This window comes from Fibrobacter sp. UBA3718, from assembly GCF_002371935.1.
Classification (GTDB): Bacteria; Fibrobacterota; Fibrobacteria; order Fibrobacterales; family Fibrobacteraceae; genus Fibrobacter.
On the sequence record NZ_DFHR01000022.1, the window covers coordinates 271,238 to 328,908 of the forward strand.

At 55.1% G+C, this 57,671-nt stretch carries 53 protein-coding genes and 3 tRNA genes (2 of these 56 running past the window's edge); 31 read left to right on the plus strand and 25 right to left on the minus strand.

The genetic code is table 11. The annotated features are described in order from the left end of the window. From metF to serC, 5 genes are all read left to right on the plus strand, one after another. A protein-coding gene (gene metF / locus B4A77_RS09410; protein WP_290740198.1) for a methylenetetrahydrofolate reductase [NAD(P)H] crosses the window boundary here: on the plus strand, positions 1-609 show its 3' portion. Its footprint begins 279 nt before the window's first position; only the last 609 of its 888 coding nucleotides appear in the window; the start codon falls outside the window, past its left edge; it ends in the stop codon at positions 607-609. 67 nt (positions 610-676) lie between these two features. Further along, positions 677-985, plus strand: coding sequence for a hypothetical protein (locus B4A77_RS09415; protein WP_290740201.1), 309 nt, complete (start codon positions 677-679; stop codon positions 983-985). A gap of 106 nt (positions 986-1,091) precedes the next feature. After that, positions 1,092-1,616, plus strand: coding sequence for a hypothetical protein (locus B4A77_RS09420; protein WP_290733628.1), 525 nt, complete (start codon positions 1,092-1,094; stop codon positions 1,614-1,616). A gap of 63 nt (positions 1,617-1,679) precedes the next feature. After that, positions 1,680-2,444 (plus strand): EI24 domain-containing protein, encoded by a 765-nt coding sequence (locus B4A77_RS09425; RefSeq protein ID WP_290740204.1) that lies wholly within the window; start codon positions 1,680-1,682, stop codon positions 2,442-2,444. Between the two features lie 107 nt (positions 2,445-2,551). After that, positions 2,552-3,658 carry a 3-phosphoserine/phosphohydroxythreonine transaminase gene (serC, locus tag B4A77_RS09430; RefSeq protein WP_073320460.1) on the plus strand — a complete coding sequence of 369 codons (1,107 nt, stop codon included), beginning with the start codon at positions 2,552-2,554 and terminating at the stop codon, positions 3,656-3,658. Between the two features lie 71 nt (positions 3,659-3,729). Here serC and B4A77_RS09435 read toward each other — a convergent pair whose 3' ends face one another. From B4A77_RS09435 to B4A77_RS09465, 7 genes are read right to left on the minus strand one after another with little or no spacing between them, the layout of a single operon-like run. After that, the gene (locus tag B4A77_RS09435) at positions 3,730-4,062 is read right to left on the minus strand and encodes a GerW family sporulation protein (RefSeq protein WP_290724119.1); all 333 of its coding nucleotides are present in this window, start codon (positions 4,060-4,062) and stop codon (positions 3,730-3,732) included. Between the two features lie 21 nt (positions 4,063-4,083). Then, the gene (locus tag B4A77_RS09440) at positions 4,084-4,929 is read right to left on the minus strand and encodes a hypothetical protein (protein WP_290724121.1); all 846 of its coding nucleotides are present in this window, start codon (positions 4,927-4,929) and stop codon (positions 4,084-4,086) included. A 25-nt stretch (positions 4,930-4,954) separates the two neighbouring features. Continuing rightward, entirely contained in the window at positions 4,955-5,779 is an 825-nt protein-coding gene (locus B4A77_RS09445; RefSeq protein ID WP_173380935.1) for a hypothetical protein, read from the minus strand. Continuing rightward, positions 5,779-6,630, minus strand: a complete 852-nt coding sequence (gene asd / locus B4A77_RS09450; RefSeq protein ID WP_173380934.1) for an archaetidylserine decarboxylase — start codon at positions 6,628-6,630, stop codon at positions 5,779-5,781. Before asd ends, B4A77_RS09445 begins: the two co-directional genes overlap by 1 nt. Positions 6,631-6,654: 24 nt before the next feature. Beyond that, on the minus strand, positions 6,655-7,491 hold the full coding sequence (locus B4A77_RS09455; protein ID WP_290724123.1) for a hypothetical protein: 837 nt from the start codon (positions 7,489-7,491) through the stop codon (positions 6,655-6,657). A 23-nt stretch (positions 7,492-7,514) separates the two neighbouring features. Then, a complete protein-coding gene (locus tag B4A77_RS09460) occupies positions 7,515-8,459 on the minus strand; it encodes an asparaginase (RefSeq protein ID WP_290724125.1) in 945 nt (314 codons plus the stop codon). Further along, positions 8,459-9,415, minus strand: coding sequence for a hypothetical protein (locus B4A77_RS09465; protein WP_290740207.1), 957 nt, complete (start codon positions 9,413-9,415; stop codon positions 8,459-8,461). The genes B4A77_RS09460 and B4A77_RS09465 overlap by 1 nt, the downstream gene beginning before the upstream one ends. Before the next feature lie 104 nt (positions 9,416-9,519). On the opposite strand from B4A77_RS09465, the gene B4A77_RS09470 reads away from it, so the two are divergent. From B4A77_RS09470 to ychF, 4 genes are all read left to right on the plus strand, one after another. Beyond that, the gene (locus tag B4A77_RS09470) at positions 9,520-10,344 is read left to right on the plus strand and encodes a TIGR02147 family protein (RefSeq protein ID WP_173380930.1); all 825 of its coding nucleotides are present in this window, start codon (positions 9,520-9,522) and stop codon (positions 10,342-10,344) included. Next, a complete protein-coding gene (locus B4A77_RS09475; protein ID WP_290740210.1) occupies positions 10,344-11,903 on the plus strand; it encodes a hypothetical protein in 1,560 nt (519 codons plus the stop codon). The genes B4A77_RS09470 and B4A77_RS09475 overlap by 1 nt, the downstream gene beginning before the upstream one ends. 103 nt (positions 11,904-12,006) lie before the next feature. Beyond that, positions 12,007-12,510, plus strand: a complete 504-nt coding sequence (locus tag B4A77_RS09480) for a hypothetical protein (protein WP_290732163.1) — start codon at positions 12,007-12,009, stop codon at positions 12,508-12,510. 85 nt (positions 12,511-12,595) lie between these two features. After that, positions 12,596-13,693, plus strand: coding sequence for a redox-regulated ATPase YchF (ychF, locus tag B4A77_RS09485; protein WP_290740213.1), 1,098 nt, complete (start codon positions 12,596-12,598; stop codon positions 13,691-13,693). A gap of 114 nt (positions 13,694-13,807) precedes the next feature. On the opposite strand, the gene B4A77_RS09490 is transcribed toward ychF, so the two are convergent. The 4 genes from B4A77_RS09490 to B4A77_RS09505 form a co-directional block, all read right to left on the minus strand. After that, the gene (locus tag B4A77_RS09490) at positions 13,808-14,389 is read right to left on the minus strand and encodes a hypothetical protein (protein WP_173364944.1); all 582 of its coding nucleotides are present in this window, start codon (positions 14,387-14,389) and stop codon (positions 13,808-13,810) included. After that, complete coding sequence (locus B4A77_RS09495) at positions 14,389-16,668, minus strand: formylglycine-generating enzyme family protein (protein WP_290740215.1); 2,280 nt, start codon at positions 16,666-16,668, stop codon at positions 14,389-14,391. The genes B4A77_RS09490 and B4A77_RS09495 overlap by 1 nt, the downstream gene beginning before the upstream one ends. Before the next feature lie 90 nt (positions 16,669-16,758). Further along, entirely contained in the window at positions 16,759-22,053 is a 5,295-nt protein-coding gene (uvrA, locus tag B4A77_RS09500; protein WP_290740218.1) for an excinuclease ABC subunit UvrA, read from the minus strand. A 92-nt stretch (positions 22,054-22,145) separates the two neighbouring features. After that, positions 22,146-23,189 carry a T9SS type A sorting domain-containing protein gene (locus B4A77_RS09505; protein ID WP_290740221.1) on the minus strand — a complete coding sequence of 348 codons (1,044 nt, stop codon included), beginning with the start codon at positions 23,187-23,189 and terminating at the stop codon, positions 22,146-22,148. A gap of 219 nt (positions 23,190-23,408) precedes the next feature. Between B4A77_RS09505 and B4A77_RS09510 the strand changes: the two genes are divergently transcribed. Beyond that, a complete protein-coding gene (locus B4A77_RS09510) occupies positions 23,409-26,807 on the plus strand; it encodes an MFS transporter (protein WP_173380923.1) in 3,399 nt (1,132 codons plus the stop codon). A gap of 101 nt (positions 26,808-26,908) precedes the next feature. Beyond that, a tRNA-Ala gene (locus B4A77_RS09515) sits at positions 26,909-26,981 on the plus strand. Positions 26,982-27,043: 62 nt separating this feature from the next. Here the strand turns inward: B4A77_RS09515 and B4A77_RS09520 are convergent. From B4A77_RS09520 to B4A77_RS09550, 7 genes are all read right to left on the minus strand, one after another. Next, entirely contained in the window at positions 27,044-28,354 is a 1,311-nt protein-coding gene (locus B4A77_RS09520; protein WP_290740224.1) for a hypothetical protein, read from the minus strand. After that, positions 28,351-28,794 (minus strand): hypothetical protein, encoded by a 444-nt coding sequence (locus tag B4A77_RS09525; RefSeq protein WP_173364951.1) that lies wholly within the window; start codon positions 28,792-28,794, stop codon positions 28,351-28,353. Before B4A77_RS09525 ends, B4A77_RS09520 begins: the two co-directional genes overlap by 4 nt. 165 nt (positions 28,795-28,959) lie before the next feature. After that, positions 28,960-30,414 carry a sigma-54 interaction domain-containing protein gene (locus B4A77_RS09530; protein ID WP_173364952.1) on the minus strand — a complete coding sequence of 485 codons (1,455 nt, stop codon included), beginning with the start codon at positions 30,412-30,414 and terminating at the stop codon, positions 28,960-28,962. 13 nt (positions 30,415-30,427) lie between these two features. After that, positions 30,428-31,555 carry a serine/threonine protein kinase gene (locus tag B4A77_RS09535; RefSeq protein ID WP_290732187.1) on the minus strand — a complete coding sequence of 376 codons (1,128 nt, stop codon included), beginning with the start codon at positions 31,553-31,555 and terminating at the stop codon, positions 30,428-30,430. Continuing rightward, complete coding sequence (locus B4A77_RS09540) at positions 31,552-32,259, minus strand: tetratricopeptide repeat protein (protein WP_290732190.1); 708 nt, start codon at positions 32,257-32,259, stop codon at positions 31,552-31,554. Before B4A77_RS09540 ends, B4A77_RS09535 begins: the two co-directional genes overlap by 4 nt. Positions 32,260-32,403: 144 nt before the next feature. Continuing rightward, positions 32,404-32,841 (minus strand): DUF3332 family protein, encoded by a 438-nt coding sequence (locus B4A77_RS09545; RefSeq protein WP_173364955.1) that lies wholly within the window; start codon positions 32,839-32,841, stop codon positions 32,404-32,406. A gap of 70 nt (positions 32,842-32,911) precedes the next feature. Further along, a complete protein-coding gene (locus B4A77_RS09550; RefSeq protein WP_290740227.1) occupies positions 32,912-33,304 on the minus strand; it encodes an NUDIX domain-containing protein in 393 nt (130 codons plus the stop codon). Positions 33,305-33,421: 117 nt separating this feature from the next. Here B4A77_RS09550 and B4A77_RS09555 point away from each other — a divergent pair, with 117 nt between their 5' ends. Together B4A77_RS09555 and B4A77_RS09560 are read left to right on the plus strand one after the other, a co-directional pair. Next, positions 33,422-34,921 carry an extracellular solute-binding protein gene (locus tag B4A77_RS09555; RefSeq protein WP_290740230.1) on the plus strand — a complete coding sequence of 500 codons (1,500 nt, stop codon included), beginning with the start codon at positions 33,422-33,424 and terminating at the stop codon, positions 34,919-34,921. 24 nt (positions 34,922-34,945) lie between these two features. Further along, positions 34,946-36,673 carry a sensor domain-containing diguanylate cyclase gene (locus tag B4A77_RS09560; protein WP_290724156.1) on the plus strand — a complete coding sequence of 576 codons (1,728 nt, stop codon included), beginning with the start codon at positions 34,946-34,948 and terminating at the stop codon, positions 36,671-36,673. Positions 36,674-36,724: 51 nt separating this feature from the next. Here the strand turns inward: B4A77_RS09560 and B4A77_RS09565 are convergent. Both B4A77_RS09565 and B4A77_RS09570 read right to left on the minus strand, forming a co-directional pair. Then, positions 36,725-36,798 (minus strand) — tRNA-Pro (locus B4A77_RS09565). A 98-nt stretch (positions 36,799-36,896) separates the two neighbouring features. Further along, a complete protein-coding gene (locus tag B4A77_RS09570) occupies positions 36,897-37,631 on the minus strand; it encodes a hypothetical protein (RefSeq protein WP_290740233.1) in 735 nt (244 codons plus the stop codon). Positions 37,632-38,173: 542 nt separating this feature from the next. Here B4A77_RS09570 and B4A77_RS09575 point away from each other — a divergent pair. Beyond that, a complete protein-coding gene (locus B4A77_RS09575) occupies positions 38,174-38,998 on the plus strand; it encodes a hypothetical protein (protein WP_290740235.1) in 825 nt (274 codons plus the stop codon). Positions 38,999-39,000: 2 nt separating this feature from the next. Here the strand turns inward: B4A77_RS09575 and B4A77_RS09580 are convergent, their stop codons facing one another. The 4 genes from B4A77_RS09580 to B4A77_RS09595 all read right to left on the minus strand — a co-directional run bounded on the left by B4A77_RS09580 (position 39,001) and on the right by B4A77_RS09595 (position 42,938). Continuing rightward, positions 39,001-40,272: a tyrosine-protein phosphatase gene (locus B4A77_RS09580; protein WP_290740238.1), complete on the minus strand. Its 1,272-nt coding sequence runs from the start codon at positions 40,270-40,272 to the stop codon at positions 39,001-39,003. Between the two features lie 62 nt (positions 40,273-40,334). After that, positions 40,335-41,015 (minus strand): HAD family hydrolase, encoded by a 681-nt coding sequence (locus tag B4A77_RS09585; protein WP_290740241.1) that lies wholly within the window; start codon positions 41,013-41,015, stop codon positions 40,335-40,337. Positions 41,016-41,040: 25 nt separating this feature from the next. Then, a complete protein-coding gene (locus tag B4A77_RS09590) occupies positions 41,041-41,208 on the minus strand; it encodes a hypothetical protein (RefSeq protein WP_290724268.1) in 168 nt (55 codons plus the stop codon). Between the two features lie 38 nt (positions 41,209-41,246). Then, entirely contained in the window at positions 41,247-42,938 is a 1,692-nt protein-coding gene (locus B4A77_RS09595; protein ID WP_290740245.1) for a hypothetical protein, read from the minus strand. Positions 42,939-43,240: 302 nt separating this feature from the next. Here B4A77_RS09595 and B4A77_RS09600 point away from each other — a divergent pair, with 302 nt between their 5' ends. The 11 genes from B4A77_RS09600 (at position 43,241) to argS (ending at position 51,262) form a co-directional block, all read left to right on the plus strand. Further along, positions 43,241-43,489 (plus strand): type II toxin-antitoxin system RelE/ParE family toxin, encoded by a 249-nt coding sequence (locus B4A77_RS09600; RefSeq protein WP_414654297.1) that lies wholly within the window; start codon positions 43,241-43,243, stop codon positions 43,487-43,489. A gap of 11 nt (positions 43,490-43,500) precedes the next feature. Then, positions 43,501-44,511 carry a HigA family addiction module antitoxin gene (locus B4A77_RS09605; protein ID WP_290740248.1) on the plus strand — a complete coding sequence of 337 codons (1,011 nt, stop codon included), beginning with the start codon at positions 43,501-43,503 and terminating at the stop codon, positions 44,509-44,511. Between the two features lie 19 nt (positions 44,512-44,530). After that, the gene (gene miaB, locus B4A77_RS09610; RefSeq protein WP_290740251.1) at positions 44,531-45,853 is read left to right on the plus strand and encodes a tRNA (N6-isopentenyl adenosine(37)-C2)-methylthiotransferase MiaB; all 1,323 of its coding nucleotides are present in this window, start codon (positions 44,531-44,533) and stop codon (positions 45,851-45,853) included. Positions 45,854-45,899: 46 nt separating this feature from the next. After that, positions 45,900-46,859 (plus strand): SPOR domain-containing protein, encoded by a 960-nt coding sequence (locus B4A77_RS09615; RefSeq protein WP_290740255.1) that lies wholly within the window; start codon positions 45,900-45,902, stop codon positions 46,857-46,859. A 104-nt stretch (positions 46,860-46,963) separates the two neighbouring features. Next, positions 46,964-47,047 (plus strand) — tRNA-Leu (locus tag B4A77_RS09620). A gap of 53 nt (positions 47,048-47,100) precedes the next feature. Beyond that, positions 47,101-47,796, plus strand: a complete 696-nt coding sequence (locus B4A77_RS09625) for a hypothetical protein (protein ID WP_290724285.1) — start codon at positions 47,101-47,103, stop codon at positions 47,794-47,796. Positions 47,797-47,803: 7 nt separating this feature from the next. Next, on the plus strand, positions 47,804-48,157 hold the full coding sequence (gene panD, locus B4A77_RS09630; protein ID WP_173380904.1) for an aspartate 1-decarboxylase: 354 nt from the start codon (positions 47,804-47,806) through the stop codon (positions 48,155-48,157). A 38-nt stretch (positions 48,158-48,195) separates the two neighbouring features. Further along, on the plus strand, positions 48,196-48,738 hold the full coding sequence (locus B4A77_RS09635; RefSeq protein ID WP_290740257.1) for a hypothetical protein: 543 nt from the start codon (positions 48,196-48,198) through the stop codon (positions 48,736-48,738). Continuing rightward, positions 48,738-49,148, plus strand: coding sequence for a LytR C-terminal domain-containing protein (locus tag B4A77_RS09640; protein ID WP_290730802.1), 411 nt, complete (start codon positions 48,738-48,740; stop codon positions 49,146-49,148). Before B4A77_RS09635 ends, B4A77_RS09640 begins: the two co-directional genes overlap by 1 nt. Beyond that, on the plus strand, positions 49,135-49,548 hold the full coding sequence (rsfS, locus tag B4A77_RS09645; protein WP_173380901.1) for a ribosome silencing factor: 414 nt from the start codon (positions 49,135-49,137) through the stop codon (positions 49,546-49,548). Before B4A77_RS09640 ends, rsfS begins: the two co-directional genes overlap by 14 nt. After that, positions 49,535-51,262, plus strand: coding sequence for an arginine--tRNA ligase (gene argS / locus B4A77_RS09650; protein ID WP_290724293.1), 1,728 nt, complete (start codon positions 49,535-49,537; stop codon positions 51,260-51,262). The genes rsfS and argS overlap by 14 nt, the downstream gene beginning before the upstream one ends. A 94-nt stretch (positions 51,263-51,356) precedes the next feature. On the opposite strand, the gene B4A77_RS09655 is transcribed toward argS, so the two are convergent. Further along, on the minus strand, positions 51,357-52,475 hold the full coding sequence (locus B4A77_RS09655) for a fibrobacter succinogenes major paralogous domain-containing protein (protein ID WP_173380899.1): 1,119 nt from the start codon (positions 52,473-52,475) through the stop codon (positions 51,357-51,359). Positions 52,476-52,574: 99 nt separating this feature from the next. Here B4A77_RS09655 and purU point away from each other — a divergent pair, with 99 nt between their 5' ends. The 6 genes from purU to B4A77_RS09685 all read left to right on the plus strand — a co-directional run. Beyond that, entirely contained in the window at positions 52,575-53,420 is an 846-nt protein-coding gene (gene purU, locus B4A77_RS09660) for a formyltetrahydrofolate deformylase (protein WP_173365942.1), read from the plus strand. An 8-nt stretch (positions 53,421-53,428) separates the two neighbouring features. Beyond that, entirely contained in the window at positions 53,429-53,953 is a 525-nt protein-coding gene (locus B4A77_RS09665) for a hypothetical protein (RefSeq protein ID WP_173380898.1), read from the plus strand. A 10-nt stretch (positions 53,954-53,963) separates the two neighbouring features. Beyond that, positions 53,964-54,635 (plus strand): orotate phosphoribosyltransferase, encoded by a 672-nt coding sequence (gene pyrE / locus B4A77_RS09670; protein WP_173365944.1) that lies wholly within the window; start codon positions 53,964-53,966, stop codon positions 54,633-54,635. 26 nt (positions 54,636-54,661) lie between these two features. Next, entirely contained in the window at positions 54,662-55,351 is a 690-nt protein-coding gene (locus B4A77_RS09675; RefSeq protein WP_290724300.1) for a hypothetical protein, read from the plus strand. 8 nt (positions 55,352-55,359) lie between these two features. After that, positions 55,360-56,613, plus strand: coding sequence for a hypothetical protein (locus B4A77_RS09680; RefSeq protein WP_290740259.1), 1,254 nt, complete (start codon positions 55,360-55,362; stop codon positions 56,611-56,613). Between the two features lie 94 nt (positions 56,614-56,707). After that, positions 56,708-57,671, plus strand: partial view of a DEAD/DEAH box helicase gene (locus B4A77_RS09685; protein ID WP_173380894.1) — the 5' portion only. Its footprint extends 428 nt past the window's final position; 964 of the gene's 1,392 nt are visible here — the first part of the coding sequence; it begins with the start codon at positions 56,708-56,710; the stop codon falls past the right edge of the window.

Here is a 57,671-nt window from a genome sequence, read left to right on the forward strand (position 1 = left end):
GACATGAAGGCAGCGGGCATCAAGAATGTGATGGCGCTCCGCGGCGACCTCACTCCCGAACTCATCGAAAAGGGCCGCGACAACTGCGACTACCACTACGCCGTCGAACTCATCCGCGAACTTAAGGCTGCCGACGCCGACTTCTGCATCGGTGCCGCCTGCTACCCCGAAAAGCACCCCGAAAGCGCAAACCAGGCCGAAGACATCAAGCACCTCAAGGAGAAGGTCGATGCGGGCGCGGATTTTCTCACCACGCAGATGGTTTTCGACAACAACCTGTTCTTCAGCTTCCTCTACAAGCTGCGCGATGCGGGCGTGAACTGCCCCGTGCTCCCCGGCATCATGCCCATCACGAACGCAAACCAGGTGGAACGCGCCATCAAGCTTTCCGGCTCCTTCATGCCGCAGCGCTTCAAGTCGCTGGTCGACAAGTTCGGGAGCGACCCCGAGGCCATGAAGCAGGCGGGCATCATCTACGCGAGCGACCAGATTATCGACCTGTATGCCAATGGGATTACAAACGTGCACGTTTACTCGATGAACAAGCCCGACGTGGCCGAAGGCATCTTGAAGAACGTTTCCGCTATTCTCGGGAAGAATTTTGCCTAAAAAATTGTCCTCTTTTCCTGCCTTTATGCTATATTAAGGAAGGAAATACCCTCCAAAGGACAATCAGATGACCGACGAACAATTCAGCCTTTTCCTGGATGCGATAAACGCCCAGACAGACGCCATCAAGGCCCAGACCCAGGCTTTAGCACAACTCAAGAGCGTCCTTGTTCTGAACACGGCTCTCAGTCTCAGCAAGACCCGTTCTACCGAAAACACTCCCCTCCAGGAAGAAGGCGGACTTGCCGGTGCTATCGAGGATATCGGCAAATTCCTCGAAGAATCCAAGGTTCCCGAAAACTGGAAGGACAACATCACGAACGAGATTTACGTGAAGACGTTCTCCGGCAAACCGCTAAAAATGGAAGAAATCTGACAATCATTCCATTTTGGACGATAACGCAACAAACACTCCGGTTCATTTTATATATATTGTGCTAGAGCCCACCGGGCTAACAAGCTTTTTATCACAAGGAACAAACATGCTCTCTTACGCAGACGCCTACAAGATTGCCGCCGAAGTCCACAAAGGCCAGAAGGACAAGGCCGGCGGCCCCTACATTGACTTTCTCCAGAACGTTGCGGATTACCTCAAGAACAAGGGCGAATCCGAAGACGTGCAGGTTCTTGCGATTCTGCAGGACCTGATTACGGGCGCCACCAAGAAGACCCCCGAAGAAGTCATCGCGATGGGCGTTCCGGCAGACATGGTCGAACTTATCCAGAAGATGACCTACCACAAGAACCAGGGCTGGATTGACGAGTACAGCTGCAGGCTCATGGAAAAGGGCGTACCCGCAGAAGACGCGACTTACGACGCCCGCGAGAAGGACTTTGTGCGCTTCGTGGAAACCCTCAAGGACAATCCCGTCGCAGCAAAAGCCAAGAGCGCCATCTTGAACGTGCTCATGGAAGACAAGTACATCCACAGGCAGGAACGACGCGAACTCAAGACGAAGTTCCGCCTCAAGAAGTACAAGGCCGCCATCGAAGCCCTCGGCGTGTAGGCCACAAAAGACACCTTTTCGCCCCGCACTGCGGGGCATTTTTTGTAAGGGAAAAAGCAAGGAATGATTCGAATAAAAGAACAGATTGTAAGCGGGCTCGTCGCATACCCCAAGGCGCTCCGCCTGATATGGACAAACAAGCTCACCAAGTACCTGGTACTGCCCGTTGTCCTCAACATCATCCTAGTAATCGCCTTCATTTTTTCCGGAGTCGGCATCGGGGACTGGATTAACGGCATCATCGAGCGGCACACCGAGAACATGAACGGCTGGATACAGGCCGGCATGGTCGCCATCAAGATTGTCCTCCCCATCATCTTCTTCATCGTCTTCATTTTCATCGGCGGCACCATCGTGAACGTCTTGATGTCGCCCATCTACACGATGCTTTCGGAAAAGGCCGAAACCATCCTCACCGGCAACGAGTTCCCGTTCGACGCGAAGCAGACCCTGAAGGATATCTGGAGGGCTCTGCTCATCGCCCTCCGGAACACGGCAAAGCAACTGCTGCTGACCGCACTCTGCCTCCTCCTGAACCTGATTCCCGTCGTCGGGAGCGTAATCTCGATTTGCCTGATTTTCATCATCAACGCCTACTACTTCGGGAGCGGCTTCATGGACTACACCTTCGAGCGCTGGCGGTACTCCGTCAAGGAAAGCCTCAAGGGCACGAGCGAACTGAAGTACCTGGCTATTGCGAACGGGGCCGTGTATTCGCTACCGTTATACCTGTTCTGCGGGGCATTTATCGCAGCCTTTATCGGGGGCGTTTCGGCAGTCGCCGCGACAATTTCGCAAATAGAGATAAAGGGAAAAACGAGACGATAGGTAGCACCCGTAGACCATTGCCGAGCATAGCGCATTTTGCTATTTTTACGCGCGTAATTTAAGAGTCCCCGTAAACCATGCGGGGCAAAACAAAAAGGAACACAACCATGGCAAATAAAGTCTATAACTTTAGCGCAGGACCGTCTGTCCTGCCCGAACAGGCACTCAAGGAAGCATCTGCTGCATGCATCGACTTCGAAAACAGCGGCATCAGCATTCTCTCCATGAGTCACCGTTCAAAGCCGATTGAAAACATGTTCGCCCAGACGGAACAGTACCTCCGTGAATTGATGGGCATCCCTGAAGACTACGACATCGTTTTCCTCGGTGGTGGTTGCTCCCTTCTGTTCTGCATGCTCCCGATGAACTTCTTGAACCAGGACGCTACAGCAGACTACGCTCTGACTGGCGTTTGGGCAAACAAGGCTTACAAGGAAGCCAAGCAGTTCGGTAACGCTCTCGCCGCTTGCGACACCAAGTCCGAAACCTACAGCCGCATCGACAAGAACCTGAAGCTTTCCGACAACGCGACCTACCTCCACGTGACTGCCAACAACACCATCTACGGTACCGAATGGCACAACTTCCCGAAGCCGAAGTCCGGCTTCCTCATGGCTGACGTGAGTTCCGACTTCCTCGCCCGTAAGATCAACGTGTCCGACTTCGGCGTTGTGTACGGCGGCGCCCAGAAGAACATCAGCTGTGCTGGCGTGACCGTGACGATTATCAAGAAGGGCCTCCTCGGCAAGGTGAACCGCACCATCCCGACGATGCTCAACTTCCAGACCCACATCGACGCTGCCAACATGTTCAACACGCCTCCGGTATTCGCAGTGTACGTGATGAACCGCACCCTCAAGTGGCTCAAGGAATTCGGTGGTGTCGAAGCTATCGAAAAGGTGAACCGTTCCAAGGCTGCTCTCCTTTACAGCGCCCTCGACAATTCCAAGGTGTTCGTCGGTACCGCTGCCAAGGAAGACCGTTCCATCATGAACGTTCCGTTCGTGTTCAACAAGGACGTGGTTGCCGCCGACAAGGCTGACGATCTCGCCAAGGAATTCCTCGAATTCGCAAAGGCTCGCGGTCTGCAGCAGCTCAAGGGTCACCGCTCCGTGGGTGGCTTCCGCGCATCCATCTACAACGCGATGCCGGTCGAAGGCGTGCAGGCCCTCGTTGACTGCCTCGGCGACTTCGAAAAGAAGGTTCTCGGCTAAAAAAAGATCCCCGTGCAAACGGGGATGACAAGCTGTTTTAATCGTCACCCTCGCAAAAGCGAGGGTCTTTTTTATTCTGCGTCAGACTTCTTGAATTTGTTCACGACGTCGGGAACGATGTCCATGACCTTCGACACAAGCGAGCTGTCCTTGCTGATGGGCATCACGCGCACATCGTCGCCCTTGATGACGAGGAAGGCGACCGGTTCGACCGAAGCGCCACCGCCGGAAGCGGACGTATCGCCCTTGGACTGGTGACCGCCAAAACCGAAGCCCACGGACACGCGGCTCACGGGCACAACGGTAGATTCACCGGCCTGGATGGGGTTACCGATAACCGTTTCTGCCTTAGTGATGAAACGGAGCTTTTCCAAAAGAGTTTCTGCAAGTTTTTCAATAGCCATATTTTTAATATAGATTAAAGATTAGAACCTGGCTTCATAAATGCGGTCGCTCGCCGTGAAAAAGCGACGTTCCAGGTCAAACCAGCCAAGGTAGCCCCACACGACAACGATTCGCCCACCAGGTAGACGCGATGCGATGCCGTTCACTCCTTCGCCGGCGTTGAAGTAAGTATTTTCCACATCGCGGACAACGCCCTTGGGTTCAACCTTTTTCAGTTGCGCAGCCCACCGGTCATAGGTATCGGAATCCACCTGTTCCCAGCTTCGCGCAACGTTCCACTGCAAATTCGCATCGCGATAACTCTGCACCAGAACCGGGAAATACGACTTGACGCCCAAGAAATTCTGCGTCTGGATCGAAGTCCGTCCCGCCTCGCGATGTTCGAAGGGCAGGCTCAGGAATTCCTGCGGGAACCCGCCGCGATAGCCGGGGAAATTGCGGACATACTGTTCGAGGTCGCTCCTTTCGTACCGGCGGAAGCTATCGTGACGGAATATGAAAATGCGAGCGTCGGAGCGAATACTTTGTTCCAAGAACGAGCCGCGGAGGATTGGAACAATCCCCTGGAAACGACCGCTGTTGGTGTAATAATCCATCGCATAGACATCGCTCTTGAATTCAAGAATAGACACATCGAGCGTATCGCCCGGCATTACCGGATAGCTAAAGTCCACCCGCTTCACAAGCGAAGGGATGTTCTCACCCACCGGATTTTCGTTCACGTTCACATGCGACGGACGAATGTTCTTATAAAGAATCGAGGCATGGTCCAGCGGCGGGACTTCCTTTTCCTTGCATGCGCAAACAGCCATCGCCACGAAGGCGAAAGCGGCAAGCAGGCAAAGGCGAGAGACCCGGCAATTCATGACGTTAAATTTAGAATTGAAGAATCTAGTCATGCCGAACCGCATTGTTGCAATGTTCATAGAGAGGGCATTTTGCGCACCGGCACGTCGACTCGCGACAAATAAAGTCGTTTTTTCCCCATTCCAGGTAGAACTGGAGCGCATGCGCTGCCACATAGGGGCAATCCGGACTAAGGATCTTGCAATAATCGTCCAGCATCTTCTGCTTTTTTTCCGGTTCCAGGTCCGCAAAAGAATCGTCCCGAGCAGGCCCCAGCATCGCAAGGAAACGCCTCGCCCCCATCGTCAAGGGGAGGGGCGCCGGACGTTTGGGAGATGCGCAACCAAGCCCCAGGCCAATCGGAGCGGGAATCAGCAGACGGTAGATGGCGGCACAGGCCTTCGGCCTCGGGTTTCCTTTTCCAACAAAATAAATTTCACCGAGATCGCGCCATATTCCCTCGGGGGTTCTGGAATTGAGCCACTCCAGCATGTTGCCGTGACGACGCACAAAGAGCCCGACACTCCAGAAAATTCCGGGAACATCCGGCAAGAGTTTCCATTCGTAGCCTTCGAGGGCAGATTCCGCGCACGACTGAATTTCCTTGACACTCGGCACAGGGAGATTCCAAAGGCGGTCGCCCGGGAACTGCTTCTGTAGCGCCGAGAGAACCGAGACAAACGCCGGATAATCGATTCCCTGGAACAAAGTCGTCCCCAAAAGCGTCCACGCAATTTTGGCCGAGACGTCGGATTCCCTAGACGAAACGGCGACAACCGGATCGGGGACTTTGCTGAAATGTCGTATAAAATCGACGGTCGACTTGAAAAGCGCAGGCTCGTCGCTTGCAAACCGCCTCGCCGAAACCATTAGAGTGCCTCGCCCACCTTGACCGCCATACCCACGCGGCTCTGGAAAAGGCCCGGATTCCTTTCGCGGATTTTCTTGTCCACCACGAGAATCACGGTGCTACCCATCTCGAATCGGCCCAACTCGCCACCTTTTTCCACCTCAATTTTTTGAGGCGGATTCCAGTCGTAGCGTTTGCAGTCCCTGGGAAGCTTGCCCGCATTCACCAGGAGGTCGTCAGTATAGGCGACCCCGATGCGGCCCACGTTGGTAGCCCCCACCTTCACCACGAGCATCTCGGAACCGTCGTCCAGGCGGATGTGGCTCGTGAGGCGTTCGTTGATGCAGAAGAGGCCTTCCACTCGTTCCACGCTCCCGACATTCACCGGCCAGAGCGTCCCGGGACAGTAGCTCGCCCCCACCACTTCCCCCTTCACGGGACTATGGATGCGGTGGTAGTTGAACGGAGCGAGGTAAATCGTAGCAAAGGCGCCGCCCTCAAAACGTTTCGCCATTTCTTCGTCGCGGAGCAAATCCTTGAGCGTATAGGTCTTGCCCTTCGCCTGAATCAGTTCCTGTTTCTCATCGAAAGTGGCGGTCTGCGAAAGGACGCCATCGACAGGCGAGACAATCTCGGAATCCGCAATCGGACGCATGCCGGGTTTGAGCCTGCGGATGAAAAGTTCGCCAATATTCCTGTAATGCGAAATCGGGTATTCCGATTCCTCCATGTTCAGCTTGTAGTAAGCGGCAAAGGCGTTGCGCGCAAGCTTCGAGAAAACGGGAATGCGGAGGCGCGTAAAGACACCGAAGGCGCGGCTCGCGGCGTTCTTCGGCAAAAGCTTCATGAAAACGTAAAAAGCGGTATTCATAATTTGCAAGATAGAAAAAAGTCGCTAGTGATTTTCGAGTTTGCCTACATCCGTGCTGAACATCTTCCACAGGCGAGGTGCAAAGGGGCGAGACCATTCCTTCTCGGGAGCGACCCGGCTTGTCGTTGCCGCCGTAAATTGCGAATACGTCAAGAAAACAAGCTCCCCATACCGCACATCCCACATGGTCCAGAGGATTTCCCAGGTAAAGCCGCCCTTCTTGCCCAAATCGGGAAGCATTTCAACCTTGAGGTAAATCGGCATGGTGACATACCTGATTTCGTAGCGGGATGCGATATCGTTCAACAGGTTTTTGAGCTTGGCAGGGACCTCGCGCTGCAAATCCTGCTCTACGCTGTCTCGCGACACCCAGGGAGCCATATCCGAAAGCGGCTTCCCATCGGCGAAGACGCTTTTCAGCAAGCGGAACGACAACGTGTCCAGATAGAGAGAGTCGGCATCGGGCAGCCTCATCCCCGGAAGCAGTAGTTCTCGCCGCATTTTAGGGAACGCTTTCGCGAACAGGGAATCCTCGACATGCGCAAGGTCGAAATCGAGTGCATCTGCGCTAAAGCTGTGGCACATGCGGCAATCATCCGGACGTTTCGCCACCACCTTGAGCGTCGGGAGCACCCCCACGACCGCCGAAGAATCCAGGCGCGAATAGGCAATGCCGTTCCATTCGCGATACGACTTTTCGTCGCTGATCTTGAGTTCGATTTCGCCACGGGTCCCGCATTCCTCGCACGGCGCATCCCGCATGCCGGAATCTCCGTCACCGGAGCCGCCGCGGGCATCGTCGCGAAGGCCGGCACAACCCACAAGCGAACAGATAACAAACAAAGCAAAAAAACGTTTCATCTTCATCAAAATAACAAAAAAAGCTACAGGGAGAAAATCCGCCGCAAGTCACTCACCCTGTCCGTCACAGTCAGGGCGAGGCGCAAAAGGACTGCGGCCTTTTGCGGCGGGAGCCGTCCGGCACATATCCGGCCTGGGGCCAGGCGCTCGTTAAGCGTAACGAGCCCGTGGTGGATCCGCGTCGAGACCACCACGGGGATATCGATGCCGGACAGGGCTTCCGCCCAGCCACGGCTGAACTCGCCCGACCCCGCACCCGCAATCACGAGCCCGTCCGAAACGCTAGATGCATACAGGAGGATTTTCGGGTTCGCATCCACAGAGAAATACACGACGTTCACGCGCGGGAGCGAATCGAGCCCGGAGACATCGAAAAAATTCTGTTCCTTGAGCGCATTCCAGTTGGAACCTTCGCCGGGATAGTTCACGCCCATGGGATTCATGGCGCTCGCGCTGCACTTCTGCACGCTGCGGGCATCGAAAAGTTCGCCACCGAAATAGACCCACACCTTGTTTTCGGGAGGGTCGTCATCCACGGCAAAACCGGCTGCAGCACGCACGGCACCAAGGAGATTCGCAGGGCCATCCGGATTCTTCGCCGTCGAAGGTTTCATCGCGCCCGTCAGGACAACCGCCTTTTCGCACTTGACGGTGAGACTCAGGAAATAGGCCGTCTCGTCCATCGTGTCGGTCCCATGCGTTATCACGATTCCATCGACCGCATCGTCTTCCTGCAGTTCCTTCACGCGGTTTGCAAGCGAAATCCATATTTTGTCTGTAATATCGTCGGAATTGACATTGCAGATTTCTTCGACCCGCACGTCCGCATATTCCAAAAGTTCCGGCACGGAGGCCACCAGGGTTTCGCCCGGAATCTGGCCAGAAACGTATCCCGTATCCTTGCCGCTCTCGCCGACGCCCGCAATCGTTCCGCCCGTCGTAAGGACAACTATCCTCTTCTTCGCCATCACATCACCTCTTTTATCAGCAAGTCCGTATCAACGCCGTAGAACTTTTGCAGGGCCTCGTCGACACTCATCGTGCGCAGGCTCTTGACAAACATCTTGAAATGCGAGAAGTCCGCATTCCGCGAAAGCATGCGTTCCACCATTTTTTGCGAATACCAGTACAGACGATTGGCCACGTCGGCATTCGGCTCCTTGACAAACGGTTCCGTGAGGGCTTCCTTCGAAGGAATCCCCCCAGCCGGACGTGGATTCCCCGTCCGCGAGCCGTCTATAACCTGCGCTATGCCCTCGTTGATCCACAAGGGCACCTTGGCATGCGTCATCGCCCGCACAAAGGAATGCGTGAGTTCATGGAAAAGAACCGGACGGTATATTTCGCGGTAACGCATCATCTCTACGGGTACACGGAGCTTTCCATCGTAAACCGCGCCAACCCATTCGGGCCGCGGCCCCATGCCCTGGTACTCGTTCGACCTGTAAAGCACGAGGCTCATCTTGTTCTGGGGCCTAAAATCAAACAGGCGGCAGAGGGAATCATAGGCGACTTCGAGAACCGCAAGCGCTTCCATCACATCGCTTTTCGAAGGATGACCCTCGAATTCTACGCGGAAATGCATCGAGCGCTCTATTCCGAGTTCTTCCATTTCGCGTATGAGCTGCGCCGACTTTTTCTTCAGGAAATCGAAATCGGGGGTTTTTGTCCCGATGCTGTCGACATAGCGGATACATTCCTCGTACCTTTCCTGCTCGTACAGGATGCCCGCCAGGTGGAGTTGCAGGTTCGAATCGTGAGGAGCATCACACAAAAGGGCTCGGACGCTCTTCTCCGCACATTCCCAATTCTCCGATTCCAGGCATTCCGTGGCGTTACGGACGAGAGCTTCCCTACGCTCGAACTCGAATTTCTCGGCCCTCTGCGCCTCAAAAAAACGCCAGCCCGCATAGAGCAAAAGCATTGACAAAAAGGTAACGATTAAATTTTTCATTTCGGGAAAACCGCCCTGTCCAAAATATATATTTTTTTACAAACGGCCACTTCCCGTGGCCTTGGGACAGCAACATGACCATATACGACTACACAGATTACCGTGACATCATTCGGGATTTCTATCTCGAAAAGAAGAACGGCAACGGCCGGTATTCCTATAGCGTACTCGGGCAGGCCATCGGCCTCAACGCGAGCCACGTCTTCTGCATCGTCGAAAAAAAGAGAAACCTCCCCGTCCGCTGTGTTCCCGCCGTCAAGAGAATTTTGGGCCTTACCGGCCGTGCCGCACGCTACTTCGACTTACTCCTCGCCGCATCCCGCACCAAATCCGAAAAGACAAAGACCGAAATCCTTGCAAAGGCCTTCCTGCTGCGCGATGTCAAGACGCACAGCCTCGCCGACAAGGAACAGAAATACCTGAGCGACTGGTGGACCCCCGTCATCCGCGCCCTCATCGAGGTGAACCAGGGCAAGGTCGACGCGAAGGAGATTTCCGAAAGCCTTGAACCCTCCATCGAGGAGGATAAAGTCCAGGAAAGCATCGATATCCTGAACGAACTCGGATTCATACAGGACCTCGGGAACGGCCGCGTGAAACTCGCCGACGCCCATATCAACATCGCCGGAGAGCAGAGGGCGCAGGCCATACGCCAGTTCCAGGCCAACGTCATGCAAATTGGCGCCCGTTCCCTCAACACCATCGACCCGGCCGACAGAGATATTTCTACACTTACAATGGCTGTGGACCAACAGGGTTTCGAAGACATCAAGGCCATGATCCAGGAATTCCGCAAGGACGTCCAGATCCGGGTCGACAAGTGCGGCAAGCCAACCCGCGTGTTGCAGATGAACCTCGCCCTGTTCCCCGTAGCCTTCAATAAGAAGAAAACAAAATAATGAAGTTCGCGTCGAAAATATTATTAGCGGCTCCCCTTGCGTTTTTCGCGGCCTGCACAAACTCCGGCACCGCCGGCAGCACGACAGAAACCGAAAACGCAATAGCCAAGGAAGAAGGCGGCACCGTCTCCATCCAGGTATTTAGCGGCACGGACAAGGCAGAAAAGGCCTCCTACAAGGTTCTACCCAGCTGGTTCGTCACCGATTCTACGGAAACCATCCATTCTGAAGACTACGCCTACATCGGCGAGACGGACAACCTCGGCAAGATTTTTATCGAGAACCACAAGGAAGGCTCCTACACCATCCAAATCGAGAAGGGCGATTCCGCCGCGGTGTTCCAGTACACGCTGAACAGCCTCACCAAGAACTACACCCTTTCCAAGGCGAACCTCCGCAAGCGCGGCGCCATCAAGGGATGGATTTCGCTTCCTGAAAACGCGACTCACGCCTGGGTCAACGTGGAAGGCATCGGCCGTATCCAGAAGACTGATTCGCTCGGGTTCTTCCAGTTTGATTCGCTCCCTGCCGGCAAGCTTTCGCTCAAGTCGTGGAGTCCAGAAAGCAACGAATGTATCGCCGACGCGAACGTTTCCGTCATCTCCGACGAGACAACCCATGTCGGCCATGTGCTCTCCCCGGCAAAGAAGGGCTACGTCCATTCCATGAAGTTCAAGCCCGTCGACCTCGTCTCCGACTGGATGCGCCCGATTAAAGCCCCCTACGTGCTTGTCCTCCGGCTCGATTCCACGAACTTCAAGTTTGCCGAAGCAAGCGAAGACGGTAGCGACCTGCGGCTTTATGCAAGCAACGGAGCCGAAGTCGAAATGGAAGTCGACGGCTGGGATGCATCCATCAAGAGCGCGACCGTCAACATCCGTCTCGAGAACCTGAAGGACACTTCCGACACCTGGACTCTCGAATGGGGCAACACCGATCCGAGCGACAGGGAGCCCGCCGATATCTGGAGGGACATCAGCGATTCGCTGTGGTACGACCTCAATACCGTCGAGATATTCCATTTCGACAGCGGGACCATCCGCAGCGATCTTCCCGCCCCCCTGACAAGGGACAACTGGTACATCCAATTCCACAAGAAGGATTCGCTGACCGATTCCGTAACGACTTCGTTCCTCAACTCCCTGAGCGTTCTCCAAAGCGATACAAAGGGCCGTTCCGGCAAGGTGATGCATATCGAATACGATGTCGAATACCCGGATATCGTCGTCTTCGGCACACGCCTCACCCGCCACCCGCACGACTGGAGCCGCATGGATTCCGTGGTCGTATGGCTGCGCGGCGACTGTGAATTCGAAGTCATCCTCGAATCCCTCGACGAAGATCTCAACTACAAGGCCTCGTACAAGGGCGAAGCCAAATCGAACTGGCAGAGGCTCGTGCTGCGTCCCGAAGACTTTACCTACAAGCTCCGCGATTACCACGGCTGGGACATCACGCGCAACAAGATAACGAACTTTACCGTGTTCATGTACAACGGTTCCAATCTCTGGCTCGACAACGTCCGCGTCTACGGTATCAACCGCGACGACCTGCGATAAAAGCAAACAACATAAAGCAACGCAAAAACCTCGGCATAATCGCCCGGGGTTTACTATATTGTAAGCACAAACACCCTCATTGGGGTAAAAAAGGAGACAAAACGTGAAGTTCAAATCCATGGCTCTATTTCTGTTCATTTTCGCGCTCTTCGGCAATGCGTTCGCAGATGACGGAGATGTCAAATTATCCCCCTCCATCGCAGGCAAGAAGCTTTCCTTCCATGACAGGAATTGGTTCATGGGCGAACAGATTGTCGACGCCGATGTCGCCATCAACGCCATAAAGTCGAAAGAAGAATCCTCAAGTGCCTACAGCACTGCCATGGGATTCTACTATCCGGGCCTGGTGCTTGCCTATGCAGGCGGCGCTGCACTGGGATACGGAGTCGTAGAATGGATCTGGGGAGACGGAGACCTCGGCATGTACCTCACCCTCGGCGGTGCCGGAGTCATAGGAATCTCGCTTCTGCTCTCGCATATCGCAGACGGCTACATGCACGACGCCATCGACCTCTACAACAAGGGAATCGGCATTTCGGAAACATCGCTCCGCCTTAAGCTCGTCCCCACAGAACAGGGTGGAATCGCCGTGGCGCTTGCATTCTAGAGCCACCCTGCAGCTCGCTTTTTTCTAAATTTACCCGCGTTCAAAGAGCGCGGGTTTTTCCGTGCATTTTCAATCGGAGTTTACCATGGGTTTCAAATGCGGTATCGTAGGCCTCCCGAACGTAGGCAAGTCCACCATCTTTAACGCAATCACCAACGCCGGCGCCGAAGCCGCGAACTACCCCTTCTGCACTATCGAGCCGAACGTAGGCATGGTGAGCGTCCCGGACAGCCGCCTCGACGAACTCGTGAAGGTCTACAACCCGAAGTCCATCGTCCCCGCCGTCACTGAATTCGTGGACATCGCCGGCCTCGTGAAGGGGGCCGCCCAGGGCGAAGGCCTCGGCAACCAGTTCCTCACCCACATCCGCGAATGCGAAGCCATCATGGAAGTCATCCGCTGCTTCGACGACGAGAACATCGTGCACGTGAGCGGTTCCGTGGACCCGGTGCGCGACGTGGAAGTCATCGAGACCGAGCTCATCCTCAAGGACCTCGACACCGTCGAGAAGCGCCTTTCTACCGAAGCGAAGGGCGCCCGCACCGGCAACGCCGAAGCGAAGGCTCGCCTCGCCGCCTGCGAACTTTTGAAGAAGACCATGGAAGAAGGCAAGGCCGCACGCACCGTGATGCACGACAGCGACGAGATGGAACTCATCGTCAAGGACCTTGCGCTCCTCACCGCAAAGCCGCTCTTCTACTGCGCCAACGTGAAGGAAGACGACATCCTCACCGGCAACGCCTACGTGGACCAGCTCAAGGATTACGCCGCCAAGAACGGCCACGAAGTCATCGTCATCAGCGGCAAGATCGAAGAAGAACTCTCCGCAATGGAACCTGCCGACAAGGCCGAATTCTTGAAGGAACTCGGCATGAAGGAATCCGGTCTCGACGCCGTGGTGCGCAAGGGCTACGAAATCTTGGGCCTCCGCACGTTCTTCACCGCGGGTGAAAAGGAATGCCGCGCCTGGACGTTCCACGCGGGCTACAAGGCCCCGCAGTGCGCAGGCGTCATCCACACCGACTTCGAACGCGGCTTCATCCGTGCAGAAACACTCAGCTATGCGGACTTCCTCAAGCACGGCAGCTGGAACGCCGCAAAGGAAGCGGGCCTCGTCCGCACCGAAGGCAAGGACTACCTGGTACAGGATGGCGACATCATGTACTTCCTGTTTAACGTGTAACTAAGATAAGTCGCGCAAAGCTTTTTCGCATACGTTCTCGTATGCGTGAGGTAAGCTTGCTTGCCGAAATTTTTTTCGTGTTTTAGGAGGGTCTTAGGGAGGGCGGAGCCTTCCCTATTTTCTTTTCGCTTTGAATTCTACGATAATCGGGCGGATGATTGCGGCGAGGTTCATCGCCGTTCCGATGAGAATCAGCACGGACGCAGCATAGATTCCAGCGCCCGGCTCCACATGCAGAACCTGCATGCCCATATTGACACAGGCGCGCCCTATCTGCGAGAAGAACGCCCATAGCGCAAACATCGAGAGCATGCCCATTGTCAGTGAGCCAAGCGCCGTAAACCAGGCAAAGGCAGCCGCGAGCACCAACGCGCCAACTATCCCGAACAGATGCGGAACCGGTTCCAGCTGCGGGAAACCGGGGAGCGATTCCTTGAACCTTTCCAGGGACTTCGGGTTGCTCTGTTCCATCTTCTCAAGGTAACCCTTGGCAGGCTCCTTCAGCGCTTCATGCATGTCGAGTCCGGAAGCAATCTCGTAGAACGACGGTTCCGCAATGACCTGCGTGTCGCCACACGATACCGTCATAAGCGGCATCAGCAACCCGAGAAGGGCCAGCAGGTAGGGAACCGAGATAATCTTCCGGAATAGCTTGAATCGCTTGTCGCTCTTGAGTTCTTCAGCGGCCGTCGCCATTAGCGTCCCTCAAAAAGTTTCTTCGGGAATACGCAGCGGAACCCGATGGCGTCGGACCAGTAGCGCGGATCTTCGTCATCGCTTTCCGTCAGGTTCTGCATCGATTCCTTGTCCTTCCAGGAACCGCCCTTGTAGACCTTGGTCGAACCCATCATCGCACCTGTCGGGTTAGAGGATTCCACCCAAAACGAGAACATGAAGTACTTGTCGCGGGTCCATTCGGCAACGTTTCCGGACATGTCGTAGATGCCCCATGCGTTCGGCTTCTTCGATGCGATAGGCTGCGGGCCGTAGGCAGGGCTCTTCTTGCCCATCTTGTACGAATTCTCGCGGTAGATGGCGTAATCGCCGACATCGCCGTCCTCGTCCAGGACCCAGATGGCGCCTTCGTTATTGTCGGCACGACCGGCAAATTCCCACTGGGCTTCCGTCGGCAGGTCACCGCCAAGCATCTTGCATGTAGCACGAGCATCATCCCACGTGATATTGTGGACCGGCTTCGAAGGATTCTTGTAGACAGAGCGGTTCTTGATATGCTTGGTCGTATCCGGTTCGCGGAGCATGGTCTGGTCGAAAAGCTGCTGGCTCATCTCGGTCGTCATGATAGCGAACGGGGACATCTTGACTACGCGGCCCTTGTAGCGGAAGGAACCCGAATCAATCAGAGCGACCGCGCCGTAGGTGTTGTCGCGGATAATGCGCGGAATGCTCATCTTGCTGAAGCCCGGCATATCGACATCCTTCGCATAGACGGTATCGTTCTTCTGCTGCGCGGCGACAGCCTTCGCCTTCGCTTCGGCGGCGGTCTTCTGCTGGAGAGCAATATCGTCCGCATCATACTGGTTCAGCCATTCCTGCACCTCCGGTTCGTCCACGATATATTCCGGCAAGATGAAGTCGCCCAGTCCCACCAGGTTCTGGCCATTGTATTCGAACTCGATGCGAGTGTAGCGGTAATGGTGGCGGCCAGTAATCACGCCGTCCTTACGGATCCACACCGGCTTGTTCTGCTTGAGGCTTATAAACACCTTGACTTCGCCCGCATGGTTCTGGAAGAGGGAATAGAGACTGTCAGCATTCATGCCCTTGGCCGTTCCCTTCCACATCACGTCGAAGCGCTGGCCATCCTGGCCGAACTTGAACTTGACTTCCTTCATGGGAGCCGACGCAGAATCGACGCCTTCCCCTTCGACCACCCTTTCACGGACAGGTTCAAAGGAAACAGGAGCCATCGTTCCACGGAGCGGGAGCGCCTGCAAGCTGTCGAGCTTTTTCTTGAAGGCCGTATTGATTTCGCTAACGCCCTTCATGTGGGAATTGCGCCACGCTTCTTTCGCCCTAAGACGCACGCCTTCATAAGCGGACCTGTAATTTTCATAAGTAGCATCGCCTTCGTAGAGGCCAACCGCCACAGCAGGCTTGACCTGGGGATAGCCCTTCGCAAAAGCGTTCGTATCCAGGATATCCACGACCTTCTGCAGTTCGGCGATGAACTTGTCATAGAGGATTTCCGTTTCTTCGAGGTTCTTGGCCGCCTTGACAGAAGCTTCATCCATCGAAAGTTCGACCTTCTTGTCGGCCTTGGAGGAATCAATCTTCATTAGCTTGGGCTGCATCACGAGAATTTCGCCGGACTTGACCGATCCGATATCCACCAACGGAAGAAAACCCGGGGCAGAGAATTCGAACACGTAGGCGCCTTCCTTGAGCGGATAAATTGCCTTCGGAAGCTTTTTCAACGGAGCCTCTTCGAATGCGGACTCGAGCCCCTTCACATCGCTCTTGAAGACCACGACACCGGGCAAGGCAGTCTCATTCAGAATCTGCCACTTGCCGTTCTTGATGAACAGGAGCTTCGGCACGCGGGGAGAATAAATGAAATACTTGTCGAAGTAGAGATCGTCCTCGTCCTGGAAAGCCTTCTTGTTCTGCGAAGCGTAGAAACGCATCTGGGCAACTTCGAAGGAGTTCAAATGCGCATCCTCGAGGCTAAAGGCGTGAAGTTTCTTGAAATTGTTGTAGTTCAGCTGCCCCGGAACCCACTGGTATTCCTTCGGACCCTTCTTGTGCCTCCAGTAGAGGGTATTTGTCTTCAGCGGGAAGACCGGCTTCTGCGAAACGAGGGACGGCCCCTTCATCTCGACAGCCATGTTCGCAATGGGATCAACCACGCTTCCGGTCGTAAACTGGTTCGGTGCGACCTTGAAATTCTTGTCGGCATCGGCAAAAGAAAGCGCCGGGACCAACAGCAATAGAGGCAGCAAACGGGCAAAGGACATAACTTCTCCTGTTAATTACTCACGGCTACAGAAAAAACCATAGCCCAACCATATTTAAAGATAACATCTTTGTAAGGACTTTGTTCGTGATTATTGGTTGTTTTTGCCCATTTCGAGCAAATATCCGCCCTTTTCGCCACCGACGGGCCCGAGTTCCACCTTCCAGTCGGCGAGGCGGATAATGTCCGGGTGGTGTTCGATGACAATAATGGTATCGCCACGGGCCGAAAGCTTGCGCAACATGTTCCAGAGGATCTGAATGTCCTTGAGGTGGAGCCCTGTAGTCGGTTCGTCGAGCAGGTAGACCATTTCCTGGGCAGGCTTGCGGGCAAGTTCCGCCGCCAACTTGAGGCGCTGGGATTCGCCGCCGCTGAGCGTGGTGACGGACTGGCCGAGTTTCACGTACGGGAGACCCACATCGCGCAGGCATTCCAGTTTCGGGAGAATTTTAGGCTGGTCCTTGAAGAATTCGCAGGCTTCGGCCACGCGCATGTCGAGCACATCGGCGATATTCTTGCCCTTGAAAGTAACGGTGAGGGTTTCCTGGTTGTAGCGTTTGCCACCGCAGACATCGCAGACTTCCCACACATCCGAAAGGAAGTGCATTTCCACCGAAATGGCACCGCGGCCTTCGCAGGCCTCGCAGCGACCGCGAGCCAAGTTGTAACTGAAGCGGCCATAGTCGAAGCCCTTCAACTTGGCTTGCGGCAGTTTGGCGAAAAGCCTACGGATTTCGTCAAACACGCCCGTGAAACTCGCGGGCGTGCTGCGAGGCGTCCCTGAAATCGGGCTTTGGTCCACCAGCAACACTTCGCCGCTCTGTTTTTTGCGGCCGCGGGCCTGGAACTTCTTCTTGAGCCGCGGGTAGATTTCGTCCATGACCATGGAGCTCTTGCCCGAACCCGAAACACCGCAGACCACGCTAATGGCTCCCTTCGGGAACTTTACAGACAAATTCTTAAGGTTGTTATGATTCAGTTTTTCGAATTCGTAGAATTCCGTGGAATCGGTAATAGGTTTTGCCGCGATCTCGTTTGCCATCGGGATGGTGTGCGTCAAATACTTGACCGTTTCGCTGCGCGGGAACTGCTGCAAGGCATACGGCTTGGAAAGCTGTTCCGGAGAACCTTCGGCGACGACCTCGCCACCGAACTCTCCCGCCGCCGGACCCATATCGATAATATGGTCCGCCGCCTGCATCATCTTCATGTCATGTTCCACAACGACAAGCGTATTACCGAGGTCGCGCAGGCGGTAAAGCGTATCGAGCAACATGGCGGTATCGCTTTCGTGCAGGCCCACCGTAGGTTCGTCAAGCACATAGAGCACGCCTTCGAGGCCGCTACCGATCTGGCTTGCGAGGCGAATGCGCTGCGATTCACCGCCACTGAGCGTGTCGCCCGCGCGGTCAAGGCCGATGTAGCCGAGCCCCACGCCCTTGAGGAAGTTGAGACGTCCGACAATTTCGCGGAGCAAAGGTTCGGCGACCGTCATCTTGCCATCGGGATTTTTGTCTTTTCCGAAATTGTCGCGTTTGAAGTTTTCGTTGCTGAACCATTCGAGCGCCTGGGCGATGCTCATGTGGTTCACATCCATAATGTTCTTGTCGCCGATGCGAACCGCAAGGTATTCGGGTTTGAGGCGTTCGCCGTGACAATCCGGGCAAACTTCGCCATCTTTAAAGTGACCGAGGCCAAGGCAGGTTTCGCAAGCGCCCCAGTGCGTGTTGAAACTGAAGTGTTTCGGGTTCAACGCCGAATCCATGTACCAGCCGCAATCGGGGCAGCCCGGCTTTTCGGAGCAGGCCAAGCGACCGCCCTTTTCATCTTCCACGTAGAGAATTCCGTTGCCGTCGCGGTAGCCGCGTTCAAAGGCTTCTACCAGGCGGGCACGGTTTTCTTCCTTGACCACCACCGTATCGACCACAGCGAACAACTGTTTTTCGCGGGTCGGAATCTTCGGCAGCGGAAGTTCCTCCAGTTTATTGCCGAGGTAAACCTTGCGGTAGCCCTTCTCAGTGAGGATTTTCGAAAGTTTGAGCACATCCTTGATTTCGAACGGAGCAAGCACAGTGACTTTCTTATTCAAGTCGCGGTCGAAGGCGTATTGCATCAGGTCGCCCGCGCTGTACGAAGACACAGGCTTCCCGCATTTTAAACAATGCGGGGTGCCGACCCTCGCCCAGAAAATGCGGAAGTAGTCATAAATTTCGGTGAGGGTCGCCACCGTACTGCGCGGGCTCTTGCTCGCACTCTTCTGGTCAATCGCAATCGCAGGAGCCAAGCCCGAAATGGAATCGATGCTCCCGTGGTCAGGACGACCCAAGAAGCGGCGGGCGTAAGTGCTCAAGGTTTCCACAAAGCGTCGCTGGCCTTCGCTAAAGAGCGTATGGAAAGCAAGGCTCGATTTGCCGGAACCCGACACGCCTGTGACCACCGTGAGCTTGTGGCGTGGAATCGTCACGTCGATGTTCTTCAGGTTATGCTTGCGGGCGCCATGCACCTCGATATCGAGCGACAAGTCTTCGCCGCCCTTGAGCGTGCGGTCAAAATGCTGATTTTCGCCATGCTTTTTCGCAAGCACCGGCGCGAGATAGCGGCCCGTCTCGGACTTCTTGCTCTTCGCAATCTGTTCCGGCGTTCCCGTCGCAATCACGCGACCACCATGAATGCCTGCATCCGGGCCCAAGTCGATAATCCAGTCGGCGCACTTGATCACGTCCAAATTGTGTTCGATAATCACGACGCTGTTGCCGAGGCTACGCAGACGATTCAGGCAATCCATGAGCTTGCGGATATCTTCGAAATGCAAGCCCGTCGTCGGTTCGTCGAGCAGGTAAAGCGTCTTGCCGGTACCCGGGCGACGCAGTTCAGAAGCAATTTTAATGCGCTGCGCCTCTCCCCCGCTCAGCGTTGTCGAAGGCTGGCCCAAAGTAAGGTAGCCGAGACCCACTTCCACAAGCAAATTCAGCGGTTCTGCAATCTTCGGGATGTCCTTGAAGAATTCCGCCGCATCGGCAATGCTCATATCGAGAATTTCGGAGACGTTCTTGCCCTTATAATAGACTTCGCGCGTTGCATCGTTAAAGCGCTTGCCGCCGCACACATCGCAAGTCACCTGCACGCTGGGCAAAATGTGCATATCCACAATTTTCACGCCCGCGCCTTCGCAGGCATCGCAGCGGCCGCCCTTCACGTTAAAACTGAATCGGCTCTTGCTGTAACCGCGAATTTTGCTTTCCTCCATGCTCGCGAAAAGGTCGCGGATATCGTCCCAAATCTTGGTATACGTCGCCGGATTGCTTCGCGGCGTGCGGCCAATGGGCGTCTGGTCGATTTCAATCACCTTGTCGATGTTTTCGAGGCCTTCCAGATGGTCGAACTTGCCGACCGGTTCTTCGGAATTGTAGAACACGCGGGCCAGTTCGCGGCGCAAAATCTGATTAATCAGCGTACTCTTGCCGGAGCCCGAAACGCCCGTCACCACCGTGAGCGCACCATCGAGCGGGATTTCAACATCAATGTTCTTCAGGTTGTTTTCGGCGGCACCGCAAATCTTGAGTTTCGGCGTATTCTTGTCAATCTTCTTTCGCTTCTCGGGAATCTCGATTGCCTTACGGCCACTCAAATAAGCGCCCGTCAGCGACGCCTTGTTCTTCTCGAGTTCCTCGACGGTTCCAGCCGCAATCACGCGACCGCCTTCCACGCCGGCACCCGGCCCCACGTCAATCACGCAGTCCGCATGGCGCATGGTGTCTTCGTCGTGTTCCACGATAATCAAGGAGTTGCCCTGCGCGCGCAAATGCTCCAGCATCCCGAGCAACTTATCGTTATCGCGCGGGTGGAGCCCGATGCTCGGCTCGTCAAGTACGTAAAGCACGCCCTGCAGGCCGGCGCCCACGGCGCTTGCAAGCCTGATTCGCTGCGCCTCGCCGCCACTCAAAGTAGAAGCCTTACGGTTAATCGTCAAATAACCGAGCCCCACCGCATTCAAGAAAGAAAGTCGCCCACGGATTTCCTTCAGAATTTCCTTGCCGATTCGCTTTTCCTTCTCGGACAAGTCGAGCTTGTTGAAAAATTCCACCGACTTCTCGACGGACCATTCCGTCATCTCGGTCAGGTTATGCCCGTGGAACGTGACCGCATTCGCCGTGCGGTTGATACGCGTGCCGTGGCATTCGGGGCAAACGCCTATCTGCATGTACTTGCGGAAGTGGTAGATGTGCCACATGTCCCACAATTCCTGCATGATGGGGATAATACCGCGCTCCGATTCGCTCGGCGTGCCGTACAGTACGGCATCCTGCTGTGCCTTCTTGAGCTTGTTCCACGGCGTATCGAGCGAAAAATGCATCTCGTTTGCGATGTTGCGCAAGTTGCGGCGGCCAAAGTCGCTAAAAATCAGCGTGCCGTCGTCCTTCTTGATGGTCGCGATGCAGCCTTCCTTAATCGATTTCGTCTTGTCCGGGATAATCAAGTCCAAGTCGAACTTGTAGCTTTCGCCCATACCCTTACAGGCGGGGCAGCGGCCCTTCGGGTCGTTAAAGCTGAAGAACCGCGGTTCCAGTTCCGGGATGGAGATGCCGCACTTGGGGCAAGCCAAGAGCGTTCCCTGCAAACGGTATTCTTCCTTGGCCGACGCATCCCCCGCACCTGCAGAACCGCCCGCCGACAGCAAGAAGCTCACCAACTTTCCGTCAGTCAACTTCAGCGCGCCTTCCAGCGCCTCACGCAAGCGGCTCATGTTCTTGCGTTCAAGCGTCAAGCGGTCAATCACGGCCTCGATGGTATGCTTCTCGTAACGCACGAGTGCCGGGACATCTTCCAAGCGGTAAATCGTGCCATCCACACGGGCTCGTACAAAGCCGTTTTCCTTGAGTTCGGCCAGTTCCTTGCGGTATTCGCCCTTGCGCTCCTGCACAATCGGCGCCATCACCGTAATCTGCTTGCCCTCATCGCTCACATACAAATTATCGACAATCTGGTCCACCGTCTGCGCCTGGATCACTCGCCCGCAATCGGGGCAATGCGGCACGCCCAAGCGCGCAAAAAGCAAGCGGTAATGGTCCAAGATTTCCACCACCGTACCCACCGTCGAACGCGGGTTTCGGTTCACCGTCTTCTGGTCAATCGAAATCGTCGGCGAAATGCCGCGCACGCTCTCCACCTCGGGGTGTTTCATGCGGCCGATAAACTGACGCGCATACGCCGAGAGCGACTCCACAAAACGGCGCTGGCCTTCCTGGAACACTGTATCGAAGGCAAGGCTCGACTTGCCCGAACCCGACACTCCGGTCACCACCACGATGGAATCGCGTGGAATAGAAAGGTTCACATGCCTAAGGTTATGTTCGTGCGCATCGCGGATTTCGATAGACTTGGTCATGCCCCAAATATAAAAAAAGACGGCCTAACCGTCTAATTTTTAGTGAACATTTGTGCAAAATTTCAATACAAAGCGACCTTTTTACGGAGCATCTACTTCAGCACAATCTTCTCGGTCAGTTCCAGATTGCCCTTGACCTTGAGCAGGTAGCTACCGGACTTTACGCCGCCGAAATCGATGTTCCCAGCGGCATAGCCACTACGGACCACGTTGCCCTGCATGTCGAAAAGTTTGTACTGCACGTTCTGCCCAAGTCCGTTCAAGGTCACCAATCGGCCCAACACAGAAATCGATGCAGACGAAACGGTTTTCAATCCGCTAAGTTTGGTGAAACATCCAGGACCACCACACGGCGGACATTGCGCATGTCCATCGCCATCGGACTTGCATCCGGATCCGGGCCAATAATCCTTAACTGTCTTTCCGCCCTTACAAGTCCCTTTGGGACCGACCTCGAAAATACGAAGTTCGCCATCCGCCACAGACGCACCGCCATCGATTTTAAACATGACAGACCGAGCGGCCTTGAACGCCTCCATGCAACTGGCAACTTTGTTAGAATCAGCAGCCCACGTCGGCTGAGCAAAATCCTCGATTGCCTTGTCAACCGTCGTCGGCTCTAAAGCCTTGGGAAGCTTCGCAAAACATGGGGTGTTGCCGGTTTTGTCTGTAATGACCTCAAGCCATACTTCCATATCTGAGGTATAAGTGGCACAAAGCCCCCCGATCGACGAAATGTCGAGCCCAGGGTCGCCCATTTGAACTATATTGAAGCCGAACTTGACGAAGTTGTAAGGATATTCTTCTGTTTGCCCCGTAGTTGTCGGGTCTTCCAGACGGTACTTGACAGCCAAGTAGCCGAGACTGTCAATCATCGGAGCGATCAACGAGCCGTTATAACCCGTGGTGTCGTACGGATACGCGATATAAGACCCACCATGGTCATTCTTGCGGTCATCAAGATCGTACCAATAGCTGCCAAGTATTCCTGGGTCATGCGAAAGATTTTCTGGATTAGGGGTACTTATCCACATTTCTGCATCAGTTCCATCGAACCAGATTTCAGGATTCACATACTCTGCAAACGCAAACGACGCTGCAACGGCCATACCAACAGTAAGAACTTTTGCTTTCATAGACTCCTCCGTCTCTAAGGATTGGTGATCCCAATACCATCCTTGCCGAAATATAACTTTCTTTTCGAATAAAAGAAATTTTTTTTCAAAAAAAACTTTCCGACTTGGAACATGCCCGACGGCCGGCCAAAAGTAATAAAATTGTAAGTTTTTTGACCTTAAGCGAACACTTCCCTATATTCTACATAATTCTATTATTAAGCATCTTTTCGAGGATCTATGAAACTGAGCAAGTACCCCAGCGTCTTCGCGTTCCTGTTGTTCGTCTTTTGCAGCATTTTTGTGCAGATGGGCCTGTTCGTCCACTTCCAGCGCTGGCTGTCATTCTCGTTCGAGGGGTCCGCGTTCTGGTGGCGCAGTATGTTACTCCAGGTCGCCATTTTTGCCCCGAGCATATTCATGATGCCCGCGGCAAGCTACTTCGCAGGCCACTTCCACAAGGGTCGCGTGATGGCATGGTCATCCGTGGGGATGCTGGCCTCCGTCATTGCCATTGTCGTGTGCTACGTGGCCGGCGCCGAATGGGTCGCCTACGGTCTTCTCGGCCTCTACGGCATTTTCCTCGCGGTACTGAGCCCCGCAAAGCTCGGCATCATGAAGGAGATGGTCGAAAGCGAAGACCTCGTAAAAATCAACTCCTGGTACATGGTGCTCTCCGTCCTCGGCACGGCGGGCGCGGCGTTCTTCGCCATGGGGCTTTCGGGCAGGCCCGATTCCCCCGTAAGCATTGACCTTACTCTCTGGATTTACCTTGGACTCAGCGTCGTCGCGACCATCGCCGGGTTCTGCATCCGCGTCGGAGCACACCACGATTCGCTCAAGCTTCGTTCCCCGATGCGCAACTTCTCCGCCACCTGGAGCCACCCCATCGTGCGCCTTTCCATCCTCGGGCTTTCCGCGTTCTGGGGCGTGACGCAGATATTCCTCATCCTCATCCAGAACATGACCGACATGCTCAACACGGCGGTCATTCCCATCTCGATGTTCATCGTCACGCTGGGCTACGTCATCGGCGCCCTGTCGGCAAGCTGGGCATCCAAGGGATTCGTCGAGACCGGATTCATCCCCTTCTCGGCCGCCGTATCGGCTGGCACGATGGTCGCACTACCCTTCGTACACAACGACTGGCTCCAGGGCATCCTCTACGGCATCATCGGATTCTGCGCCGGCTCCGCATTCGTCATCCTCCGCACGGTCATCCAGAGTTTCACGCGTCCCGACACAGCAGGCCGCATCCATGCCGTCGCCAACTGCATCCAGATGGCGTTCCTCGTGCTCATCATGGGCGGGCAGACACTATTACTCATCTTTACGCCAATAACGGTCGACCACTGCTTCATGATCCTCGCGGTCATCCTGGCGCTGACCTTCATCACGAACCTCAGGCAGACCCCGATGGCCCTGCTGCGCGCGGCACTGCGATTCGCATTCGCTTTCGTATTCCGCTACCGCGTCAAGGTGATGGGCGTGCAGAACATCCCCGAGACGGGCCCCCTCCTCCTGGTGGGGCCGCACTTCAGTTTTATCGACTGGGCCGTACTCCAGATGTCGAGCCCAAGGCCGCTCCGCATCGCAAGCAACAGAAACACGTTCGCCGACTGGTACCTGCGCTGGCTTTCGCACGGAAAATTCGTCATCGACATCAACAGGCGCGACCCGGCCCCCGCCATGGAAGAAATCCGCAAGGCGCTCCTGAATGGCGAAGCTGTCGTCATCTTCCCCGAGGGCGAAGTCTCGAAAACTCCCTTCGTTTCGACATTCTCCCTCGACTACTCCAAGGCAATCGAGGGTACAGGCGCCCAGATTGTGCCGTTCTACATCCAAGGGCTCTGGGGCAGCCGCTACAGCCAAGCCTCCGAATGCGTCAACCGTCCGCAATCCTTCAACCGCGTCATCAGCGTCGGATTCGGGAAGCCGCTCCCCACAGACGCCAGCGAGAAGCAAATCCGCAAAGACCTGCAGTTCCTCGCCACCGACATCTGGAACATGGCGATGGACCACTCCGAATCGATTGTCCCGCTCTGGTTCAAGGCCATGCGCAAACGCCGCAGCCGAGTCATCCTTATCGACCCCGCAGGCAACCACGTGAGCGGCTACGGAATGATTCGCCTCTGCCACTACTTCGGCAAGAAAATCCGCTCCGTCGCAAGGAACGACCAGAACGTGGGATTCATGCTCGCGACCAGCCGCGACGCGGCACTCGGCATCATGTCCATCCTGGGCGCCGGAAAGACCAGCGTGAACCTCAACTATTCCTCCCCCGTCGACACCATCCTCGGCTGCATCGAGAAGGCCGATGTTTCCACGGTCGTCACGACACGCGCGTTCTACGAGAAAATCTGCGGCAGGAACCCCGCGTTCGGGCAAATTGCCGGGAAATGCAAAATGATCTACCTCGACGAGGAAGAAGCGAAGATTACCACGTTCGACCGTATCTTCTCAACGTTCATAGTCATCGCGACTCCCAAGCCCATCCTCCGCAGGCTCTGGTTCACTTCCGCCAAGCTTTCCGACGATGCAGTCATCCTCTTCAGTTCCGGTTCCGAAGGTTCGCCGAAGGGCGTGGAGCTCACGCACAAGAATGTCATCTCGAACGCGCAGCAGGGCGACCACATCATCAAGCTCCGCCGCACCGACGTAATGACGGCGCTCCTGCCCCTGTTCCATTCCTTCGGCTTCACGCTCACGTTCATGATGCCGCTTTTGGACGGCGTTCCCATGGTGCTCTGCCCCGACCCGACCGACATCAAGACGCTTGCCCGCGTGTGCGCCCAGTACAAGACGACCATCATGATGGGCACGCCCACGTTCCTCCGCGCCATCGTCGTGAGCCGCTGGGTCCACCCCATGTGCCTCGATTCGCTCCGCTACATCATCGCAGGTGCCGAAAAGCTCCGTCCCGAGATGCGCGAGACATTCAAGCTCAAGTTCGGAAAGGATATCTACGAAGGCTACGGCTGCACGGAACTCACGCCGCTTGCCACGCTCAATGCCCCGAACGCACTGCTCGACGACTTCCTCACCCTCGAAAAGTGCTGCGACCTGTCGAGCATCGGCATGGGAGTCCCGGGTTCCATCGCGGCAATCATCGACCCCGAGACCAACGAGTTCATGCCGCAAGGCGAAGAGGGCATGCTTGTCGTGTCCGGCCCGCAGGTAATGAAGGGCTACCTCAAGGATCCGGAAAAGACGGATTCCGTCGTCATCGAGATCGACGGCAGACGCTGGTACAAGACGGGCGACAAGTGCAAGCTCACCCCCGACGGGTTCGTCCAGATTCTCGGCCGCTACAGCCGGTTCGCGAAACTCGGCGGCGAAATGATTTCGCTTACCGCCGTGGAGCTCCGCATTGCCGAATCGAAAATCCTCGACAACATGGAATTCGCCGTGACCGCCGTCCCCGATTCGGTGAAGGGCGAACGCATCGTGCTGCTCGTGAATGGCGACTGCGACGTCGAGGAAATCTCGCGCAGGCTGCGAAAGTCCGGAATTCCCCCGCTGATGCTGCCGGGTTCCGTATTCAATGTCGAAAGCATCCCCAAGCTCGGGAGCGGCAAGTGGGATTTCAACGGCATGAAGAAACTCGCCACCGAGCTCGTGGAAAACAGGAACAAATAGCCAGTAGACGAATCTATCGCCAAATCTGCATCAAAATGCGATTTTTGAGGCATCCACACTTGACGGAAGCGCACTTATAAGATATATTTGGCATCACTTACGGGGATATAGCTCAGTTGGTAGAGCGACAGGTTCGCAATCTGTAGGTCATGGGTTCGACTCCCACTATCTCCATGAAAAGAGGACGGTTCATCCGCCCTCTTTTCTTTTCCCCAAAATCAGCATCAAATGCTGCGCTAGATGTCGAATTTCACCCCGAGTTTCACTTCGTTCACGAGGCTGTTGTCGGGGAAATAGTTCTTGAGGCTGTTGGGAAGCCAGTAATGCAGGTAGAGCTGCTCGAAGCCAACGTAAAACGTGAAAATGTTCGGGTTCCATCCGAGCGAAAGGCCCCACGAGACAGAGAACTTGCGCATCTTCTCGTATTCGCTAGACGCGCCATCCACCAGGAACGCGTACAGCAGGTTCATCTTGGATTCCAGGGAAAGCCTGTTCCGGAACCGGTACGAAATCTTCGAGCGGACCGTAGGGCCAATCCAACGGCTCATACGGTATTCCATTTCCACATCGGAAGTTTCCGCCTGCGCCATCTGTTCTAGCCAGTCGGCGTAGGCAGCATCCATATACGATTGCAGGATGCCATTCCTGGAATCGGCGCAGACTTCCTCGCCATGGTCCCTGACGCACTCCCCCCAGAAATCCGTAAAGGGGGGCATCGTCCCGGGAGGCATGCTTCCGTCGACGCACATTCCGAATTCGTTCCGCTCGCAATCTTCCGAGAGATTGTCGACATAGCCGATGACATCGGCGAGGGAATCGGCCTCGTATTTAACACCCGCATAGACCTGGCCGTTCAGACCCAGCGGCACAGTCCGGTGCCACGTCGCATAGACGGCCGCAGTCGTATTCCCGCCCCAACGGGTATAGCCCCAAATCGCGGCTCCGATACGCTGTTTCTCGAAGCGTTTCGCATCGAACTCGAACCATAGGAACGCGGCGGGTTCAAACTTGTCCATGTCGTAGATGTTGTATTCCATGCCAACATCGAGCATGAGGCTTTCCCCAACAAGGGAATACTCAATCCCGGGCACCAGCATCCAGGTACAAGTGTCCAGCACGGGGACGTTGTCCGCAAAAATGCAGTCCATCGCAAAAGAGAGGCCAAAGGAGTGGATCCAGTCGCCCACGTTCCAGTCCAAGAACGCGTTCAGCGTCAGGTAAGCATCTCCGCCATATCGGGCGCTCGAATCCGAAGCGGAAAAATCATCGTAGCGCAGGGCATAGCCGCCCACATCGCCCTGAAGACGGAACGAGACCGAACTGCCGTCACGGGAGATTCCCAGGGCATCGTAGTATTCGTTCACAATTTCGCGGATTTCGTCGGTATATTCGCCGCCGATATCGATGGCGCGTTCAAACAACGAAAGGGAGCCGGAAACATCCCCGGCTTCTTCTGCCTTCAACGCCTGATAGTAAACCTCCTCCTGGGTCTCGGCCAAGAGGACAGACGAAAGCAATAGTATCAGTACTACTGCGATTTTATTCATTTCGGAGGCATCGGACCCCAGCCCCACCAAGGAAATGGCATGAAGCCGGGATTGCCCCGCATCGGATTCATTTCGGGAGAATCAGCGCGTTCCGGACGTTCAGCCTCCGGACGACGCTCGCGAGGCTCTTTTTGATGCTTTTTCCCTTCGAAGTGAGACTCTTCGTTCCGATTTTTCGAAACCTTCTGACGTATATCCTGCTTCTCGACGTTGGAACTTTCCCTCAACCTGGAGAGGATCTGTTCCCTCGCCTGCTTTCTTTCTGCACGTAGCTTTTGCCAGTCTGCACTTTCCTTAGCGCCCAAATCCGGGGTTCCTTGCGAAACTTCCGTCTTTTCGGCAGGGGTCGGAATGCTGGACTCCGGAGCAGCAAGGCCATCACGGGCGAACGAGAGCGCCGCCGCGATGAGAACCATTGATATGAAAGTCAAGCGTTTCATACTCTTCCTACTGCAAAAACCGTGCCAACATCCCTTTAGGCTTTCTTTCTAGGTTTTTTAGCCACCTATCGTCAATAATATAGATAAAATGCATCCAAAAGCAAAGTAAAAATTGATACCCATTGTCCCACCGGGTTCAAAAGTCCCGTTTTTCCAAATTACGCATCAGTTCCGGAAATCCTCTTTCTTGATACCCAGGCGCTCCATCACCTCGCGAAGCACCTTGCGGTCAATCCCGAGGATCGTGGCCGCCAGCGTGAGGTTCGCGTTGCTGTCCCGCAGGGCCCTAGAAATGACGTCGCGTTCCACGGCCTCGCGGGCTTCCTTGAGCGTGCGGGGACTTTCCTTCGTCTGCTCCTGCAGGTCGTCGAGTCCCAGATCCTTGGGCTGGATGACCCCGTGGACCGCCTGGACAAGCGCCTTCTGGATGCGGTTCTCGAGTTCGCGGACGTTTCCCGGCCAATGGTAGCCGAGCAGCGCCTTCTCGGAATTGCGGCTTAGCTTGAACTTTCCGCGACCGTATTCAGCGCCATACCTGCGAATAAATTCTTCGGCCAGGAGAACCACGTCCTGTCCGCGTTCACGCAGGGGCGGAATCGAGAGGGGCATCACCTGGATACGGAAGTAGAGGTCCTCGCGGAACTTCTTTTCGCGCACGGCCTCTTCCAGGTCCACATGTGTCGCGGAGATGACGCGCACGTTCACCGGGATTTCGCGGTTATCGCCCACGCGCGTGATATGCTTTTCCTGCAGCACGCGCAACAGTTTCACCTGCATGTTCAGCGGCAGGTCGCCGATTTCGTCGAGGAATATGGTGCCGCCGTCGGCTTCCTCGAAAAAGCCCTTGCGAGAATCGATGGCACCCGTGAACGAGCCCTTCGCATGCCCAAACAGGAGCGATTCGATCAGGTGTTCCGGGATGGCGCCGCAATTCACCGCAATGAACGGGCGTTCGGCGCGCGGGCTCTGCCTGTGGATGAACCTCGCGAAAACTTCCTTGCCCGTGCCCGTCTCGCCACGGATAATCACCGGGAGCGGGAGCGGTGCGAGCTTTTCGGCCAAGGCGACTAGTTCGGACATCGCCGGGCTCGAATACACGATTCCATCCTTGCGGACAACGTTCTTCAAAACGTCCAGGGATTCCTTGTCGCGCAGGCGGTCGTAGGCCGCAAACGCAAACTTTTCACAGACAGCGACAAACGAATCAAACAGTTCGCTGTCTTCATCGGTAAAGGGTTCCTTGCGGGCGGCGCGCTGCAAGTAGAGGTAGCCCGATTCGCTATCGGGAGTGCGGAAAGGCGACACCATGATGCTCGTGAGCTGGTTCTGCACAATCGACTTCGAGAGGTCCGCCCCATCGTCGTCGAGCTGGTTCCACACCACCGCCTTGCCTTCGCTTTTGGCCTGTTTCACCGCCGAGATAGAAATGGATACCTGTTCCGGATTCGAGAAGTGGAGCGGAGAATCGCCGGCGATTTCGAGGACACCGGCATCCGCGTGCAGCACGCCCTTCGCGACCGAAAGTATCTTCGGGAAGAGCTCTTCCGGCTTGTCCTCGTCGAGAAGCGTCTTCACCACATCCAGCATTTTCTCTGTTGCAAGCATCGATTCCGATTTCATAAACATCCTTTCCTTATTCTTCGCCGTCATTCGTTCCCGGAACCGGCAAGGATTCCAAGACAGCCTCGGGCATCTTTTCGAAAGGTTCCGGGGATTCCGCTTCCGGAACCTCGGTCTCAAGAGCCCTCGACTTTTCAAGCATCCGCTTGCCCGTTTCGTCTACGGAATTACCCGCAGGCAACAGCAGCAAGAACAGAGCCATTACAGACAATATAAGAACAATCGCAGCAAGAAGCAGCGCAACTCGCCGACGCCCTGTGCGTTTGGTCACGGCAAACGCTACAGGCAAATCGCACGTTTCACCTCTATTGCAACAATTCGTTCCGATTTTTGATTCGACCGAAGCCATGAACGCCTTGCGGGTAGAATTCCAGACAACCTCGCCGCCGCATTCGGCATCGAAAGCGATTTCGAGAAGTTCGTCGAGTTCGTCGAAATCTTCCACGCGGTCTTCGGGACTAGAACGGAGCAGTCCCTTCCACAGAGGTTCGAGCCTCGCTAATGTTTCTGCGCCCACGCCCTTCGCATAAAGCAAAGTCGTCGGGTCGAGACCATCCGCAGAATTCGCGGCAGCCGCATACGCGTCGAATTTTTCCGCCGAAAGCAGCGGTTCCCCCGCGAGCCAGCAATACAGGAGCATGCCCAGGCTGTAGAGGTCGCTCTTTTCCGTGGCGGGCTTCCCCTGAAAGCGTTCCGGAGCGGCAAAGGCGGGAGCACCGGGACCGACTATTCCGCAGTCGATAACGACGGGTTCGCCGTCGCGACCGAAAATCACGTTCGAGGGGTTCAGGTCGCCATGATGGACACCCTGCCTTGCAAGGTCCGAAAGGGTCCGCGTCACCTTCCGCAAGGAATAGAGCGCGACCGCAGGCGGCAGCGGCGCGACGGCATCCGATTCCGCGCCTTCGATAAATTCGTAGACCAGGTAGGCTCGACCCTCGCGCACCCCCGATTCAAAAATCCTGTAGGCACCGGGGAAACGGCCACGCAGCAGGACTTCGACCGAGCGACTGTCGATGCGGACGCCTTCCGCATACCACTTCAGGACAAAAGAACGTCCGCCGGAATTAAACTTGTAAATCCGGGCCTCGCCGCCTTCGTGCAGGAGGGTGCATCCGCAAGCATCGTCGAGTACGCTCATAGTTCCCCGGATTGGACCATGGCCTTGAGGGAATCCTCGGCGACACGCGTCCAGCGTGCAAGAGCGGCATCCTTAGGCAGGGCCTCGTGCCCCATCGACCAGATATCCCAGGCCGATTCCACATCGTGCTCTTCCCAGTAGATATTTCCGAGGTTCAGGTACGCAGACGCGAATTTCGGTTCCTTCGTCACGATGTAAACGTAAATCTTTTTGGCTTCCTCCACGCGGCCCTGGTTTGCAAGAATCAGAGCCTTGAGGTTATAGCTGAAGTAGTTCGCCGTATCGAGCAGGATGGAATGGTCCAACAGCGGCAGCACGTTCGTGCGGGAATCCTCGGCAAGGGTCGCACGGGCAAGGTAGAAGAGTCCCGTCGAGTAAGCGGCGTCAATGCGGCCGCTGCTATCCACCTTCGAGAGGATGCGGAACTCGTTCACGGTACGTTCCCAGAGGTCGCGGGTCGATCCCTTGAGCCTCTCCTTGTCCTCGGCGATAGCGTAGTACGCAAGGGCCAGGCCGTAGCGGGCATCGCGGTCGGCGGGTTGCACGTCGAGCGCCTTCGAAAAGTTCAGGACGGCACGGTCATAGTCGCCGATGCGGAGCGCCTCATTCCCGCGCTTCACGTCATCTTCGACGCATGCACAAAAACAGACTGCGATAGCCAATACCGCAATCAGACGTCCCAACTGTAGAAAACGCCCTGTCATACCCCCAAAATACATTAAAATTTCGGATTTTTTCGATTTTTCTAAAAAAAAAACGCCCGTAAACAAAGTTTTTCGGCAATTCCATAGAAAAAAAGAAATCCCCGCCGCAAAAGGCAGGGATTCCGAAACATTTTCAAAGTAGAATTACTTTTCGATGTCGTACTGAGCAACGAGGTTGCCTTCAGCGTCGAGAGCGCGGACGACGTTTTCGTCGCGCTGGAGCGTGAGGTTAGCCTTTTCGCCAGCAGCGGTGGTCACTTCGACAGACATCGTGCCATCGGCGTTCTTCACAGCGGCGATGGAGTTGCCCTGAGCATCCTGCTCGAAGTAGGAGTCACCAGCAGCGAGCGGGTTGGAGCCAGTCCAGAATTCGACAGTGTTGAGGACGAGGCCGTCGATGAGGCCCAAGCAAATCCAGTAAACACCGAAGATGTTGAGGATGAAGTGAACGATGGAATTGAGCCACTTGTTACCAAGCGTGCCGTTCCACTTGTGAAGCTTTTCGAAGCAAGCGTTGCTGCCATAGCAGCCGGTGAGGGTGATGAGGCTTGCGCAAATGAGGGTAGCGATACCTTTTTTCATTTTATTTACTCCTTAAGGATTGAGTTCATCGTTTTTTACGACTATGGGAAAATATAACTAAAAAAACATCTTATTGCGGGAAAAATACGATATTTTTTTGCAACACTTTGACAAGCGTCACAGCGTCCGGAATGAGCGGAAAACGCTCCAACTTCTTGATATGAACCCATTTAGCATCATCGTAGCCCGAAAGCACCATGGAAAAATCGGGGCATTTTACCCTAAAGGCGTGCACCCGGACGCCCCGGGCGCAAACCGAATCAAAGGCCCCCAAACAGACAAATTTTTCCAAATTCAGCGAAAGTCGCTCAAAAAACGACCTTTCGAGGCTCTCTTCGAGGGTCTCCCCGGCATCGAGAACCGCGGTCGGAAACTCCCAGCGGCCCGCATAGGGCCCCCCTTGAACCCTCTTACAGATAAGGATATTTTCGCCGGACACGGCTATTCCACAAGCAACATGCATCTGCTCCCCTTTTTTCAATTTTTTGCCAAGGAAAATACAAATTATTTGTTATTTTGAAAAGGACTTTTATTCAAAATCACTTTTTTTGTCTTTTTGGGGTTCAGTCAAGGAGTTTTTATGTCATTTTTCACAAGGACGCTCGCCATCGCGGCAGCTCTTTCCGCATCCGCCGCTTTTGCCACCGACACGCTTTCGGTATGGATCATGCCCAACGGCGCCTCCCCGCAAGAAAAGCTGGAACAGCAGCTTGCCAAGTTCACCGAGGAGACGCATCTCCCCGTCCAAGTCCAGGTTCTCGACTGGGGCGAGGCCTGGAACCGAATCGCATCCACCCTCGAGACAGGCAAGGGCGCACCCGACGTGCTGCAGCTCGGCACCTCGTGGATTCCCTATTTTGCCTCCCGAGGCGAAATCAAACCCCTCAACCCTTACCTGGGCAAGATTATGCCCGACAGGTTTGTCGCGGCAAGCTGGGGCACCACGCACATCGATGCCGACACCACCATCTATTCCGTTCCCTGGTTCATCGACATCCGCCCCGTCCTCGCCAACAAGCGGATTCTCAAAAAATACGGCATCGGGAAAGATGACATCGCCACCTACGAAGGCTTTTCTGCGGCAATCGCCAAGGTGAACCAGGGCAGGGAACTGCTCGAAGACGGAGCCAAAGTCCGCGGCTACGCCTTCCCCGGCAAGAGCGACTGGAACATTCCGCACAACTTCGCGCCCTGGGTCTGGAGCGAAGGCGGAGACTTCATCGCCAAAGACAACGACGGCAAGTGGCAGGCGAACATCCTCACCGAGCCCACGCTGAAGGGTATCGCCAAGTACCTGAACTTCATCCTCGACACTCTAGTCTCTAGCGAAACACTGCAACTCAACACGGCTCAAATCGCCCAGCAGTTCAACAACGGCGAACTCGCCTTCATCGTGAACACCGCCGAAATCGTGATGCAGACACGGTTCAACGGTTCCATGGGTGGCCTTTCGAATGCGCGTATCGGAGCGGACAGCGTCACCGTATTCCCCATCCCGAAGGGAGCTGCCGGAAGCATCAGCTTTGTCGGCGGATCGAACCTCGCCATCCCGGCAAAGAACAGCAATCCCAACGCACTCAAGCTGCTCCTGTACCTCACCAATGACGCAAACCTCGATGCCTACACCAAGCAAATCGGGTTTTTGCCCCCATCCAAGACGGTCCTAGAATCCTGGGCCGACGACGAAGCCTACGGCGAACTGGTCCACCTCCTCGAAAACGGTCGCACCTACACCGCCATTCCCGAATGGGGCGACATCGAGCAGGCGCTCGTCTCCATGTTCAGCGCCGTGTGGGAACTGCTCGAGATTCCCGCCCTCTTCTCCGAGGAAAAGCTCTACCAGACATTCAAGGACTACACCGACAACATCAACAACCGCCTAGGCTACACGCCCACGAAAACGATGACTTTCGCCGAATTCCAGGAAATCTGGAAAAGGGCCAAGCAAGCCGGCAAAAAGCAGGTATCCCCAAAGAACGACGCGAAAGACGGAAGCGGATTCAATCCCACGGTGTTCATTTTCTTTTTCGTCCTGATCATCAGTTTCCTGTTCTCGTACACGCGAAAAAGGAAGCAATAACCGATTTCCGCATGGATTAGGCCTATGAGCAAGACGAAGACAGCGAAAGTAACCAAGTTCTCGAAGAGTATCATTCTCAAGAGCATCTTGCTCTTGACTTTTGCGATGGTGCTCATCATCACTGGCGGCACCTACATCTCCTCGAGCAGGCAAATGCAATCGACCCTCGCAGGCGCATTCGAGACAAACTACGTGCAGCTCCAGCAGATGGCGACCGTTGTCCACAACGAACTCCTGCAGTTCGGCAACCAGCTTTCGCTGCTCGCAAAGACATCCGAAATCCGCAGCATGGATCCGACTGTATCGGCCGGCTACCTCAAGAGCTACAACATCTCGCCGCTGTTCACTTCGGGCGAGCGCGTTTCGCTGTTCGACCGCAAGGACAGCCTCATCAGCGACAATTCCATGGTGGGCGCAACCGCCGTCGCCAAATACCCTGTCGATCTTTCGAAGCTCACCCCGCACCGCATCCACGTGTCCCGCTGGTACCGCGATCCCGACAACATGAAGCCCAAGTGCGCCTTCGCGACCGTCGTCGCCGATGCCGCCAAGGGAAACGGCAGCCTCGTCGCCAGTTTCTCGGCGCAAAGGCTCTGGAAGCTACTTGCCGAAAACAAGGTCGGCAAGAATGGCTACTTCGTCGCCATCAACGGCCAGGGCGAAATCCTTTACCATCCCGACCTCGAAACCTGGCTCGACGGGCACCACAAGATTTCGGAGCTCGGAATCGAGGCTTTCGACCCGAAGACCTTCGAGATATCGACAGCCACGTTCCTCAGGCTCAAGGACGGCGAGTCCTACCTTTCGACATACCACTATGACGCCACCTACGACATCGGGCTTCTTTCTCTGCTACCCAAGGCTGAAATCGACGCGCAGGTGACATCCATCAGGCTTTCGAGCCTCATCATCCTCGCCGCAAGCTTCATCGCAATCTTGCTCATCGCCTTCTGGATGTACCGGACACTCGCCGTCCCGATGAAAAAGCTCATCGTCCACACCATCAAGATTGCGAACGGCGACCTTTCTAGCGAGGACATCGACCTCGGCAACCGGCAAGACGAAATCGGCATCCTCACCAAGCATTTCAACGACATGAGCCGGACCATCAACCGCCAAATTCACGAACTGAACGCTCACCGCGAACTGCTCGAACAGGAGGTCCAGGCCCGGACCAAGGAACTGGAAGAGGCGAACAAGAAACTCGACCTGATTTCGAGGACCGACGAACTCACCGGGCTTCCGAACCGGCGCGACATGCTGCGAACCATCGACAACGAAATAGGACGCGTGGCAAGAACCCGCAAGTCGTTCTGCTTCATCTTTATCGACATAGACCACTTCAAGGAGGTGAACGACACTTACGGGCACGCCTGTGGCGACGAAGTGCTAAAAGCCGTATCGCACACCATCCGCGGGATGCTCCGCAAGTACGACGTCATCGCGCGCTACGGAGGCGAAGAATTCCTCACGCTGCTTCCCGAGACCGACCTTGCCGGAGCGGCCATCGTTGCCGAACGCTTCCGCAAGAAAATCGAGAACATGACCGTCGAATACGGGAAACTCTCCATCAAGGTGACCATCACGCTCGGAGTCGCGCAGTTCGATTCCGCCCTCGGCGCCGACAAGAGCATCCAGATGGCAGACAAGGCCCTGTACGAAGGCAAGGAGAGCGGCCGCAACAGGGTGGTGCTCTGGCAACCCGAAAAAGACGCAGCAAACGCCGCCAAGCAACACGAGCAAAACGCCTAAAGCAAAAAAGCAACAAAAAAGCCCGCCAGTTCAAAACTAGCGGGCTTTTCATCGGGATGACTGAATTCGAATCAGCGACCTCTTGAACCCCATTCAAGCGCTCTACCAGGCTGAGCTACATCCCGAGGTCTCTCGTAAGAGTATGCCAAAGTTAGTTAAACCTCGGCATTTTTTCAAGGCAAAACAGCGAAAAAAGCGAAATTATCGCCAATTCGGGGCCGGACTACTCGTTCCAGTAGCCCACGATAAGCACTTCCGGAGTCGCCTTCGGATACTTCTTGCTCTTGAATGAAACAATCTTCCTGATGCTCTTCTGCTTTAATTCCCAGCCCTCGCGAGTGAGCCCCTTCGTCGAGAGAGTCACCTTGATTCCGGGAACCTTGCCGCCTTCCTTGATTTTGTCGAGCTTGTCGACATTGAGCATCACGGGTTTCGACTTCATTGCGAACTGCTTCGCCGATTCGGGCGAAAGTTCTATGTCAGGGCGGGCCTTCTTGTCGGTCTCCCACACGTAAAACGTCCACTCGCGCTTCTCGCCTGCCTTGTAGAAACCGGCATCGAAAAGTTTCTCGCCGAAGAACACGGGAGCCTTCACCACGCCGGAGAGCTTTGCCGTGTAAGGTTTGCCTCCCGCAGTCACCAGTACGACCGTCGGGTCAATTTTCCCTTCCATGCCAGCGAAGTCCATATCGAACTCGATGGTGACAGCCGCTTTCGGGGCAATTTTCTGCGGGAACTTGAAATTCGACATGCCGATGCCCTGTCCGAACACGTTTTCGAGCACAATCTCTGCACCCGTGGTGTTCGCGCCCTGCAGCACGTAGTGTTTCTGGTCGCCCTGGGCAACCTCGCCCATCGGGTAAACCTCGGGAACAAAGCGGATGGCCTCGTCGGCAAAGGAGGCTGTGGCAAAAGCGAGTGCCGCGATGAATGCCGGTTTAAAAATTCTTGAAATCATGGGCAAGAATATAGCAAATTCAACGCAGAGGCTGCCCGTGCGGAGAAGCAGGCTTTTGCGGGTGGAGATTGGGAGGGGAACGCGACTTTCGAAATAGCCACGAGGAGTCTGGAAATAGCCACGGGGCTCGAAAATAGCCGCCGGAGGGCTGAAAATAGGACTAAACGGCATCTTTTCGCCCATTTAGTCCTATCGCCACTTTGACTGCGACGACCTCGGTAGGACTAAACCACAATTTCACCCCCGTTTAGTCCTACCAACCTGCAACTTCAAAAAAATTTTCAACCTCTTTCAGCAAAAAATCAGAGGATTGCGGGGATTCTGCATACGAAAATGGAGGGAGGAGCGCCCGGAAATAGGACTAAACGGCATCTTTCCGCCCATTTAGTCCTATCACCTCTTTGACTGCGACGGCCTCGGTAGGACTAAACCACAATGTCACCCCCGTTTAGTCCTATTTTTCCAGGTAACGGCCCAACCACTGGTCTGCGGGCTCCATATTTTATACATTACACCCAACACCATTAATCTGAGGGGAAAAAATGGACAATCATATACCCGAGCTGATTTCCAGGGAATCGCTTTCGTTCCAGGTGGCTGCGCGCCTGCAGGAGTTGCAAGCCCTCCGCAGCGAAAAACAAAAGGCCCTAAGAAATGCACCCAAAGGGCGGCTTAGAATTTCAACAAGCAAGAGCGGCTATCCGCATTTTTACCTTGTAAACAACAGCAACCTCAACGGAGTTTACGTTCCCGAAAAAGAACTCCACAAGGTTCAGGCAGTCGCCCAAAGGGATTATAACAAGGCTATTCTATCGGCAGCAATACGTGAAATCGAATTGCTGGAAAAATTTGCCCTGAAATACAACGGCACCGAGATTGAGGATATCTACAACGCCCTAAATCCAGCCCGCAGGGGACTCGTCTCTCCGGCGATATTGCCCGATGCAAAATACGCCGAACTCTGGCGGAACCTCCCATACAAGGCAAAATCCTTCGCAGAAGACACTCCGGAAATTTATACCTCAAGAGGCGTGAGAGTCCGGTCGAAGTCCGAGGTCATCATTGCCGATTCTCTAGATAGTGAAGGAATTCCCTTCCGGTACGAATTCCCGCTTACAGTCAAGGGCATGGGCACACTGCATCCGGATTTCTATTGCTTGAACATTCACTCCCGCAAAGAACTTGTATGGGAACATTTCGGGCTGATGGACAATCCGGAATACGCTTCCAACGCAGTCAAGAAAATCGAGCACTACGACAAATCCGGCTATACGCTCGGCGAGAAACTCATCGCAACATTCGAAACATCGACCACCCCGCTTAACGCGAAACACGTGAGGAACGTCATTCGAAAATTTCTGAAGTAGTTTCACTTCAGTCGCGCCCTGAGCGAATCAATTTCATGCTGTTCCAAGCCAAGCGAGAGCAGGTACTTCTCGGTGGCGGCCGCCAAATCAGCATTCTCGAAATCCGAGATGTCGACTTCCTCCACCTTGTATGCATTCCGCATGAGCCTCACGATTATCGCCTGAATGAGTTCCGCCTGCTTCGCGGTCAAGGCGACCTGCTTGCCGCCTCTCACGCTGTAGAAATTCTTGTGCGTCGCAGCATAATCCGCCTTGATTTCTTCGGCGGTCGCTCCCATCAGGGCCTCTAGCACGGCAATCGTGTACCCGGTGCGGTCCATGCCGTACGTGCAGTGCCATAGGTACGGGCCATCATGTTCTACCATGTAGCGGAGCCCCTTCACGAAGCCCTCCTTGAACGGCGTGTTCGCAAAGCCCGGCAGCACATCAAGGTAAACAACGTTCTGCGTCGCATAATAGGACTGCGCAAAGCCGTTGTACGATTCCGCATATTCCTCGCTATTAGCAAGATTCACAAAGGTCTTGACTCCCGCGACCGCCGCAAGTGAATCCGCATACTTGTTGCGCCCAATCGAGGGGTCCACCGGGCTCGACGAGCGGTAAAGCCGACCCTCGCCCATTCCCGTCGTACGCACCATCCTGAAATTCGCAAAGTCCGCGACGGAAAGCTCCGGATACGCCTCAATGGAATAGGAAATTGCAAGTGAGTTCAAGTTTCCTAGATGTTCCGCATATCCGCCCTTCTCCTTCATCCGGATGGCAACTTCTATCGGGAATTCTGCACCACGCCCGAGACCAATGACCCCCGCCATCTGTCCATAACGGGCTTCAAGCTTGAGATAATTCAGTCCCGAGGAAACATACAAAAAAAATTCGCCCGGAAACACATCGCCATAGCTCGCAACCACAGGAACGTCCAGCGTATCGTACCCAGGCACCATTACTGAAACAACGTCCCCGTAATCGAACTTGGTCAAGAACGAATCCGCGACAATATCGATATTCAACGACCCAAAGGCAAACACCTCAAAAGTATCCGTCACAAGCGCCGTAACTGAAATCACACCCGAGGAATCAGAAAAACTTGACGAACTTACTGTAGAACTGGAAGAGACGGAACTTGACGAAACTACAAACGATGAACTCGAAAAGGTTTCTGACGAAGAATTTTCTTCCGAAACATCCGCAAAGGAACTATAAGAATTGCTACAGGCGACAAGGCCGAGAGCCATCACCAATACGAATGTCACGAGGCGTAAAAACTTATAGAGCATACCAAGCACAACTATACAATTTTTTACAAGGCTGTGCGAAGGCTCGCCCCAAAACAAGAGCGTCAGCGCGTTAAAGAACAAAGTAATCCGCACATTTCGGCGTAGCTTTCGACCACATTTTCAGGTTCAAGCGGGAGCAGGTTCACCGGCTTTCCAAACCCGCAGAACAGCGTAATGCAGTCGACTCCGGCGTTGCGAGCAGCAAGAATGTCGGGCTGGTCGTCACCCACCATGACCGTTTCGGCAGGAGCGACACCCGCGGATTCCATGATTTTCAAGAGACCCGCGGGGCTAGGCTTGCGTTCGGGCGTGGTGTCGCCGCAGAGCACGAATTCAAAGCGGTCGCGGAGCCCAAAATGTTCCAGCAACTTGAATGTCGGGCGCTCCGGCTTGTTGGTGAGCATGGCCACACGGGCAGTCGTACTGCGCAAGAATTCAACAACGCCCGGATTCGGGAGCGTGCGTTCGGTGCAGTGTTCCCAGTAAAAATCCGAATAGACCTTATGGACCATCTCGATGGTAACGCCCGTGCGAGCAACATTTTCAGGGAGAGCGGCCTCCCCCATACTACGCTCGATCAACTTCATAGAGCCGTTCCCAATAAAAGTCCGCACGCGCTGTTCGTCATGTTCCGGCAGGCCGAAATGGCGTAGCGCATAGTTCACCGCCACGGCAAGGTCGCCGAGGGTATTGAACAGCGTGCCGTCCAGGTCAAAAACAATCAGGGATTTATGGTGAAGCATGGCGGAGCCAAATTTAGGAATCTTTTTACCGCAAGAATTCCATTTCGACCAAGAAACGGTAAAAGCAAAGCGCCGACACGCCCAAGATGAACACAAGCACGATTACGAACTGCACCGGATGCTCGCGAAAACTGTAATCCGCCTTGCCGTAAGAGAACTGCCCGCGGACAATCGCACTTATGAAAAGCGCCAAAAAGATTAATGCTAGCAGAAGGGACATGAAATTTCGCGTTAACGGGATTTCAATAGTAGCTTATTATTTTCTTGGAGGCCGTCGTTGTCGAAGCGGACGGTGGGATTCTTGCCGCTCTTGTAGGCTTCTTCGCTCTCGAAAAGGGAGAGCGCCACGGAAACGCCAGGCTGGGTTGCAAGATTTGCCTCGCCCACCGGAACATCGCCGCTAAACGAGAATTCCTGCGAAGAGCCGTCCTTGAACGTACCCTTGGGAATGCGGACGGTTTTGCCCAACTGCGCAATGGCCGTACCTGTGCTATCCACAAATTCAGCAACCAAATACACATCGAAGAAACAGGGCGCCACGCCGGTGTTCTTGACGGTGATATTCAAAGTGTTCGTCGCAACATTGCCTGTAGCGGTGTCGGCGGCCGTAACCGTCTGCAGTTCCGCCTGCGTCACGGTAAAGTTGTACCCGATAACTTTGCTCATGGAATCGGCCAGCGCCTTGTTGTCCTTGTAGAAATAGTAACCGCAGTCGTTGTCCTGGTCCAACACGTAGTAGGTCAGGTGCGCCGTGGTAATCGCATCCACCCAGCGTTCCGCGGTCCACTTCTGGGTGCCTCCGGGAATCAGGTCGTCATTGGCCAGCATCGTCCTGTAACCGGCGATATTCTCGGCGATAGTCGGGAGGTTCGCGTTGTATGCCCGCAGCAAGGTATCGGGCCTGCCGGGAATGCCGATGAACCCGTCGTCGCGCTTGGTAATGCCGAGGTCGAGCGCATGCGTATAGACATCGCCAAAACCGTTGGAAGGCAGCACCAGCTGGGTCTTCTTGAACACGGACGCATAATAGTCCAGCATATCCTTCAGCACCGAGTCGGCGGGCATCACGCTCCCCAACATGTGCGAGGTGTGCCATTCGCCCCATTCGCCAAAAGTGCGGACATCGATGTATTCGATACGCGGGTCGCCGTCGTATTTTTCGGCCAGGGCCTTCGCAAACTCCTTCGCCGCCCAGATATAGATGGAATCGTCCCAGGCGGGAGCGTACGCATGGAAATCCGTCCCCCGCAAGTCAATCTGGATTTTCTTCGCACCCATCTCATAGACAAAGGGCGGAGTCCAGTCGTATTCTTCTTGGGGCGGGAAGTCGCTCTTGATAAACGATGGCGTGTACGGCAGCACGCGCAAGGCGTAAGTCATGTTGTGCTCGGCAAGTGCGTTCAGCAGTTTTTCCAGTTCCGTCCAGTCATAAACGCCCTTTGCGGGGTTCAGCTTGTTCCATTGCTGGTAACCGGAACCGTACGAAACCAGGTCCCACGCCCTGTTGTTCAAGGAACCGTAAGGGCCGTATTCGAATTCCGGAACAAACGTCCACGCGCCACCGGTCGGCACCGTGAATCCCTTGTGCGGGTTGGAAAGCGGCCCATCGAAACGCTTGAGCGTGTAAGTGATTTTGGTGGTGTCCGAGAATGTCGCAGAACCGGAGTCACCGCTGTTAGAGGATGTCTTTCCGGCCCCTGAGCCGGAATCACCATTTACACTGCTAGACGAAATTTCTGCCAACGAACTCGACTGCAAAACAGACGAAGACTGCGCGGCATCCGAGGAACTCGATTCTTCAACCGTACTGCTTTCGCCACCCTCGGGGCCGGAACTGCTCCCGTCATCGCCACAAGCGACGAACAGCGCCGCCGCGGTCACCAGAAAGAACTTCCCAAGGAATTTGCTGAAGGGTTTCGCCATAATTTAAGTATAGCAAAAATATTTTTGCGAACATCGGGGCATTACAGAATTCCCTGCAACTCCAGAATGACTCCTACGGAGGGCAGGGCTGTAGGCAGGTGGGTACCGTCCCCATTGGCTAGTATTATAATCAACTCAATCTGCGTATTTTAGAAAAACGAGACACCCCTTGCGTATCTCAAAAGTTTTTATTATATTAGAAAGCAGGACTTTTGATTAACGGTGGAGGTTTCTTGAAAGTTGAGTTTAGAGATAAGGATTTGGAACTTTGTGCTAGGGACGACGCGTACGCAATACGGAGAATGGGCAAAAAACGAGCCGTATGCTACAGAGCTCGAATCAACGCTTTGAAGGCAGTTGAAAATTTTTCCGACTTGTCCCTATTTCCGGGGCACTTTCACGAACTTGTGGGCAACCGCAAGGGCCAATGGGCTTGCGATCTTGATCAACCGTATAGATTGATTATTTGGGGAGCAGAGCCGGACAAGGCTATTGTTTGGGCTGAAGTTACCGAGGCCGAAGTCGTAGAAATTGTAGATTATCATAAATAGAGAGGAATAATATGGCAGAAGAAAAAGAACTCATTTTGTGGGGGACAACATCTCCGGGCGAAGTCCTTGAAGAAAAACTTCAGGAGATGGGCGTAGACATCAACGATTTTGCAGTTCGAATCGGTTACACCCCCAAAACAATGAACGAACTGCTCAAAGCCAAGTGCAGGGTAACGGTAGAAATGGCCTACAGCCTTGAGCTTGGAACAGGGATTCCCCAGTATTGTTGGCTCAACCTTCAAAAACAGTACGACGAAGACCTTTGGCGTGAAAAAATCAAAGAATCCCTCAAGAAAAGAGTTGGTTGGCGCAAGTTCTTCCCTATCGGAGAACTCAATCCGCGCACATGGATCAAGGACTTCAACAACAAAGAAGACGGCGTGTCGCCCATCCTCAAATTCTTCGGGGTGGCTAGCCCCAAGGCGTGGGAAAATTACTACTACAAGAACCGCCTGAAGGTGGCCTTCCGCATTTCGCTGGCCGAAACCGAAGACCCGTACGCGGCCTCCGTGTGGATGCGCCGCGGCGAAATCCTCGCCGACGAAATCAAGATGGAAAAGCAGAACGACAAGAAAGTGCGTTCCGCCATCAAGAAGGCGATGCCGCAATTCGTGGAACTGGCCAAAAACGACGTTGCCGCGTGGGAAGATTTACGCCGCAAGAAGGCATTGCCCAAGCCGAAGGTGGGCGAAGATTTTATTGACGACGGCATGCACAAGTTGCAGGAACTGGGTGCAAAACTCGGTATCAAGGTGCTCTACGCGCAGAACTTCAAGTCGGCGCCGATTCATGGCATGGCCCGCTGGTACAAGGACATCCCCGTCATCCAGCTTCACGACCGTTTCAAGGACCGCAACGCGTTCTGGTTCACGTTCTTCCACGAGCTCGGCCACATCGTGCTCCACGGCAAGAAGGACATCTTCATCAAGAACGTCTATTACGGCAACAAGAACCAGCAAAAGGACGACGAGGCAAACGCATTCGCGCAAAAATACATGGTGCAGGCAGGGCTAGAAGTCTAAAAATTCTATCTTTACCCGCATGAAAAAATACCACTTGGCCACATACGGCTGCCAGATGAACGAGTATGACTCGGCGATGATTGCCCAGGAGCTCGACATGTGCGGTTGCGTCGAGACGAGCAACCAGGAAGATGCCGACTTTATCATCGTGAACACCTGCAGCGTGCGCGAAAAGGCCGAGGAAACCGCCATCGTCAACATCAGCAAGCTCAAGTACTTGCGCAAGAAGAATCCCGATGTGAAAGTCGTGGTATGCGGTTGCATGGCAAAAAACCGCGGGCCGGAACTGATGAAACGCCTGCCTAACGTGAGCTACATCGTGGGCCCGGACCAGTACAAGAAAATTCCGGAGCTGTTGCTGGGCGATGCCAAAAGTCCGCTGCACCAGACGCACCACAAGATGTTTATCGACGAGGACCTGAGCGAGAACTACCTGGGCGAATACGCGAAACTCCAGAACGACTTCACCACCTTCGTCGCCATCCAGCGCGGTTGCAACAAGCGCTGTAGTTACTGTATTGTGCCGTATCTGCGCGGGCCGGAAAAGTACCGCGACATGGAAGACGTGCTTGCCGAAGTGCGCAAGGCGGCCGACAAGGGCATTACCGAGGTGACGCTCCTTGGCCAGACGGTGAACGCCTACAAGACGGAAGGTGGCAATTTTGCCGACCTGCTCACGAAGGTTTCTGAAATCGGTGGCATCCGCCGCATCCGCTTTACGAGCCCGCACCCGAGGCACTACACGAACGAGCTCATCGACGTGCTGCTGAACAACCCGAAGGTCTGCCACTACGCGCACATCCCCATCCAGAGCGGCTCCGACGCGATGCTCAAGAAGATGCGCCGCCAGCACAACATGGAGCAGTACCTCTCGATTATCGAGCAGCTGCGGAGCCACGACCCGTTCTACGGGATTTCGACGGACGTAATTTGCGGTTTCGTGGGCGAAACGGAAGAAGATTTCGAGCAGACGCTCAAGGCTTTTGAAACCTGCCAGTTCGACAGCGCCTTCATGTTCATCTACAGCCCGCGCAAGGGAACGGAATCGTACAAGGAAGCGGAGACGCTCACCGAGCAAGAAAAGCAGGAACGCCACACGCGCCTGGTAGAACTGCAGAACGCCATCACGCTCAAGAGGAACCAGATGATGCTCGGCCGCACCGAGGAACTCCTGGTGGAAAAGAACTCCGTGCGCGACGAGACGGAACTGCGTGGCCGCACCGACAACTTCAAGAAGGTGGTGTTCAAGCCAGAAGTTGGCCAAATCGTGAAGCCCGGCGACTACGTGAAAGTGAAGCTGGACGACATTCGCGGGTGGACAATCCGCGGGACGCTGGTGTGAAGTGTGGGGTGTGAAGTGTGGGGTGTGGAATGAAAGGTTTAAGGTAATGAAGATGAAGTTTTGGAATGTTCGCGGAATTGCCGCTATTTTGTTCTTGATTTGCAGTACAAGTGCATTTGCGCAGCCCACGGCACAGGCAACCACCCCGTCCATCGCCGATGCACAGAAGGCCTACGTGGCCGGCAAGTGGAAAGACGCCGCGACCGCCTACGAGGCTGCGTGCCCCAGGGAACCTGATTCGGTACGCGCCGAATGCTACCTGTGGAATGTCCTTGCCCTTTCGCAGACCGGAAACGCGAAGGACTTTTCCAAGGCGGGCAAGCGCCTCGACAGCCTCATCGGCCAGACCACCCCCCAGCACAAGGTATATGCCGACCTCATGATGACCAAGGCTCAGTTCCAGCTGTACATGGGCAGGCACGCCAAGGCTGCCGAAGCCTTGATCCACGCGATCGAGACGTCGCAACCGCACCAGGTCGTCGTCCTCAAAAAGATTTGTGCCGCCGTGCAGCCCAAGGTCAAACAGCAGGCACTGAACGAAGCCTGCGCCCGACTCGACGAGCCGCAACCGGCCGCCACAGTCCCGGATACGGCCAAACCCGCTCCAGCAGCAACGGACAGCGTCAAGGACCCGCTTCAAAGTCCAACGCAGCCTCCCGAACCGCCGAAACCCGTCGCAGCAGCAGATTCCGCTCCGGCACCGGAGGTCAAGCCTGCACCGGAGGTCCAACCCGAAACAAAAGTTCCCGATAAAGCTCCAAGCGCGGCTACCGAATCCTGGATTTTGCAACTCGGTGCCTTCGGCGTGAAATCCAACGCGGATTTGCTGGTCAGCAACCTCAAAAAACGCGGCATCGCGGCCACTATCGAAGAACGCGCCGGAGAGACGAAAACGCTCTACCTCGTGCAGACGGGGCCCTTCGAAACCAAGGAAAAGGCTGTTGATTTCGGAGCAAAGAAACTCGCGCCGATCAACGTGGAATTCAGGGCAATTCTGAAAAAATAGGATCGGGCAGGCCCTTCGGACCCCTAAAATTTGTTCAAATTTCGTATTTTTGCGCATTTTCCCTACAAAAAAACATAAAATGTTCTATATTTAGGACACCCCAAGCCGGGGTGGTGAAATTGGTAGACGCGCCGGACTCAAAATCCGGTACTCGCGAGAGTGTGAGGGTTCGATTCCCTCCCCCGGCATATAGGATAGGAGTAAAAGCCTAATGTCTTTTTGGAGCAAGATTGGATTAATAATGTTCCTCGCATGCGCGATGTCCTTCGCGCAGTTTGACGACGAACCGTCTGGCGACGAGTCAACGGAACAGTCTTACTCTTACGGTGACGATAATTCATCCGACGATGGCGCATCGGTCGGCGAGGCAACCGCCTCCGGCGACCAGTGGGAAGGTTTCCGCTACGAAGACCTCGGGCTCACCCAGTGGGAATTCCAGCAGGCAAAAGAAGAAGGCATTTCGAGGGACAAGCTCACCAGGCTCGTGGAGCTTGGTGTCCGCATTTCCGAATACCTCCAGAAACCGTGGAACAAGCTCGGCGTTTCCGAAGAAGACTGGCTCGCCCAGCGTTCGCAGGGAATGGAAGATGCAGACATCGACCGTTCCTACAGGAACAGGTCTGGCAACCAGGGTGCCGCCTACCTCTCCCTACTCCTCCCCAGCTACTATCAGTGGAAGATGGACCAGTCCACAAAGGCCATTTGGATTGACGTGCTCTGGGTCGCAAGCGTGGGAGCAACGACTTACCTCGCCGTAAGCGGCAACAACGCATGGTGGTACGGCCTTATCGTCGTGGCCGGCGCCCACATCTGGTCGTTCGCCGATGCATTCTTCGGCACCCAGTGGGACAGCAACCCCGATGCAAACCGATTCAGTTACGGCGTTCTCCCGACCCCGGAAAAGGGCGTCCTGGGATTCTTCAATGTAAAGTTCTAAGCGCATCATGCAGCTGGAATTACTCAAAAGCAAAATTCACCGCGCTACCGTAACCGACGCAAACCTCAACTACGAGGGCTCGATTACGATTGCCCGCGATTTGATGGACGCCGCAAACATCCTCCCCTTCGAAAAGGTGGGCGTGCTCGACGTGAACAACGGCAGCCGCCTCGACACCTACGTCATCGAAGGCCCGGCCGGTTCCGGAGTCATCTGCCTGAACGGGGCTGCAGCCCGCCTCGTGCAGCCCGGCGACCTCGTGATTATTGTCGCCTACGCGACCATGAGCGAAGAAGAGGCCAAGTCGTGGAAGCCGACCGTCATCCACGTGAACGCGAAGAACGAAATCACGAACAAGTAGCCCGGATCGACATCGTCCGAGATACTTATATTTCCAGCATGCGGTTTACCCTTCTGTCTGTAGCAATCCTTGCGGCCTTCGCGTTTTCTGCGGAGCCCGTCCCAAGCGATTCGCTCTCCGCAAGCGACTCCGCCGTTGTAACACCCGCATTCGACGGCATTCCCTGGAACCACTCGTCTTTTCCCCGTGAAAGACTACTCCGCAGGACATCCATCGACCCGGCCCTGAGCGCCGCATTTTCGTACTCCGTGAGTTTCATGGGCGGGTCCTATGGCTCGTTCGCGCAACAGAGCTATCTAGCGCACCTCGCATACGAATTCGACCCCAGCCTGCACCTCTACGCCGATTTCGGACTCTGGATGCCGCTCTATGCGAACTTCCGCGCAGGAGCACCCATACCCAAGGAAGACATCAAGCAGGGGAAAGTTGAATTCATCCTGCCCGCGATTGCCCTGGAATACAAACCGACAGACAATTCCTACATCAGGCTCATGTTCGTAAACGAGAACGACGCAATCAAGGCTTACGGACCATTCCGTTATCCCTCGTGCTACTGGAGAAATTCTATTTTTTGCCGTTGATGAAGAACAGCGCCGTAGCCATAGCCCTCCTGCTTGCGACATTTTTTCTCTCCGCCTGTGAAGAAGAGAAGGTTGTCGTCAAGGAGAAGCGCACCTACAAGGGCGACATTGAGGTGTTGAACAGTTGCGGAGAACCAGGGGCTGCAGCCAAAATGCGAACTTTCTTACGCGAAAATGGATTCGACGTGGTGAGCTTCGGGAACGACATGTTGCAGAACTACGAGGAAACCATCCTTGTGCTCCGGAATCCGGAATGGGAAGGCGCAAAAGCTCTGGCCCAGACGCTCCAGACAAAAAACGTTCTTACCATCGTAAGCAAGCGTGCCTATGTCGACGCAGCCGTTTATATAGGAAAAGATTTTCATAAAATCATAGAACCCGAACAGGGAGAAACAGATGACAACGAATAAGCAAGAACTTCCAGAGTCCGTAAAAATCGGTGCCAGCATTTTATTTGAGCTGCGCGCCCAGAACGTGCAGCTGATTGACCTGCGCGGCATCAAGGATGTCACGGATTATTTCCTCGTGGCAACCTGCGAAAGCGAAGCCCAGATGCAAGCGATTCTGAACGAGCTCCGCAAGGAATTCAAGGCGAACAAGCTCCCGTCCGTGGGCGTGGAATACAAGGAAGGCGTGCGCTGGGCAGTGTTCGATGCGGGCCTCGACCTGATGGTCCACCTGTTCGAAGAAGAAAAGCGTAACGAGATTTCGCTAGACCGTCTCTATGCCGACGGCAAGATTGTGGAACTCGATGAAAATGACTTTGTAAAGACAACCGACAAGAAGGCCGACGACAATGAACTCGTTTGAGCAAGAAATCGCAGAAGCGCTCGCCGCCACCGGCTCCTTCGAGAAGGAAGCCGCACTCAAGCTTATCTCCGTGCCGCCTGACACCAGCCACGGAAACTTCACCATCCCCTGCTTTTCACTCGCGAAGGTGATGCGCAAGGCCCCGAAGATGATTGCGGAAGATTTGGCCGCACAGGTGAAACTCCCCGCAGGCCTTTCGAAGGTGGAAGCCGTGAACGGCTACCTGAACTTCTTCATCGACCGCGGATTCCTCGCAAAATCTACTCTCGAAGAAATCGCTGCGAAGGGCCTGGAATACGGTCACGCCGCACCCAACGGGAAGGTCGTCTGCATCGACTTCAGCTCCCCGAACATCGGTAAGGAACTTGCCTTCCACCATCTGCGCTCCACGATGATTGGAAACTCGCTTTCCCGCATCTACAAGGCAGCCGGCTACAAGGTGGAACGCATCAACCACCTCGGTGACTGGGGAACCGCATTCGGCAAGCTTATCGTGATGTACCTGCGCGAAAACCGTCCCACCGACGACGCCACGCTCGATAGCCTCACCGTGAAGGAGCTCAACATCCTTTACGCCGCATTCTCCAAGGCATCTAAGGAAGAGCCGGGTCTCGAAGACGAAGCACGCGCCGCATTCACTAAGCTCGAACAGGGCGACGAATTCTACCGCAAGCTCTGGACAGCCTTCCGCGCCGCAACGCTGAAGGAACTTATGCGCATCTACGACATGATGGGCGTGGGCTTTGACCACTACACTGGCGAATCCTTCTTCGAAGACAAGATTCCCGCCATTCTCGACGAACTCCGCGAAAAGAACCTGATGGTCAAGAGCCAGGATTTGGACGTGGTGATGCTCGACGAATTCGACCTGAACCCTTGCCTTATCCGCAAGAGCGACGGTTCTACCTTGTACGCAACCCGCGACCTCGCCGCCGCTTGCTACCGCAAGAAGGAATACAACTTCGACAAATGCCTTTACGTGGTGGACCTCGGACAGGCGCTCCACTTCAAGCAGGTGTTCCACGTTTTGAAGAAGATGGGACGCGAATGGTACAAGGACATGTACCACATTCCGTTCGGCGTGATTCTGCAACTGGTGGACGGCAAGTGGGAAAAAGGCAAGACCCGCACGGGTACCGCAAGCCTGTTGCGCGATGTGATTGAAGCCGCCCAGAAGAAGATTCTCGAATTCATTGACGAGAAGAATCCGGGCCTCGAGAATAAGGAACTGATTGCCCGCCAGATCGGCATTAGCGCCCTTACCTTCAACGACCTCAAGAACAGCCGCCTGAAGGATGTGCGCTTTGACTGGGACGCCGTGATGAGCTTCGAAGGCGATACGGGTCCGTATGTGCAGAACGCCCACGTGCGCCTATGCAGCATCATGCGCAAGGCCGGCATTGAACGCGCGGACCTCGCCGCCGCAATCAAGGACGTGAACTTCGCCGAACTCAGCGACGATGCGGCCTACAGCCTCATCAACATCCTGTCGAAGAAGGGCAAGAAGATTCTGGATGCTGTCGCCGGTGACGAACCGAGCGTGCTCGCCCAGTACGCCTTGGAAATCGCAGAAGCCGCCCACAAGTTCATCCACGAAGACCGCGTGCTTGGCTCCGCCGAAGAAAAGTCCCGCCTGTTCCTGGTTCAGGCAACACAGATTGTGCTCGAGAACGTGCTCGACCTGCTGGGACTCTTCCCGATCCGCCAGATGTAAAAAAAAACGCAAGCCCTTCGGGCTTGTGTTTTTTTCAATTGAGAATTGATGATTGAGAATTGATAATTATCAATTATACATTATCAATCATCAATCAATTTCCGTTGATGCAGCGAACGGAGTAGGCGTTGTTCTTTGCGTTGTTCGGCACGAGCTGTCGCACCATCTGATCGCTCATGCGGCCCATGGACCAGAGCCAGATGGTTTCGTTCCTGCCGTTTTGTGCGGACCAGAATCCGGCATACTCGCCCATTTCCTCGTAGCGGACCATGGTCTTGCCAAGCACCTTGCGGTAGCCCGAAGAATAGACGGAGAAGCCGTATTCGTCCGTGCCACCACCACCGTGCCAGCCAGTAGTAGCCTTCATCTTCTCGGCGAACTTGCCACATTTGTCTACACCTTCGTAGCACTTGGTAAGCCCAACGAGCATGTCCATCCATTCGCGGTCACGCGGCAAATGCCAGCCTTCAGGACAAGCCTTCCGGGCTCCTTCCAAATCGTAGAGACGACCGCTGCGCAAGCAATAGTTATCCTTGTCCTCGTAGCACCAGGAATGCCCTTCGACGTTGTAGTTCACGTTCTGGGCGAACCATTCACGGCCTTCCACCTTGATGGTGCGGTACACCTGGCCATCGCGCGGATCGGTAAAGGCGCTGGATACGCTGCGGATGTCGGCATGGTGCTGCTGTTCCGCCTTGCGGAATTCTGCAAGGCGTTCGCGCTTGTACTTTTCGCGGCCTTCAAGGTTTGCCGCCCAGTATTCCTGCGCCTTCGGGTTCGTGAACTTTATTCGCAAGTCCCCGACAGCGTAAGTGTCGTCGCCACAGGCGAGGTCCACGCCGGCGATATTCACAATCTGTTCTTCCTTGCCGAATGTCATGGGCTTGTTGAAGTACGAGATCCAAGCCTCTTTCGACATATTGCACTTGTTGTAGAAGTTTTCTTTCTCGATCTTTTCGGCCGGGACCGTCATGTTTCCCGAAACAGAAAAGGCGAATTTTCCGTCGTTTACCTTAAAGGATACCGGCTGGACTTCTTTATAGTGGGTGTACTTGCCCAGACGGATATTCCCTTCAATTTTTACCGAAGTGTAATCGCCTTCGCCCTCCGCATTGAAAATCGAATCCCACGTTTTCGGGGGAACAGCCTCGGAGAGAGTCCAGAGGCAAAGAGCGGATGCAATGATGACAAATCTCGATTTGGAACAGAACATTTCCTGCCTTCTTTGCTTATGTTGCACAACGTATTGAATGTTAGCTTTTTTTGCGGAATTCCTCAAGGCGCCCTTTTTACAATTAACTACATTTTACATATGGCTATGACCCGTTACATTTTGCAAATCCACTGCCCCGACCAAAAGGGGCTTATCGCCGGGACCACCCAGGTTCTCGCCAAAGCAGGCGCCAATATCATCGACCTGCAGCAGCATACGGCGAAAGATATCGAGACCTTTTTCCTCCGAGCCGTTTTTGAACTGGAAGCTGGCGACATCAGCGAAGTCAACAAGCACCTCGAAACGCTCGCCCCACACCTCCAGCTGAACTGGAAGCTGTTCGACACCTCCAAGACCGAACGCGTGGCCATTTTCGTTTCGAAGACGGACCACTGCCTCTACGACCTCTTGCTCAAGAGACGCGACGGAGACCTCCCCTGCGAATTCAGCTGCATCGTCGGGAACCACCCCGACTTAGGTCCCGTGGGCGGCACTTTCGGAGTCCCGTTCTACTACGTGCCGTCGAACCCAGACAAGAGCATTCCCGAGAACCGTTTCCGCGAAATCATCGAGGAGACGAAGACCGACACCATCGTGCTCGCCCGCTACATGCAGATTCTGAGCGAGGCTTTTACCGAGGAATTCAAGTACAGGATTATCAACATCCACCACGGGTTCCTCCCCGCATTCAAGGGGGCAAAGCCCTACCACCAGGCATGGCACAAGGGCGTGAAGATTATCGGCGCCACGGCGCATTTCGCCACCGAAGACTTGGACCAGGGGCCCATCATCTGCCAGGATATCCAGCGCGTGCCCGAAACGGCAAGCATCGACGAACTGGTGGAACTTGGAAAGGACATCGAGAAGCGGACGCTTTCTGCCGCCCTCAAACTCTGGCTTGAACACCGCGTTTTCGTCTACGCCGGAAGAACCTTTATCCTGTAGGAGTTAACATGAACGAAGAAAACCTGAACGAGAACAAGGAAACCACCGAGGCTCCCGCAGTCGAAGCCGCCGAAGCCACGAACGCTGCCCCCGCAACAAACGATACGACAGCTGCCGAAGCAGCCCCGGAAGAAGCAGCCCAACAGGAAACCGTCGCCGAAGCCCCGAAGCCGGAAAGCGAGGAACCGCAGATTATCATCCAGAAGGAACGCGGGTTCGCGCACTACGTGGGATTCGCCCTCCTCTGCGTGCTGTGCATCGCCTTCTTCTTCATCCCGGGCATTGCCCTTACCTTCGGCGTGAGCAGGCTCGTCCCCCTGCCGGGAGCAGCAGCCTGGATATTCAGCGCCATCCTGAGCTTTGTCCTCTGGCTCATCTTCAAGCTCAAGATCAAGGGATTCAAGAAGTCTTTCTACTTCTACATCGGGCTCTGCGTGGTGGTGTTCGCCATCCTCATCGCCATCGAAGTCCTGACCGAGAAGGTCGCCGTATTCTCCAGCATTGCAGCCCTCCTCCTGGGCGGTGCCGCATAAGGATTTTCCTATGAACATCAAAGACCAGTTTGTCCATTTTCTCGTTGAAGCGGGCGCGCTCAAGTTCGGAAACTTCGTCACCAAGAGCGGCCGCGAAACCCCGTATTTCATCAACACCGGGGAGTTCCGCACCGGAGCTACACTTTCGAAGCTTGCCGAATACTACGCAAGCACCTACATGGTCCACTTCGACGGCAAGGCCCAGAACCTCTACGGCCCGGCCTACAAGGGAATTCCGCTCTGCGCCGCTACCGCGATGAAACTCAGCGACGTGTACGCCCAGAACCTCACCTTCACCTACAACCGCAAGGAGGCGAAGGACCACGGCGAAGGCGGCATGCTCGTCGGCTACAAGTACACCGAGAAGACGAACGTCGTGATTATCGAGGACGTGATTACCGCAGGCACCAGCGTGAACGAGACGATGCAGGCGCTCTCAAAAATCGAGAACGCGAATGTCATCGGGCTTCTCATTTCCGTCGACCGCAAGGAAAAGCTCGACAACGGCAAGTCCGCGCTCCAGACGGTGCAAGACGAATACGGAATCGAGGCCCACTCCATCGTGAACATCAACGATATCATCGCATTCCTCGAAAGCGAAGAGAACCGCAAGGCGATCAACGCCCCCGAAGGAATCCTCGAAAAGGTTTACGCCTACCGCGAAAAGTGGGGCGCCAACTAGGGCCAGCCTTCCATTGAGGGAGTGACGTGTTTAGGAAGCTTGCCACACTGTGCATCGCCGTGTGCGCCCTTGTCGGGTGCGGCCCGTCGTACCATTGGAGCAAGTCGCATCCGCTATACAAGCAGCCCCCCTACAGCGCGCTTTCCATCAGCGGCACGCAGAACGCATTCGTGCTGACGCGGTCCAAGTGGTTCGCCAAGAAACTGGAAATCGCTCCCGAGAGTGCGCAGGTGCAGGTGACATCGTTCTGCGAACGCGCCTTCCTCGATGAAATGCGCAGGGCATACCCGGCGCTCAAGGACGTTCCCGACGCGACCATAAACGCATTCCCCGAAGAGAGCCAGAAGCTCGACGACCGTATCTTCATCAAGGGACACTTCCCGGAACAGGGCATCGCCGTCAAGAATGCCGACGGTTCGACCCCGGCCCTTGTACTCATCATCCACGAGTTCATCATCGGAACCGACCTGAAGCGCGAACTCTACTACGACTACGACCTCATCCACAAGGAAAACGAGGAGAAACCGACCTCCAAGAACCTGAGCGCCATATTCTCGTACACGCTCTGGGACAACGAAAGGCAGCGTCCGCTGTTTAGCGCCGTTGAAGAAATCCAGCAGCCCATCGTAAAGCTCTCGATGGACGACATGAAATCACTCATCGCCACCGCAGCACGCAAGATTCGCATAAGCCTCTACGAGGGGGTGCAGAAATGAAGCGGGCCATGGCATTCATCCTAGCACTCCTTGCCCTCGCCGCCACGAGCCTCGCGAAGGACGTGTACTTCAACAAGCACCCGGTGCTGTGGGAAAACGCGGACATCCTCATCTGGACTCCCGATGCGCAGAGCCCTGTCGACCCCCGTGAACTCTGCCTCTCGCTCAAGCGCAACAACTCCGGCGCAGGCGAACCCAAGTGCAGGCTTTTCGGGGAATGGGAACGAGACTCCGTCGCCATGCACTACGCTCGATGGTTGCAGAAGAACATGGATCCCGCCCTCGACGAGGAATACCTGCACATCCGCCACCCCGCCCTCATGGCCAAGGTGCAAAGTCTTGAAGACAATATCGTGCTCTACCTGGCCGAAAGCGGGGACAACATCAACGTCGCCATTTTCGACGAGACTTCGACAAACCCGAAAGTCGCGGGGTCGATTGCCAAGAAAACAGACAAGGTAGCACTCGCCGACAAAATCGCAAGCACATTCTTTTCGGGAAAGACCAAACGAAGGCTCTCGAAGGAAGAGCGCCAAAAATTGCAGGACGAGCCCGACGACCTTTACCAGGAAGTTCCCAAGTTCCGGGCCTGGGCCGGAGTAGCGTTCGGATATTCGCAGGCACATATTCCGCTTACGCCCTACACCTGGTACAAGAGCCACGTCGAAAGCGAAGTGCGCAACTACCGCATCACGAAGGATTCGGTAAGCCTCTGGAATTTTATCGATGATTCCGACCCGTTGCTCAACGCCTATCTCGGCGGCATCTGGTACGGGTTCATCGGCCTCGAACTCCAGTACCGTTTCGCAAAGCACAGGGTAAAGACCGATGACGACGACCCCGTCTACGACGAGCTCGACCACTGGGACTTTTACCAGCACGAAATCGGCCTCAACGCGCTGTTCTCCAGGACATACAACATCAAGAGCTGGCTCGACATCAGCCTCCTCCTGATACTCGGATTCCAGTACAGCTTCTTTGTCGAGGACATCGCGCTCAACGACGACGTGAAGGAACCCTCGCGCGCCTACAAGGTCCGTATCCGCTTCGAGGAAGCCTACAAGGGAGGCGTCATCGGCGGAGCGGCCCAGTTCATTTTCAAGAAGCACTATGGCTTAGGAATCCGCACCGGGATTTCGACACGCGGACGCGACATGTACGTGGATCCGACCCCCGAAGCGGCGGCGGCGCCCACGATTATCGGAGGCTCCACCATCGACTGGTTCGTCGGCCTCGGACTCGAATACCACTGGAGCCTGTAACGATACAAACTTCGGCGAACATAGTTCGCCTCGCGCATACGCACGCGCAAGCGGTGAACGTCCCATGTAGAATTTTTCTATCTTTGTGCCCACTATGAGCGAAGAAATACAAGAAGAAAAGAAAGAAGAAGTAAATCCGTTCCTTACGCCGGTCAATATCATCGAGCCCAAGAACAAGCTCCCCGACTACACATTCGACATGCTTCCCGACGAACAGAAAAAAGTTCTGGCGAAGCACGGCTGGACGCAGCTCATGCCCGTCCAAAAGAAGACCATCCCCTACATGCTTGCCGCCCGCGACATGCTGGTGCAGTCCAAGACCGGTTCGGGCAAGACCGGCGCCTACGTGCTCCCGCTCCTGCAGGTCATCGTCCGCGACCACATCTACCCGCAGGCGCTGATCCTCGTACCCACCCGCGAACTCTGCATCCAGGTAGAAGACGAAATCGAGAAACTCTCCGAAGGCACGGGCATCCGCTCGGTCGCCATTTTCGGCGGTGTCAGCTACGAACCGCAGCTGAAAGCTCTCAGGAACGGGGTCCACATCATCGTCGCGACTCCGGGACGCCTCATGGACCACGTGCAGCGCGGCAACGTCGATTTCCTCGACATCCGCGACCTGATTCTCGATGAAGCGGACGAAATGCTCTCGATGGGATTCTACCCCGACATGCAGAAGATTCGCCGCTACCTGCCCAAGGCAATCTCGTGCACGATGTTCAGTGCGACGATTCCGCAGACGGTGAAGAGCCTCGCCCGCGAATTCCAGCGTCCGAGTGCCGAATTTCTCTCGCTCAGCTACGACAAAGTCATCGCGAACAACCTCGAGCACTACTGGTACCCCTGCGACGTGATGGACAAGGATTCCATGACCATCAAGGTGCTCGAATACTACAATCCCGACAGTTGCATGATTTTCTGCAACAAGAAGAGCGACGTAAGCTACCTCGAACAGGTGCTTTCGGGCTATGGATTCAAGGTGGGGGCTCTCAGCGGCGACGTGGCACAGGCCATGCGCGAGAAGACGCTCAACGCTTTCCGCGAAAAGAAGCTCCGCA

Bases quoted from the DNA above. Each gene is read 5' to 3' on its own strand.
- B4A77_RS09415 (WP_290740201.1), top strand. From the start codon at position 677: ATGACCGACGAACAATTCAGCCTTTTCCTGGATGCGATAAACGCCCAG.
- B4A77_RS09420 (WP_290733628.1), top strand. From the start codon at position 1,092: ATGCTCTCTTACGCAGACGCCTACAAGATTGCCGCCGAAGTCCACAAA.
- B4A77_RS09425 (WP_290740204.1), top strand. From the start codon at position 1,680: ATGATTCGAATAAAAGAACAGATTGTAAGCGGGCTCGTCGCATACCCC.
- serC (WP_073320460.1), top strand. From the start codon at position 2,552: ATGGCAAATAAAGTCTATAACTTTAGCGCAGGACCGTCTGTCCTGCCC.
- B4A77_RS09435 (WP_290724119.1), bottom strand. From the start codon at position 4,062: ATGGCTATTGAAAAACTTGCAGAAACTCTTTTGGAAAAGCTCCGTTTC.
- B4A77_RS09440 (WP_290724121.1), bottom strand. From the start codon at position 4,929: ATGAATTGCCGGGTCTCTCGCCTTTGCCTGCTTGCCGCTTTCGCCTTC.
- B4A77_RS09445 (WP_173380935.1), bottom strand. From the start codon at position 5,779: ATGGTTTCGGCGAGGCGGTTTGCAAGCGACGAGCCTGCGCTTTTCAAG.
- asd (WP_173380934.1), bottom strand. From the start codon at position 6,630: ATGAATACCGCTTTTTACGTTTTCATGAAGCTTTTGCCGAAGAACGCC.
- B4A77_RS09455 (WP_290724123.1), bottom strand. From the start codon at position 7,491: ATGAAACGTTTTTTTGCTTTGTTTGTTATCTGTTCGCTTGTGGGTTGT.
- B4A77_RS09460 (WP_290724125.1), bottom strand. From the start codon at position 8,459: ATGGCGAAGAAGAGGATAGTTGTCCTTACGACGGGCGGAACGATTGCG.
- B4A77_RS09465 (WP_290740207.1), bottom strand. From the start codon at position 9,415: ATGCTTTTGCTCTATGCGGGCTGGCGTTTTTTTGAGGCGCAGAGGGCC.
- B4A77_RS09470 (WP_173380930.1), top strand. From the start codon at position 9,520: ATGACCATATACGACTACACAGATTACCGTGACATCATTCGGGATTTC.
- B4A77_RS09475 (WP_290740210.1), top strand. From the start codon at position 10,344: ATGAAGTTCGCGTCGAAAATATTATTAGCGGCTCCCCTTGCGTTTTTC.
- ychF (WP_290740213.1), top strand. From the start codon at position 12,596: ATGGGTTTCAAATGCGGTATCGTAGGCCTCCCGAACGTAGGCAAGTCC.
- B4A77_RS09490 (WP_173364944.1), bottom strand. From the start codon at position 14,389: ATGGCGACGGCCGCTGAAGAACTCAAGAGCGACAAGCGATTCAAGCTA.
- B4A77_RS09495 (WP_290740215.1), bottom strand. From the start codon at position 16,668: ATGTCCTTTGCCCGTTTGCTGCCTCTATTGCTGTTGGTCCCGGCGCTT.
- uvrA (WP_290740218.1), bottom strand. From the start codon at position 22,053: ATGACCAAGTCTATCGAAATCCGCGATGCGCACGAACATAACCTTAGG.
- B4A77_RS09505 (WP_290740221.1), bottom strand. From the start codon at position 23,189: ATGAAAGCAAAAGTTCTTACTGTTGGTATGGCCGTTGCAGCGTCGTTT.
- B4A77_RS09510 (WP_173380923.1), top strand. From the start codon at position 23,409: ATGAAACTGAGCAAGTACCCCAGCGTCTTCGCGTTCCTGTTGTTCGTC.
- B4A77_RS09520 (WP_290740224.1), bottom strand. From the start codon at position 28,354: ATGAATAAAATCGCAGTAGTACTGATACTATTGCTTTCGTCTGTCCTC.
- B4A77_RS09525 (WP_173364951.1), bottom strand. From the start codon at position 28,794: ATGAAACGCTTGACTTTCATATCAATGGTTCTCATCGCGGCGGCGCTC.
- B4A77_RS09530 (WP_173364952.1), bottom strand. From the start codon at position 30,414: ATGAAATCGGAATCGATGCTTGCAACAGAGAAAATGCTGGATGTGGTG.
- B4A77_RS09535 (WP_290732187.1), bottom strand. From the start codon at position 31,555: ATGAGCGTACTCGACGATGCTTGCGGATGCACCCTCCTGCACGAAGGC.
- B4A77_RS09540 (WP_290732190.1), bottom strand. From the start codon at position 32,259: ATGACAGGGCGTTTTCTACAGTTGGGACGTCTGATTGCGGTATTGGCT.
- B4A77_RS09545 (WP_173364955.1), bottom strand. From the start codon at position 32,841: ATGAAAAAAGGTATCGCTACCCTCATTTGCGCAAGCCTCATCACCCTC.
- B4A77_RS09550 (WP_290740227.1), bottom strand. From the start codon at position 33,304: ATGCATGTTGCTTGTGGAATAGCCGTGTCCGGCGAAAATATCCTTATC.
- B4A77_RS09555 (WP_290740230.1), top strand. From the start codon at position 33,422: ATGTCATTTTTCACAAGGACGCTCGCCATCGCGGCAGCTCTTTCCGCA.
- B4A77_RS09560 (WP_290724156.1), top strand. From the start codon at position 34,946: ATGAGCAAGACGAAGACAGCGAAAGTAACCAAGTTCTCGAAGAGTATC.
- B4A77_RS09570 (WP_290740233.1), bottom strand. From the start codon at position 37,631: ATGATTTCAAGAATTTTTAAACCGGCATTCATCGCGGCACTCGCTTTT.
- B4A77_RS09575 (WP_290740235.1), top strand. From the start codon at position 38,174: ATGGACAATCATATACCCGAGCTGATTTCCAGGGAATCGCTTTCGTTC.
- B4A77_RS09580 (WP_290740238.1), bottom strand. From the start codon at position 40,272: ATGCTCTATAAGTTTTTACGCCTCGTGACATTCGTATTGGTGATGGCT.
- B4A77_RS09585 (WP_290740241.1), bottom strand. From the start codon at position 41,015: ATGCTTCACCATAAATCCCTGATTGTTTTTGACCTGGACGGCACGCTG.
- B4A77_RS09595 (WP_290740245.1), bottom strand. From the start codon at position 42,938: ATGGCGAAACCCTTCAGCAAATTCCTTGGGAAGTTCTTTCTGGTGACC.
- B4A77_RS09600 (WP_414654297.1), top strand. From the start codon at position 43,241: ATGGGCAAAAAACGAGCCGTATGCTACAGAGCTCGAATCAACGCTTTG.
- B4A77_RS09605 (WP_290740248.1), top strand. From the start codon at position 43,501: ATGGCAGAAGAAAAAGAACTCATTTTGTGGGGGACAACATCTCCGGGC.
- miaB (WP_290740251.1), top strand. From the start codon at position 44,531: ATGAAAAAATACCACTTGGCCACATACGGCTGCCAGATGAACGAGTAT.
- B4A77_RS09615 (WP_290740255.1), top strand. From the start codon at position 45,900: ATGAAGATGAAGTTTTGGAATGTTCGCGGAATTGCCGCTATTTTGTTC.
- B4A77_RS09625 (WP_290724285.1), top strand. From the start codon at position 47,101: ATGTTCCTCGCATGCGCGATGTCCTTCGCGCAGTTTGACGACGAACCG.
- panD (WP_173380904.1), top strand. From the start codon at position 47,804: ATGCAGCTGGAATTACTCAAAAGCAAAATTCACCGCGCTACCGTAACC.
- B4A77_RS09635 (WP_290740257.1), top strand. From the start codon at position 48,196: ATGCGGTTTACCCTTCTGTCTGTAGCAATCCTTGCGGCCTTCGCGTTT.
- B4A77_RS09640 (WP_290730802.1), top strand. From the start codon at position 48,738: ATGAAGAACAGCGCCGTAGCCATAGCCCTCCTGCTTGCGACATTTTTT.
- rsfS (WP_173380901.1), top strand. From the start codon at position 49,135: ATGACAACGAATAAGCAAGAACTTCCAGAGTCCGTAAAAATCGGTGCC.
- argS (WP_290724293.1), top strand. From the start codon at position 49,535: ATGAACTCGTTTGAGCAAGAAATCGCAGAAGCGCTCGCCGCCACCGGC.
- B4A77_RS09655 (WP_173380899.1), bottom strand. From the start codon at position 52,475: ATGTTCTGTTCCAAATCGAGATTTGTCATCATTGCATCCGCTCTTTGC.
- purU (WP_173365942.1), top strand. From the start codon at position 52,575: ATGGCTATGACCCGTTACATTTTGCAAATCCACTGCCCCGACCAAAAG.
- B4A77_RS09665 (WP_173380898.1), top strand. From the start codon at position 53,429: ATGAACGAAGAAAACCTGAACGAGAACAAGGAAACCACCGAGGCTCCC.
- pyrE (WP_173365944.1), top strand. From the start codon at position 53,964: ATGAACATCAAAGACCAGTTTGTCCATTTTCTCGTTGAAGCGGGCGCG.
- B4A77_RS09680 (WP_290740259.1), top strand. From the start codon at position 55,360: ATGGCATTCATCCTAGCACTCCTTGCCCTCGCCGCCACGAGCCTCGCG.